Source organism: Micromonospora sp. WMMD723 (assembly GCF_049863385.1).
GTDB classification, from domain to species: Bacteria; Actinomycetota; Actinomycetes; order Mycobacteriales; family Micromonosporaceae; genus Micromonospora; species Micromonospora wenchangensis.
This window is the reverse complement of sequence record NZ_JBMKNR010000001.1, coordinates 5,738,738-5,794,925: the sequence shown is the minus strand read 5'-3', so window position 1 is coordinate 5,794,925 and position 56,188 is coordinate 5,738,738. Positions and strand designations below refer to the sequence as shown.

Annotated in this window: 53 protein-coding genes and 1 riboswitch (2 of these 54 cut by a window edge); of the genes, 27 read left to right on the top strand and 26 right to left on the bottom strand. The window is 73.5% G+C overall.

Translation table 11 applies throughout. The features are described from left to right. On the top strand, positions 1 to 509 hold the 3' portion of the coding sequence (gene def / locus ACN261_RS25125) for a peptide deformylase (protein ID WP_425852471.1). It extends 1 nt beyond the left edge of the window; the window shows 509 of its 510 coding nt (coding positions 2-510); its start codon straddles the left edge of the window (only 2 of its three bases are visible, at positions 1 to 2); its stop codon occupies positions 507 to 509. Here the strand turns inward: def and ACN261_RS25120 are convergent. Then, entirely contained in the window at positions 489 to 1,283 is a 795-nt protein-coding gene (locus ACN261_RS25120) for a GNAT family N-acetyltransferase (protein ID WP_421482123.1), read from the bottom strand. The two genes, def and ACN261_RS25120, sit on opposite strands and share 21 nt — an antisense overlap. 3 nt (positions 1,284 to 1,286) lie before the next feature. Beyond that, the gene (locus ACN261_RS25115; protein ID WP_421482122.1) at positions 1,287 to 1,634 is read right to left on the bottom strand and encodes a winged helix-turn-helix transcriptional regulator; all 348 of its coding nucleotides are present in this window, start codon (positions 1,632 to 1,634) and stop codon (positions 1,287 to 1,289) included. 97 nt (positions 1,635 to 1,731) lie between these two features. On the opposite strand from ACN261_RS25115, the gene ACN261_RS25110 reads away from it, so the two are divergent. Next, the gene (locus ACN261_RS25110; RefSeq protein WP_421482120.1) at positions 1,732 to 2,346 is read left to right on the top strand and encodes a malonic semialdehyde reductase; all 615 of its coding nucleotides are present in this window, start codon (positions 1,732 to 1,734) and stop codon (positions 2,344 to 2,346) included. Between the two features lie 54 nt (positions 2,347 to 2,400). On the opposite strand, the gene ACN261_RS25105 is transcribed toward ACN261_RS25110, so the two are convergent. Next, entirely contained in the window at positions 2,401 to 3,159 is a 759-nt protein-coding gene (locus ACN261_RS25105) for a sulfite exporter TauE/SafE family protein (protein WP_421482119.1), read from the bottom strand. A gap of 190 nt (positions 3,160 to 3,349) precedes the next feature. Between ACN261_RS25105 and ACN261_RS25100 the strand changes: the two genes are divergently transcribed. Then, positions 3,350 to 4,129, top strand: coding sequence for an endonuclease/exonuclease/phosphatase family protein (locus tag ACN261_RS25100; protein ID WP_421482118.1), 780 nt, complete (start codon positions 3,350 to 3,352; stop codon positions 4,127 to 4,129). On the opposite strand, the gene ACN261_RS25095 is transcribed toward ACN261_RS25100, so the two are convergent. Continuing rightward, on the bottom strand, positions 4,052 to 5,041 hold the full coding sequence (locus ACN261_RS25095; protein WP_425852467.1) for a bifunctional 5,10-methylenetetrahydrofolate dehydrogenase/5,10-methenyltetrahydrofolate cyclohydrolase: 990 nt from the start codon (positions 5,039 to 5,041) through the stop codon (positions 4,052 to 4,054). The two genes, ACN261_RS25100 and ACN261_RS25095, sit on opposite strands and share 78 nt — an antisense overlap. Before the next feature lie 13 nt (positions 5,042 to 5,054). Next, a riboswitch (ZMP/ZTP riboswitch) is annotated at positions 5,055 to 5,131 on the bottom strand. A gap of 41 nt (positions 5,132 to 5,172) precedes the next feature. Next, positions 5,173 to 6,177 (bottom strand): tyrosine-type recombinase/integrase, encoded by a 1,005-nt coding sequence (locus tag ACN261_RS25090; RefSeq protein WP_421482116.1) that lies wholly within the window; start codon positions 6,175 to 6,177, stop codon positions 5,173 to 5,175. Between the two features lie 503 nt (positions 6,178 to 6,680). Here ACN261_RS25090 and ACN261_RS25085 point away from each other — a divergent pair. Beyond that, a complete protein-coding gene (locus ACN261_RS25085) occupies positions 6,681 to 8,096 on the top strand; it encodes an OFA family MFS transporter (RefSeq protein WP_425852466.1) in 1,416 nt (471 codons plus the stop codon). Next, positions 8,093 to 8,218, top strand: coding sequence for an MFS transporter small subunit (locus ACN261_RS25080; protein ID WP_421482114.1), 126 nt, complete (start codon positions 8,093 to 8,095; stop codon positions 8,216 to 8,218). Before ACN261_RS25085 ends, ACN261_RS25080 begins: the two co-directional genes overlap by 4 nt. Before the next feature lie 20 nt (positions 8,219 to 8,238). On the opposite strand, the gene ACN261_RS25075 is transcribed toward ACN261_RS25080, so the two are convergent. Beyond that, positions 8,239 to 8,967: an SDR family oxidoreductase gene (locus ACN261_RS25075; RefSeq protein ID WP_421482113.1), complete on the bottom strand. Its 729-nt coding sequence runs from the start codon at positions 8,965 to 8,967 to the stop codon at positions 8,239 to 8,241. A 163-nt stretch (positions 8,968 to 9,130) separates the two neighbouring features. Between ACN261_RS25075 and ACN261_RS25070 the strand changes: the two genes are divergently transcribed. Both ACN261_RS25070 and ACN261_RS25065 read left to right on the top strand, forming a co-directional pair. After that, positions 9,131 to 9,592 (top strand): peroxiredoxin, encoded by a 462-nt coding sequence (locus ACN261_RS25070; RefSeq protein WP_421482111.1) that lies wholly within the window; start codon positions 9,131 to 9,133, stop codon positions 9,590 to 9,592. A gap of 66 nt (positions 9,593 to 9,658) precedes the next feature. Continuing rightward, on the top strand, positions 9,659 to 10,360 hold the full coding sequence (locus tag ACN261_RS25065; RefSeq protein ID WP_421482110.1) for a hypothetical protein: 702 nt from the start codon (positions 9,659 to 9,661) through the stop codon (positions 10,358 to 10,360). 72 nt (positions 10,361 to 10,432) lie between these two features. On the opposite strand, the gene ACN261_RS25060 is transcribed toward ACN261_RS25065, so the two are convergent. From ACN261_RS25060 to ACN261_RS25050, 3 genes are all read right to left on the bottom strand, one after another. Continuing rightward, entirely contained in the window at positions 10,433 to 11,635 is a 1,203-nt protein-coding gene (locus ACN261_RS25060; protein ID WP_425852463.1) for a GNAT family N-acetyltransferase, read from the bottom strand. 115 nt (positions 11,636 to 11,750) lie between these two features. Further along, entirely contained in the window at positions 11,751 to 12,749 is a 999-nt protein-coding gene (cydB, locus tag ACN261_RS25055; protein ID WP_421482108.1) for a cytochrome d ubiquinol oxidase subunit II, read from the bottom strand. Between the two features lie 14 nt (positions 12,750 to 12,763). Next, the gene (locus ACN261_RS25050) at positions 12,764 to 14,170 is read right to left on the bottom strand and encodes a cytochrome ubiquinol oxidase subunit I (protein WP_421482107.1); all 1,407 of its coding nucleotides are present in this window, start codon (positions 14,168 to 14,170) and stop codon (positions 12,764 to 12,766) included. 172 nt (positions 14,171 to 14,342) lie between these two features. Here ACN261_RS25050 and ACN261_RS25045 point away from each other — a divergent pair, with 172 nt between their 5' ends. From ACN261_RS25045 to ACN261_RS25030, 4 genes are read left to right on the top strand one after another with little or no spacing between them, the layout of a single operon-like run. After that, positions 14,343 to 15,119: a lysophospholipid acyltransferase family protein gene (locus tag ACN261_RS25045; RefSeq protein ID WP_425852461.1), complete on the top strand. Its 777-nt coding sequence runs from the start codon at positions 14,343 to 14,345 to the stop codon at positions 15,117 to 15,119. Between the two features lie 53 nt (positions 15,120 to 15,172). Further along, the gene (locus tag ACN261_RS25040; protein ID WP_425852459.1) at positions 15,173 to 15,940 is read left to right on the top strand and encodes a glycerophosphodiester phosphodiesterase; all 768 of its coding nucleotides are present in this window, start codon (positions 15,173 to 15,175) and stop codon (positions 15,938 to 15,940) included. A gap of 15 nt (positions 15,941 to 15,955) precedes the next feature. Beyond that, positions 15,956 to 17,350, top strand: coding sequence for an MFS transporter (locus ACN261_RS25035; RefSeq protein ID WP_425852457.1), 1,395 nt, complete (start codon positions 15,956 to 15,958; stop codon positions 17,348 to 17,350). 45 nt (positions 17,351 to 17,395) lie between these two features. Then, positions 17,396 to 18,112 carry a thymidine kinase gene (locus ACN261_RS25030; protein ID WP_421482102.1) on the top strand — a complete coding sequence of 239 codons (717 nt, stop codon included), beginning with the start codon at positions 17,396 to 17,398 and terminating at the stop codon, positions 18,110 to 18,112. A gap of 31 nt (positions 18,113 to 18,143) precedes the next feature. Here the strand turns inward: ACN261_RS25030 and ACN261_RS25025 are convergent, their stop codons facing one another. Continuing rightward, positions 18,144 to 18,602: a hypothetical protein gene (locus tag ACN261_RS25025; protein WP_421482101.1), complete on the bottom strand. Its 459-nt coding sequence runs from the start codon at positions 18,600 to 18,602 to the stop codon at positions 18,144 to 18,146. 111 nt (positions 18,603 to 18,713) lie between these two features. On the opposite strand from ACN261_RS25025, the gene ACN261_RS25020 reads away from it, so the two are divergent. Next, entirely contained in the window at positions 18,714 to 20,420 is a 1,707-nt protein-coding gene (locus ACN261_RS25020) for an acyl-CoA dehydrogenase family protein (RefSeq protein ID WP_425852455.1), read from the top strand. Here the strand turns inward: ACN261_RS25020 and ACN261_RS25015 are convergent. The 5 genes from ACN261_RS25015 to ACN261_RS24995 all read right to left on the bottom strand — a co-directional run bounded on the left by ACN261_RS25015 (position 20,413) and on the right by ACN261_RS24995 (position 23,958). Then, positions 20,413 to 21,000, bottom strand: a complete 588-nt coding sequence (locus ACN261_RS25015) for a TetR/AcrR family transcriptional regulator (RefSeq protein WP_421482099.1) — start codon at positions 20,998 to 21,000, stop codon at positions 20,413 to 20,415. The two genes, ACN261_RS25020 and ACN261_RS25015, sit on opposite strands and share 8 nt — an antisense overlap. 46 nt (positions 21,001 to 21,046) lie before the next feature. Continuing rightward, a complete protein-coding gene (locus tag ACN261_RS25010; protein WP_421482097.1) occupies positions 21,047 to 22,045 on the bottom strand; it encodes a tyrosine-type recombinase/integrase in 999 nt (332 codons plus the stop codon). Positions 22,046 to 22,172: 127 nt separating this feature from the next. Next, positions 22,173 to 22,595: an Hsp20/alpha crystallin family protein gene (locus tag ACN261_RS25005; RefSeq protein WP_421482096.1), complete on the bottom strand. Its 423-nt coding sequence runs from the start codon at positions 22,593 to 22,595 to the stop codon at positions 22,173 to 22,175. Between the two features lie 117 nt (positions 22,596 to 22,712). Beyond that, complete coding sequence (locus ACN261_RS25000) at positions 22,713 to 22,790, bottom strand: hypothetical protein (RefSeq protein WP_425853649.1); 78 nt, start codon at positions 22,788 to 22,790, stop codon at positions 22,713 to 22,715. 55 nt (positions 22,791 to 22,845) lie between these two features. Beyond that, a complete protein-coding gene (locus tag ACN261_RS24995) occupies positions 22,846 to 23,958 on the bottom strand; it encodes an FAD-dependent oxidoreductase (RefSeq protein ID WP_425852453.1) in 1,113 nt (370 codons plus the stop codon). Between the two features lie 48 nt (positions 23,959 to 24,006). Here ACN261_RS24995 and ACN261_RS24990 point away from each other — a divergent pair, with 48 nt between their 5' ends. The 4 genes from ACN261_RS24990 (at position 24,007) to ACN261_RS24975 (ending at position 29,740) form a co-directional block, all read left to right on the top strand. Beyond that, the gene (locus tag ACN261_RS24990) at positions 24,007 to 24,696 is read left to right on the top strand and encodes a TetR/AcrR family transcriptional regulator (protein WP_421482094.1); all 690 of its coding nucleotides are present in this window, start codon (positions 24,007 to 24,009) and stop codon (positions 24,694 to 24,696) included. Between the two features lie 425 nt (positions 24,697 to 25,121). Then, positions 25,122 to 25,505 (top strand): hypothetical protein, encoded by a 384-nt coding sequence (locus tag ACN261_RS24985; protein ID WP_425852452.1) that lies wholly within the window; start codon positions 25,122 to 25,124, stop codon positions 25,503 to 25,505. Positions 25,506 to 25,597: 92 nt separating this feature from the next. Beyond that, complete coding sequence (locus ACN261_RS24980) at positions 25,598 to 25,975, top strand: hypothetical protein (RefSeq protein WP_421482091.1); 378 nt, start codon at positions 25,598 to 25,600, stop codon at positions 25,973 to 25,975. Between the two features lie 105 nt (positions 25,976 to 26,080). Continuing rightward, entirely contained in the window at positions 26,081 to 29,740 is a 3,660-nt protein-coding gene (locus ACN261_RS24975) for a hypothetical protein (RefSeq protein WP_425852450.1), read from the top strand. Between the two features lie 384 nt (positions 29,741 to 30,124). Here ACN261_RS24975 and ACN261_RS24970 read toward each other — a convergent pair whose 3' ends face one another. Then, a complete protein-coding gene (locus tag ACN261_RS24970; protein ID WP_421482089.1) occupies positions 30,125 to 31,030 on the bottom strand; it encodes an alpha/beta fold hydrolase in 906 nt (301 codons plus the stop codon). 144 nt (positions 31,031 to 31,174) lie between these two features. Here ACN261_RS24970 and ACN261_RS24965 point away from each other — a divergent pair, with 144 nt between their 5' ends. After that, a complete protein-coding gene (locus ACN261_RS24965) occupies positions 31,175 to 31,879 on the top strand; it encodes a hypothetical protein (RefSeq protein ID WP_425852448.1) in 705 nt (234 codons plus the stop codon). Between the two features lie 82 nt (positions 31,880 to 31,961). On the opposite strand, the gene ACN261_RS24960 is transcribed toward ACN261_RS24965, so the two are convergent. Then, a complete protein-coding gene (locus tag ACN261_RS24960) occupies positions 31,962 to 32,690 on the bottom strand; it encodes a TetR/AcrR family transcriptional regulator (RefSeq protein WP_421482087.1) in 729 nt (242 codons plus the stop codon). 87 nt (positions 32,691 to 32,777) lie between these two features. Between ACN261_RS24960 and ACN261_RS24955 the strand changes: the two genes are divergently transcribed. Both ACN261_RS24955 and ACN261_RS24950 read left to right on the top strand, forming a co-directional pair. Then, positions 32,778 to 33,674, top strand: a complete 897-nt coding sequence (locus tag ACN261_RS24955; protein ID WP_425852446.1) for an NAD(P)H-binding protein — start codon at positions 32,778 to 32,780, stop codon at positions 33,672 to 33,674. Positions 33,675 to 33,726: 52 nt separating this feature from the next. Next, positions 33,727 to 34,311: a maleylpyruvate isomerase N-terminal domain-containing protein gene (locus ACN261_RS24950; protein WP_425852444.1), complete on the top strand. Its 585-nt coding sequence runs from the start codon at positions 33,727 to 33,729 to the stop codon at positions 34,309 to 34,311. An 8-nt stretch (positions 34,312 to 34,319) separates the two neighbouring features. Here the strand turns inward: ACN261_RS24950 and ACN261_RS24945 are convergent, their stop codons facing one another. Both ACN261_RS24945 and ACN261_RS24940 read right to left on the bottom strand, forming a co-directional pair. Beyond that, entirely contained in the window at positions 34,320 to 34,796 is a 477-nt protein-coding gene (locus tag ACN261_RS24945) for a DUF1992 domain-containing protein (RefSeq protein ID WP_421482084.1), read from the bottom strand. A gap of 81 nt (positions 34,797 to 34,877) precedes the next feature. Further along, positions 34,878 to 35,426 carry a GNAT family N-acetyltransferase gene (locus ACN261_RS24940; RefSeq protein ID WP_421482083.1) on the bottom strand — a complete coding sequence of 183 codons (549 nt, stop codon included), beginning with the start codon at positions 35,424 to 35,426 and terminating at the stop codon, positions 34,878 to 34,880. A 120-nt stretch (positions 35,427 to 35,546) separates the two neighbouring features. Between ACN261_RS24940 and ACN261_RS24935 the strand changes: the two genes are divergently transcribed. Further along, positions 35,547 to 36,197, top strand: a complete 651-nt coding sequence (locus ACN261_RS24935) for a LysE family translocator (protein ID WP_421482081.1) — start codon at positions 35,547 to 35,549, stop codon at positions 36,195 to 36,197. Positions 36,198 to 36,202: 5 nt separating this feature from the next. On the opposite strand, the gene ACN261_RS24930 is transcribed toward ACN261_RS24935, so the two are convergent. Both ACN261_RS24930 and ACN261_RS24925 read right to left on the bottom strand, forming a co-directional pair. Next, positions 36,203 to 37,489: an O-antigen ligase family protein gene (locus ACN261_RS24930; protein ID WP_421482079.1), complete on the bottom strand. Its 1,287-nt coding sequence runs from the start codon at positions 37,487 to 37,489 to the stop codon at positions 36,203 to 36,205. 10 nt (positions 37,490 to 37,499) lie between these two features. Then, entirely contained in the window at positions 37,500 to 39,593 is a 2,094-nt protein-coding gene (locus ACN261_RS24925; RefSeq protein WP_421482078.1) for a beta-galactosidase, read from the bottom strand. Between the two features lie 155 nt (positions 39,594 to 39,748). On the opposite strand from ACN261_RS24925, the gene ACN261_RS24920 reads away from it, so the two are divergent. From ACN261_RS24920 to ACN261_RS24900, 5 genes are all read left to right on the top strand, one after another. Next, positions 39,749 to 42,085, top strand: coding sequence for a TIM-barrel domain-containing protein (locus tag ACN261_RS24920; protein WP_425852440.1), 2,337 nt, complete (start codon positions 39,749 to 39,751; stop codon positions 42,083 to 42,085). Positions 42,086 to 42,290: 205 nt separating this feature from the next. Then, complete coding sequence (locus ACN261_RS24915; RefSeq protein ID WP_425852438.1) at positions 42,291 to 43,511, top strand: ROK family transcriptional regulator; 1,221 nt, start codon at positions 42,291 to 42,293, stop codon at positions 43,509 to 43,511. A 235-nt stretch (positions 43,512 to 43,746) separates the two neighbouring features. Continuing rightward, positions 43,747 to 46,209 (top strand): glycoside hydrolase family 3 C-terminal domain-containing protein, encoded by a 2,463-nt coding sequence (locus ACN261_RS24910; RefSeq protein WP_425852436.1) that lies wholly within the window; start codon positions 43,747 to 43,749, stop codon positions 46,207 to 46,209. Then, positions 46,206 to 47,264, top strand: coding sequence for a LacI family DNA-binding transcriptional regulator (locus tag ACN261_RS24905; protein ID WP_421482074.1), 1,059 nt, complete (start codon positions 46,206 to 46,208; stop codon positions 47,262 to 47,264). The genes ACN261_RS24910 and ACN261_RS24905 overlap by 4 nt, the downstream gene beginning before the upstream one ends. Next, a complete protein-coding gene (locus ACN261_RS24900; protein ID WP_421482073.1) occupies positions 47,261 to 49,465 on the top strand; it encodes a glycosyl hydrolase family 95 catalytic domain-containing protein in 2,205 nt (734 codons plus the stop codon). Before ACN261_RS24905 ends, ACN261_RS24900 begins: the two co-directional genes overlap by 4 nt. Positions 49,466 to 49,493: 28 nt before the next feature. Here ACN261_RS24900 and ACN261_RS24895 read toward each other — a convergent pair whose 3' ends face one another. After that, positions 49,494 to 50,003, bottom strand: coding sequence for an NUDIX hydrolase (locus tag ACN261_RS24895; RefSeq protein WP_425852432.1), 510 nt, complete (start codon positions 50,001 to 50,003; stop codon positions 49,494 to 49,496). Positions 50,004 to 50,084: 81 nt separating this feature from the next. Here ACN261_RS24895 and ACN261_RS24890 point away from each other — a divergent pair, with 81 nt between their 5' ends. After that, the gene (locus ACN261_RS24890) at positions 50,085 to 51,233 is read left to right on the top strand and encodes a hypothetical protein (RefSeq protein ID WP_425852430.1); all 1,149 of its coding nucleotides are present in this window, start codon (positions 50,085 to 50,087) and stop codon (positions 51,231 to 51,233) included. Here the strand turns inward: ACN261_RS24890 and ACN261_RS24885 are convergent. Further along, on the bottom strand, positions 51,218 to 53,302 hold the full coding sequence (locus tag ACN261_RS24885) for a molybdopterin-containing oxidoreductase family protein (protein WP_425852428.1): 2,085 nt from the start codon (positions 53,300 to 53,302) through the stop codon (positions 51,218 to 51,220). The two genes, ACN261_RS24890 and ACN261_RS24885, sit on opposite strands and share 16 nt — an antisense overlap. 241 nt (positions 53,303 to 53,543) lie before the next feature. Between ACN261_RS24885 and ACN261_RS24880 the strand changes: the two genes are divergently transcribed. Continuing rightward, positions 53,544 to 53,885 carry an RNA polymerase-binding protein RbpA gene (locus tag ACN261_RS24880; RefSeq protein WP_007070998.1) on the top strand — a complete coding sequence of 114 codons (342 nt, stop codon included), beginning with the start codon at positions 53,544 to 53,546 and terminating at the stop codon, positions 53,883 to 53,885. Between the two features lie 55 nt (positions 53,886 to 53,940). On the opposite strand, the gene ACN261_RS24875 is transcribed toward ACN261_RS24880, so the two are convergent. The 3 genes from ACN261_RS24875 to lnt form a co-directional block, all read right to left on the bottom strand. Beyond that, positions 53,941 to 54,471: an FxsA family protein gene (locus ACN261_RS24875; RefSeq protein WP_425852426.1), complete on the bottom strand. Its 531-nt coding sequence runs from the start codon at positions 54,469 to 54,471 to the stop codon at positions 53,941 to 53,943. A gap of 99 nt (positions 54,472 to 54,570) precedes the next feature. Continuing rightward, positions 54,571 to 55,344, bottom strand: a complete 774-nt coding sequence (locus tag ACN261_RS24870) for a polyprenol monophosphomannose synthase (RefSeq protein WP_425852424.1) — start codon at positions 55,342 to 55,344, stop codon at positions 54,571 to 54,573. A 22-nt stretch (positions 55,345 to 55,366) separates the two neighbouring features. Continuing rightward, a protein-coding gene (gene lnt, locus ACN261_RS24865; protein ID WP_425852422.1) for an apolipoprotein N-acyltransferase crosses the window boundary here: on the bottom strand, positions 55,367 to 56,188 show its 3' portion. 774 nt of this gene lie beyond the right edge of the window; only the last 822 of its 1,596 coding nucleotides appear in the window; its start codon lies off the right edge, out of view; its stop codon occupies positions 55,367 to 55,369.

Here is a 56,188-nt window from a genome sequence, read left to right as displayed (position 1 = left end):
TGACCGTACGCCCGATCCGGATCATCGGTGACCCCGTCCTGCGCACCGCCTGCACCCCGGTGACCCGCTTCGACGACGCCCTGCAGCAGCTCGTCGACGACCTGATGGACACCCTCACCGGCGAACCCGGCCGGGCCGGTGTCGCCGCCCCCCAGATCGGCGTCGACGCCCAGGTGTTCGTCTACGACGCCGACGGCCACCGGGGACACCTGATCAACCCCACCATCGAACTGTCCGACGACATCCAGGACGACGACGAGGGCTGCCTGTCCATCCCCGGCCTGTACTTCCCGACCCGCCGCGCCCTGCACGCCACCGTGCACGGCGTCGACCGGCACGGTGACCCGCTGACCATCTCCGGCAGCGGCTTCCTCGCCCGTGCCCTGCAACACGAGACCGATCACCTCGCCGGCCGGCTCTACGTCGACACCCTGCGCGGCGACGTCCGCCGCAAGGCCCTGCGGGAGATCCGCGCCGGCCGGTTCGACTCACCCCGCCGACGCGGCTGACCCCGCCCCGACGGTCAACGTGTACTCGCCGAACCCGGCGACGCGGGTGAACCCCAACCGTTCGTAGAGGCGCACGGCCACCGCGTTGTCGGCCCGCACGTTCAACGTCACATGGTCGACGCTCGCCGCCAACCGGGCACACAACGCGGCCACCACCGCAGCGCCCAGGCCCCGCCCCCGCACCTGCGGGCGGGTGGTCACGTTCCCCACCGCGGCCACCCGGTACGTCGGCGACCACACGTGCACCCCGGCCACCGCCAGCAGCGCGTCGCCCTCGCGTATCCCCACGTAGTGGCCGGTGTCGAGCATCCGCGCGTCGAACCAGTTCCCCGGGTACGCCACCGCGTACAGGTCCCGCAACGCCGGCAGGTCCGCCGCGTCGAGCACCTCACCGGTGGCGGCGGTGCCGGCGAGCCGCCCCGGGTCGGTCAACGCCATCCGCAGGTGCGCCCCGGCCGGGGTGAGGACGTACCGGCCCGCGAGGACCCGCTCCAGGCCGGGGGACAGGTGCGCGTACAGGCGGGCCGGCAGCACCGGGGCCACCTCGTCGAGCAGCGCCGCCATGGCCGCGCTGTCGCGCTGCGCGGCGAACGCCAGCAGCACCGGCTCGACCGCCCCGTGGTAGAGCAGCACCACCTGGTCACCGCGCCGGAACCACGACGTGTACGGCCAGAAGAACTCGTCCAGGTCACCCAGCTGGTAGGCGTGCAGCACCGGATCACGGCGTAGCAGCGCGGCCAGCACGGCACGGTCGTGTTCGGCGCGGACCGGCACCGGTCAGCAACGACCCGTGGGAAGGTTCTCGTCGGCCCACCGGGCCAGCTCGTCCAGCGCCGGCAGCAGGGCCGCGCCCCGCCCGGTCAACTGGTAGCTGACGCCCAGCGGGGGACCCTCGCGCACCGTGCGGCTGACCAGGTCCACCCGGGCCAGCTCACCGAGTCGGTCCGACAGCACCGACTCGCTGATGCCGGGCAGCGCCCGCGCCAGCTCGGCGAAGCCGGCCGGCCCCTGGGCGAGGGTGCCGAGGATCATGCCGTTCCACCGCTTGCCGAGGAACGCGAACGCCCGGGACAGCCCCCCGGGGCAGGCGCGGGGCCCGCCGTCGGTCGGGGAGCACGTCGTCATCGTCCCAGCATACGTGGTCCGCAACTCACCCTAGTAGCTTCGAAAAAACTAGCTGCTACTCTGGTCGCAGTAATCGTCGTTCCGACCGGAGGACACCATGACCGACGTACTGCCCGGCCACCTGATCACCCTCGACCCGCAGGCCCAGGCCCAACTGTTCACCGAAGCCCGCACGGCCAACACCTTCACCGACACCCCCGTCAGCGACGAACAACTCCGCGCCATCTTCGACCTCGCCAAGTACCCACCCACCGCCATGAACGTCCAACCCCTGCGCGTCCTGTTCGTCCGCCCCGGCGACGGCCGCGACCGCCTCCTCACCCACGTCGCCGAGGGCAACCGCGCCAAGACCGCCACCGCACCCGTCGTCGCCGTCCTCGCCGCCGACACCGACTTCCACGAACACCTCGACACCGTCTTCCCCATCCGCCCCGGCATGCGCGAACACTTCGCCGCCGACCCCGCCACCCGCGACGGCATGGCCCGCTTCAACGCCGGCCTCCAGGTCGGCTACTTCCTCCTCGCCGTCCGCGCCGCCGGCCTCGCCGCCGGACCCATGGGCGGATTCGACGCCACCGGCGTCGACAACGAATTCTTCACCGGCACCGGCTGGAAGTCCCTGCTCCTGGTCAACATCGGCCACCCCGGCCCCGACGCCTGGCACCCCCGGCTGCCCCGCCTCGACTACGACACCGTCGTCCGGCACGCCTGACCCACCGACACACCCCGCACCAACCCCGGCTGGCCGGCCGAGCGCCACCCACGCTCAGCCGGCCAGCCACTGGTCGTACCCCAACTTCGCCACCAACGCCAACACCACCACCAGCAACACCACCCGCACGAACCCCGCACCCCGACGCAACGCCATCCGCGCCCCCACCGCCGCCCCCGCCACGTTGCACACCGCCATCACCGCACCCAACGCCCACCACACATGCCCAGTCAACCCGAACACCACAAGCGCACCCAGATTCGTGCCAGCATTCACGACCTTCGCCATCGCCGAGGCGTGCACGAAATCCGAACCCAGAATCGCCGTGAACGCCAACACCAGGAACGTGCCCGTACCCGGCCCGATCAACCCGTCGTACAGGGCGATACCCAGACCCGCCACCCCCACCGCCACCACCACCCGCACCGGCGTCCGCCGCTGCGGCCACGCCACCACACCCAGCGACGGCCGCGCGAGCACGAACACCGCCACCGCCACCAGCACCACGAGCACCACCGGCCGGTACGCGCTACCCGGAACCGCACCCGCCAACGCCGCACCCAACCCCGCCGTCAGCACCGCCAACCCCGCCGCCGGACCCGCCACCGCCCAGTCCAGCTCCGTCCGCCGCGCATACGTCACCGCCGCCGTCGACGTGCCGAAGATCGCCGCCAACTTGTTCGTCCCCAACGCCGTCGCCACCGGCACCCCCGGCGCCGCCACCAACAACGCCGGCAACAACAACAACCCACCCCCACCCACCACCGCATCCACCCACCCGGCCAGGGCAGCCGCAGTCAGCAGAGTCGTCAACGACACAGCATCCACGGCCCGCCATTCTCCCCACCCCACCCGGCCACCCACCCACCCGAGTGGCCCACCTCACCGCCCCCGCCGCCTGCGCAACCACATCCCCACCACACCCACCGCCACGAACACCAGCACCGAACAACACAACAACCTGATCATCCAGCAACTGTCCCACGCCACGTAGGGTGCACACGTGCGCCTGGCCACCTTCAACCTGCTCCACGGCCGCTCCCTGACCGACGGACTCGTCGACCCCGACCGGCTCACCGCCGCCGTCCACGCCCTCGACGCCGACATCCTCGCCCTCCAGGAAGTCGACCGCGACCAGTCCCGCAGCGGCCACCACGACCTCACCACCATCGCCGCCCACGCCCTCGACGCCCCCGAACACCGCTTCGCCGCCGCCGTCGTCGGCACCCCCGGCGAACACTTCCGCCCCCTACGCCACGACGACGACGGCCACGGCGAACCCTGCTACGGCATCGGCCTGATCAGCCGCCACCGGGTCCGCAGCTGGCACGTCACCCGCCTCAAACCCGCCCCCATCCGCTCACCCCTCTACGCCCCCGGCCCCGGCGGCGGCCTCATCCTCCTGCGCGACGAACCCCGCGTCGTCCTCGCCGCCGTCCTCGACACCCCCCACGGCCCCCTCACCGCCGCCGCCACCCACCTGTCCTTCGTCCCCGGCTGGAACGCCTACCAACTCCGCCGCGTCGTACGCGCCCTACGCGCCCTACCCGCCCCCCGCATCCTCCTCGGCGACCTCAACCTCCCCGCCGGCCCCGCCCGCCTCCTCACCGGCTGGCAACCCCTCGCCCGCCACCCCACCTACCCCGCCACCGCACCCCGCGTGCAACTCGACCACATCCTCGCCGACCCCCACGACCGGCACCGGCTACCCCCGGTCACCGCCACCGCCACCCCCCGCTCCACCATCTCCGACCACCGCCCCCTCGTCGTCGACCTCGGCTGAACCGCCCCACCCGGGCACCCCCGCCCCGCACGCCCGCCGCGCCGCCCGCAACGCGTTACGGAACAACATCGCCACCGTCGTCGGACCCACCCCACCCACCCGCGGCGTGATCGCCCCCGCCACCCGCGCACACGACTCGTCCACATCCGGCAACAACCGACGACCCTCGTACCGCACCCCACCACCCACCACCACCGCACCCGGACGCACATGCTCCGGACGCACGATCCCCGGCACCCCCGCCGCCGCCACCAGGATCTCCGCCCGCCGCGTGTACCGCGGCCAGTCCGCCACCCCCGTGTGCACCACCGTCACCGCCGCGTTCGCCGTCGGCCGCTTCTGCGCCAACAACATCGCCAACGGACGCCCCAACGTCGCACCACGACCCAACACCACCACCTCCCGCCCCGCCACCGGCACCCCGTGGAACGCCAACAACGCCTCGATCCCCGCCGGCGTACACGGCAACGGCCCCGGCAACCCCAACGCCAACCGGCCCATGTTCACCGGATGCATCCCGTCCACGTCCGAATCCGGATCCAACACCTCCAACGCCCGGTCATAGTCCAGATGCCCCGGAACCGGATGCTGCACCAACACCGCGTGCACCCCGGCGTCGTCGTTGAAATCCCGCAACACCCGGTGCAGATCCGCCTGCGACGCCGACCCGGGCAACCGCACGTGCGGCGACGCGAACCCCAACTCCGCCGCCTGCCGAGACTTGATCCGGATGTACCCGGCACTGGCGTCGTCGTCACCCACCAGCACCGTCGCCAACGCCGGCACCACCCCGACCGCCCGCAACGCCGCCACCCCCTCGGCGACCTCGGCGAGAATCCGCTCCGCCACCGGCCCACCCGGCAACAACCGCGCCGTACCGGACGTGGGGGACAGAGAAGAGGAAACAGACATGGCTCACCTCGACCACGGAGGCCCAGGCGGTCGACCCCCGCGACGAGCTCCCCGATGGTTGACCCATCCCCGTGCCGCCAGTCGCGTCCACCCACACCATCCCACACCCACCCCCTGACACACCGCCCCGATCACTCACCCGGCCCACCCGACACCAACCCCACCAACACCCGGTTCGTCCGGTTCGACCGCACCGCCGCCCGCTGCTGACCCGCCGTCACCTCGATGTACGTCTGCGACGACGCCAACGACGCATGCCCCAACAACCGCATGATCTCCGCCGCCCCCGCCCCGTCCTCGGCCAACCGGGTCGCGAACGTGTGCCGCAACGCGTGCAACCGCGCACCCGCCGGCACCCGGTCGGTGATCCCCGCCCGCCGATAACAGGAATCCACCAGATACTGCAACCCGCCCCGACGCAACGGCTCACCCCGCCGGTCCACGAACAACACCCCGTCCGGTCGGACGCTGCGCGCCCCGAACCGCCGCCGCCGACTGTCCAGGTAGGCCGACACCACCTCGTCCAACTCCGGCTCGACCGGCACCACCCTCGGCCGACCGCCCTTACCGGCCACCGCCACCCGACGCTCACCGGCCCGCCCCGACACCGACGACACCCGCAACGCCAACAGCTCCGCCAGACGCAGCCCCGCGCACAACGCCAACGCCAACACCGCCACGTCCCGCTCCGGCCACGGGTCACGCTGCCGCGCGTCCTCCCGCGACACCGACTCCAGCAGCAGCTCCGGGGTGTCCTCACCCCGCAACGGCTTGGGCTGGGGGAGCGGCGCCCGGGGACGCCCCACCGCCGGCATCGGATTGCCCGCCACCACCTGCTCGGCCACCAGGAACGAGAAGAACCCGTTCCAGCTCGACCAGGCCCGGTGCACCGACGCCGCCGCCCGGGGCGCGGCGAACCGGGCGAACGCCGCCCGCATCACCCGGGGGGAGAGGGTGGAGATCATCAACTGGTCGGGGGACAGGGGAGGGGTGCACTCCTCACCGGCCAGTGTCGCGACGGCCAGCAGGTCCCGCCGGTACGCCTCCTGGGTGTGTGGGGAGGGCTTGCGGGTGGCCCGCGCGGTCAGGAACTCCTCGATGAGCCGTCCAACCGATTCGTCCTGTTTGTCATGCATAAGGGATATTATGCAGCTTTCTCGGGTTGCCGGCCACCCAGGGGAGGGGAGCGACATCAGGCTGTTCCGCAGTGCATCCGGACCGGGCCGGGTTCCACCTGCCGGCATCCGCTCGGGTCGTTGTCCGCACCGGCAGTCCACGCACACCAACTGACGTCCCACGGGGACACCGGTGGCTCGTCGGCTGCCTGACCCGCACAGGCGTCCCGTCGGATCAGCGCGACAGGGCGCGGCCCGCCGTTGTGCGGCGTCTACCGCGCGGGCGCGGGAAGCGGTTGCGGCCCCGAAGGTGGGCAGTCGCATCCCGGGTGTCCGAAGGCCGGCAGGGGGCTCCTCTCCCGGTTTACTTTACATAATGTGCATTATCGAATCAGCATCGGGGCGGCTGCGGTGACCGTCCGGCTCACCGGGGCGACCGCTGGGCGCGGCACCGGTTTGCCCGCCGTGGGCGGCGGGGGCATGTGAGGGGCACGTCACCGCGATGTCCCGGAGAGGAAGCACCGATGCTGTCCGCACTCGACCGTCGGCACACCGTCGCGCCGCCCGGGTACAGCCGCTGGCTGATCCCCCCGGCGGCGCTGGCGATCCATCTCTGCATCGGCCAGGTCTACGCGACCAGCGTCTACAAGAACTCCCTGATCGCGCACTTCGACGCGAGCCAGACGGCGATCGGGGTGATCTTCAGCATCGCGATCGTGATGCTGGGGTTGTCGGCGGCGGTCGCCGGCACCTGGGTCGAGGCGAACGGGCCGCGCAAGGCGATGTTCGTCTCGGCGTGTTTCTGGGCGGCCGGGTTCGGCGTCGGCGCGCTGGGCATCGCCACCGGGCAGCTGTGGCTGTTGTACGTCGGGTACGGGCTGTTGGGCGGGATCGGGTTGGGTATCGGCTACATCTCCCCCGTGTCCACGTTGATCAAGTGGTTCCCGGACCGGCCGGGGCTGGCCACCGGTCTGGCGATCATGGGTTTCGGTGGTGGGGCGATGGTGGCCTCTCCCCTGTCGCGTCAGCTGCTGTCGTTGTACGACTCCGGGTACGACCCGGCGGACGCCGGGTCGACGGCCTCGGGACCGGCGTTGGTCTGGTTGTTCGTCACGCTGGGTGTCGGCTACTTCGTGATCATGATGTTCGGGGTGGTCAACGTGCGGGTGCCGGCGGCGCACTGGCGGCCGGACGGGTTCGATCCGGCTGCGGTGGCGGCGAAGCCGCTGGTGACCACGGCGAACGTGTCGGCGGCGAACGCGGTGCGGACCCGGGCGTTCTGGCTGCTGTGGGTGGTGTTGTTCTGCAACGTGACCGCCGGCATCGGGATCCTGGAGCAGGCCAGCCCGATGATCCAGGACTTCTTCCGCGACGGGGGCGGCTCGGCGGTGTCGGTGGCCGCGGCGGGCGGATTCGTGGGCCTGTTGTCGTTGTTCAACATGGCCGGTCGGTTCGTCTGGTCGTCGACGTCGGACGTGCTCGGCCGCAGGCCGATCTACCTGGTGTACCTGGGTGTGGGGATGGTGCTGTACGCGGCGCTGGCCCTGGTCGGGCAGACGGCGACGGCGCTGTTCGTGCTGCTGGCCTGCGTCATCCTGTCGTTCTACGGTGGTGGGTTCGCGACCGTTCCGGCGTACCTGCGGGACCTGTTCGGCACGGTCGAGGTGGGGGCGATCCACGGCCGGTTGCTGACCGCGTGGTCGGCGGCGGGGGTGGCCGGGCCGTTGATCGTCAACGCGTTCCTGGACGCGCAGGGTGAGCCGGGGACGTTGACGGCGTCGGCGTACCGGCCGGCGTTGTTCACGATGGTCGGGGTGCTGGCGGTGGGCTTCGTGGCGAACCTGCTGGTGCGTCCGGTGCCGCAGCGGTACCACGAGCGGACCGGTGGGCGGGACGGGGATACGGATGTGGTGACGACGCGGAGGGGTGGCGCGCGATGAACGAGGACGGTCCCCGGGGGCAGCGGGTCCGGTTGTGGGTTTCCTGGTCGCTGGTGTCGGTGCTGCTGGGTTACGGGGTGGTGCAGACGGTGCTGACGGCGGCGAGGCTGTTCACCGGGTGAAAGGGTATGGCGCTGGGCGGTCAGAGGCCGCCGGCGACGCGTAGTACCGCGCCGGTGGTGTAGGTGGCTTCGGGTCCGAGCAGCCAGGCGACGGCGCCGGCGACCTCGTCGGGTTCGCCGGCGCGGCCGAGGGGGATGCGCCCGGCGGCGGTGTCGGCGCGGTCGGGTACGCCGGAGTCGGTGTGGATGTCGGTGCGGATGATGCCGGGGGCGACGGCGTTGACCCGGATGCCGCGGGGGGCGAGTTCCTTGGCCAGGCCGATGGTGAGGGTGTCGGTGGCGGCTTTGACGGCGGCGTAGTGGATGTACTCCCCCGGGCTGCCGAGGGTGGCGGCGGCGGAGGAGATGTTGACGATGGCGCCGCCGTGGGTGAGCCGGTGGGCGGCCTGTTGGGCGCAGAGGACGTACCCGATGAGGTTGACGTCGACGACGCGGCGCAGGTCGTCGGGGCGCAGTGCGGTGAAGGGGCCGATGGGGCTGGTGACGCCGGCGTTGTTGACCAGGGCGGTGAGGGGGCCGAGGTCGGCGGCGGTGGTGAAGAGGCGGTCGATCTGGGTGGGGTCGGTGGTGTCGGCGGGGACGGCGACGGCGCGGCGGCCGAGGCGGTGGATGTCGGCGACGACGGCGGCTGCGGCGGCGTGGTCGTGGCGGTAGCCGATGGCGAGGTGGTGGCCGGCGGCGGCGAGCCGTCGGGCGGTGGCGGCGCCGATGCCTCGGCTGCCGCCGGTGATGACGGTGACCGCGGTCATTGTCCCTGCTCCCCTGCCGGTGCGGTGTGCGGTGGTGTGACGGTACCGTCCGCGCCGGTGGGTGGGCAGGGTGTGGGTGCTCACGTGGCGCGGTGGCGCGGCGGTGGGTGGGGTGATCGCTTACGCTCACCGCGTTTCGGACGGATCGGATCGGTGGAGGTGTGTGGTGGGTGTGAGTGTCGGTGATCGGGTGGAGGATTTCGTGCTGCCGGATCAGACGGGTGCGCCGCGGCGGTTGTCGGAGTTGTTGGCGGCGGGGCCGGTGGTGTTGTTCTTCTATCCGGCGGCGATGACGCGTGGGTGTACGGCGGAGAGTTGTCACTTCCGGGATCTGGCGGCGGAGTTCGCGGCGGTGGGGGCGCAGCGGGTGGGGATCAGTCGGGATCCGGTGGAGAAGCAGGCGGAGTTCTCCCGGATGCACGGGTTCGACTATCCGTTGTTGTCGGATGTCGACGGTGTGGTGGCGCAGGCGTTCGGGGTGCGGCGGCGGTTGCCGTTGGGGCCGTTGAGCACGCGGCGGATGACGTTCGTGATCGGTCAGGACCGGCGGGTGCTGGCGGTGGTGCACAGCGAGTTGGGGATGAACGAGCACGCGGACGAGGCGTTGCGGGTGCTGGGGGGCTGATCGTCGGGTTGTCGTGGTGGGCTGGTATCAAGGCAGGATCAGACACGTGTACGAAAGAGGGTTGTGATGGCGGGCCAGGGTTTGTCCGATGACGAGGTGCGGGGTATCCGGGAGGCGTTGGCGGCGGGGCGGAAGCCGAGGGTGGTGTTCACCGCGTCGGCGGGGCAGATCGCCGGGCAGGTGGGTCAGGTGGTGGAGGTGACTGATCCGGCGGTGTCGGACGAGTTCGTGGTGGTGCGGTTCGGGCGCGACGAGTTGCCCTTCTCCCCCGCCGATCTGGCGGTGGCGCCGCGGGGTGCGGGTCGTCGGGTGGTGGAGGCGAAGTCGGAGCCGGTGGTGGAGCAGGTGGAGCCGGCGGCGAAGGTGGAGCCGGAGTTCGTGTTGGACACGCCCCGGGTGCCGGTGCAGAGGCGGGAGGAGCCGAAGGTGGAGCAGCAGTCGGTGGCGGTGGAGAAGCCGGCGGCGCGTCGGCCGGCGAAGGTGGCGAAGCCGAAGGGGCCGGCGGGTTTGACGGTGACGTTGGCGTATGCCGACGGTGAGTGGACGGTGGCGGCGCAGCAGGGGGCGAAGGCGTTGGCGAAGCCGTACGTGGTGAAGCCGGCGGAGGCGTTGCGGATGGTGGCGTTGGTGGATGTGCCGGGGGTGCAGGAGGCGGTGGAGCAGATCCTGTCGGCGGAGCGGTCGGAGGCGGAGCAGCAGGCGGAGAAGTTGCGGGCGGAGTTGGCGGAGATCGAGGCGCGGTTGGCGGAGTTGCGTGAGGCGCGGTGAGGTGGGGCCGGTGACGGCTGTGGTGGGGGCCGGTGGGGGGCGGTCGCCCCGCAGGCCCCCGGTGGGGGTGGGTCAGAAGTAGTCGCCGAGTTGGGCGGGGCCGCCGGCGGCGAGCAGGTCGAGTGGGGTGGGGTCGGTGCCGGTGGGGTGGTGCAGCAGGCCGGCCTGGGCGACGGTGCGGGCGGTGGCGGCACCGGTGTAGAGCAGGGCGAAGCCGCGGACGGTCAGGTGCAGGTCGGCGGGGGTGGTGGTGCGGCGCAGGTCGGCGTGGCCGTCGGTGATCTCCAGGTGCCAGGTGCCGGTGTTCCAGTCGGCGAGGGGGTCGTCGAGGGTGAAGGTGGCGGTGCCGTGCAGGTGTGGTGGCCAGCCCCGGTCGCGGATGGCGCGGGTGACGTCGACGGGGCGGTGCATCCAGGTGTCCTGTTCGTGTTCGCGGGCTTTTTCCACGGGCAGGTGGGGGGTGAGGGGGTCGCCGGGGAGCAGGGTGAGGCGCAGGGTGGGGGCGACGCTGTGCCAGCTGGCGAGGATGCCGACGAGTTCGCGGGCGGCGTCGGCGGTGGTGGCGGCGAGGTCTTCGACGGTGATGGTGCCGTCGTCGCCGTAGTGGTTGCGGCGGTCCCAGCCGGCGTAGCCGACGAGGTGGCCGTGGTGTTCGACGAGGGTGAGGCCGTCGTAGGGCAGGGTGTCGTCGGTGGTGTGGCGGGTGCGGTGGTGGTCGTGCAGGGGGCCGCTGCGGGCGAGTAGGCCGCGGCGGTGGCGGACGGTGCGGGTGTGTAGTTCGTCGACGGCGGTGAGGTCGGCGGCGGTGCCGGGGCGGACGGTGAGGTGTGGGCTGGGGTGGTGGCGGGTGAGCAGGGCGGTGGGGAGGTTGACGGTGCGTAGGATGCCGGCGGTTTCCCAGCCGCAGGCGCGGTAGGGGGCGGCGACGGTGGGGAACAGCGCGCTGACGGCGGCGCCCCGGTCGTGTGCGCCGCGTAGGAGGGTGGTGAGCAGGGCGCGGGCGATGCCGCGGCCGCGGGCTTCGGGGGTGACGGCGACGCCGGCGATGTCGGCGGCGGCGATGGTGCGGCCGTCCCACCACTGGTGGTGGTGCAGGTCGACGGCTTTGCCGATGAGGCGGCCGGTGTGGTCGAACGCGCCGTAGCGGGTGGTGCCGGGGGTGGTGGTGGGTGGTGGTGCGGGTTGCGGGTCGGAGCCGAAGGCGGTGCGGCCGAGGTGCCAGGCGGCGGCGTGGTCGTCGTCGGTGAGTTCCCGGACGTGGGGGTCGTGCGGCATGCGGCGACGATAGCGGTGGGTGGGCGGGTCGGCGACGGGTTTGTGGTGGACGCGTTGCGGGGCCGGTGCGACCCCCTCGCTCCGGCCCCGCGTCCCCGCGCCCCTCGCGCGTCTTTCAGTGTTGCGGGATGTTCTGTACCCCGATTCGCTTGCGGAACACCCAGTAGGTCCAACTTTGGTAGGCGAGGACGATCGGGGTGAAGACGACGGCGACCCAGGTCATGATTTTCAGCGTGTAGGGGGTGGAGGCGGCGTTGGTGGCGGTGAGGGTGCCGGTGGGGTCGCCGGTGGAGGGCATGACGTTGGGGAACAGGGCGGTGAAGAGGGTGGCGACGGCGAGGGCGATGGCCAGGGCGGTGCCGGTGAAGGCCCAGCCTTCGCGGCGTACGCGGGCGGCGGCGAGTGCGCCGAGCAGGGCGAGTGCGGCGGCGGCGGCGAGGACGATGGCGGCGGGGTTGGAGCGGATGGTGAGGGTCCAGGTGAGGAAGGCGACGGCGACGACGGCGGTGCCGACGCCGAGGGTGACGGCGAGGGTGCCGGCGCGGTGGCGGATGTCGCCGGTGGTCTTGAGGGCGAGGAAGACCGCGCCGTGGGTGAGGAAGAGGCCGAGGGTGGTCAGGCCGCCGAGCAGGGCGTAGGGGTTGAGCAGGTCGAGCAGGCCGCCGACGTATTCGTGGTCGGCGTCCAGGGGTACGCCGCGGAAGATGTTGGCGAAGGCGACGCCCCAGAGCAGGGCGGGGATGGCGGAGCCCCAGAAGATGGCATGGTCCCAGCGGCGTTTCCAGGCGGCTTCGGGGCGCTTGTGGCGGTATTCGAAGGCGACGCCGCGGGCGATGAGGGCGAGCAGGATGAGCAGTAGGGGTAGGTAGAAACCGGAGAAGAGGGTGGCGTACCACTCGGGGAAGGCGGCGAACATGGCGCCGCCGGCGGTGATGAGCCAGACCTCGTTGCCGTCCCAGACGGGGCCGATGGTGTTGATGAGGACGCGGCGTTGCCGGTCGTCGCGGCCGAGGACGGGTAGGAGCATGCCGACGCCGAAGTCGAAGCCTTCGAGGATGAAGTAGCCGGTGAAGAGCACGGCGACGAGGAGAAACCAGATGGTGGTGAGTTCCACGGTGGGGCTCCGGGTCAGTAGGCGAAGGCGAGCGGGCGCTCGGCGTCGTCGGTGTCGTCGGGGGTGGGGGTGACGTCGGGTACGCCGGCGCGGGCGTAGCGCAGGAGGAGTTTGAGTTCGATGACGGCGAGGGTGGCGTAGATGAGGGTGAAGGCGGTGAAGGAGGTGAGGACTTCGGTGAGGGAGACGCTGCGGGAGACGCCGTCGCGGGTGAGCATCTCGCCGAAGACGATCCAGGGTTGGCGGCCCATCTCGGTGAAGATCCAGCCGAAGGAGTTCGCGAGCAGTGGGAGCACGGGCATGATCAGGCCGGCGCGCAGCAGCCATCTGTTGGTGGGGGTGCGGCCCTTGCGTTGGGTCCAGAGGATGAGCAGGGCGATGGCGGCGGCGGCGAGCCCGAAGCCGATCATGAAGCGGAAGCTCCAGTAGGTGACCGGGATGATCGGGGTGTAGCTGCCGGGGCCGTACTGGCTGGCGTACTGGGCCTGGAGGTCGTTGATGCCGTGGACGGTGCCGTTGGGGTCGCCGGTGCCGAGGTAGGACAGCAGGTAGGGGATCTTGAGGGCGAAGACCTCGCGGCTGCCGTCGAGGCTGCCGACGGTGAGTACGGAGAACGAGGCGGGGCTTTCGGTGGTGTAGAGGCCTTCGGCGGCGGCCATTTTCATGGGCTGCACCTGGGTCATGATCTTGCCTTGGATGTCGCCGGTGAGGACGACGAGGGTGGCGGAGATGAGCACGACCCAGGCGCCGAAGCGGGTGGCGTGGCGGTAGGCGTCGGTGTCGGGGGTGTCGCGGCGGCGCATGACGTGCCAGAGGCCGACGGTGGTGACGAGGGCGCCGGCGACGAGGAAGGCGCCGGCGAGGGTGTGCGGGAAGGTGATGAGGGCGACCTTGTTGGTGAGGACGGCGACGAAGTCGGTGAGTTCGGCGCGTCCGGTGTCGGGGTTGAAGCGGTAGCCGACGGGGTTCTGCATGAACGAGTTGGCGGCGAGGATGAAGTAGGCGGACAGGTTGGTGCCGATGGCGGCGGCCCAGATGCTGGCGAGGTGCAGGCGTTTGGGGAGCCGGTCCCAGCCGAAGATCCACAGGCCGATGAAGGTGGATTCGAGGAAGAAGGCGACGAGGGCTTCGATGGCCAGGGGTGCGCCGAAGATGTCGCCGACGAAGCGGGAGTAGTCGGACCAGTTCATGCCGAACTGGAATTCCTGCACGATGCCGGTGACGACGCCCATGGCGAAGTTGATCAGGAAGAGTTTGCCGTAGAACTTGGTGAGTTTGAGGTACTTCTCGTCGCCGGTGCGGTGCCAGCGGGTCTGGAGGATGGCGACCAGGACGGACAGTCCGATGGTCAGTGGTACGAAGAGAAAGTGGTAGACGGTGGTGACACCGAACTGCCAGCGGGCGACGTCCAACGCGTCCACCGGGATCCCCCTGCCATTGATACTACGAGACGTAGTAGATACTACCGCGCGTCGTAGGTTGTCGGGCAGGGTCGGGGGTCCCGACCCGACCCGGGACCAATGACCCTGATCACCACGGGCCGCACGACCCGGCTCCGGTCCTCCCCCACGCCCGTGCGACCATCGGCGACTGATGGACACCCCGCGCCCCGGCTGGCAGCCACCACGGTTCTGGCGTGCCGCCCAACTGCTCGCCCGGCTGGTCGTCGCCCTGTGCGCCCGACTGGAGGTCAGCGGGGACGTCCCCGAGCACCTGCGCCGGGGGCCGCTGATCCTGGCCGCCAACCACATCAGCCCCTTCGACCCCATCGTGCTCGGCGCGGCCTGCCGGGCCCGGGGCGTGTCGCCCCGCTTCATGGCCACCGGTGGGCTGTTCCGCACCCCGGGCCTCGGCGCGCTGATGCGCCACGCCGGGCACCTGCGCGTCGACCGGGGCACCACCGGCGTACGCCGGGCACTCGACGACGCCGCCGCGGCGGTCACCGCCGGGTCGGTGGTGCTGGTCTACCCGGAGGGACGCATCGGCCTGGACCCCGGCATGTGGCCCGAACGCGGCAAGACCGGCACGGCCCGCCTCGCCATGGCCTGCGACGCCCCGGTGGTGCCCGTGGCCCAGTGGGGGTCGCACGAGGTGCTGCCCTACCGGGCACCCCGGGGGATGCTGCGCGCGCTGGGCCGGGCGCTGGTGCGCCGCCCGGTCATCCGGGTCCGCTTCGGCGCGCCCCTGCACCTCGCCGACCTCTCCCCCGACGCGCCCGGCGCGGCCCGCCGGGGCACCGACCGGATCATCGACGCGATCACCGCCACCCTGGTGCCGCTGCGGCCCGACGAACCGGACCGGCCCCGCCACGTCGACCCGGGGCGTCCCGTCGACACCAGCCGGGTCCACCGCCGCCCCACGTCGGCCTGACCCGCCGCCGGTCGGCCGCCCGCCGGCCAGCGGGGGCGGGCATACTGCGCTGCGTGTCGACCCGAGCCGGCTACCTGGACGCCCCCACCCCGCTGGCCTTCGCGCACCGCGGTGGCGCCGCCGACGGCGACGAGAACACCGTCGCCGCGTTCACCCGGGCCGTCGAGCTGGGCTACCGGTACGTGGAGACCGACGTGCACGCCACCGCCGATGGGGTGTGCGTGGTCTTCCACGACGCCACCCTGCGTCGGGTCACCGGGCAGCGGGGCCGCATCGCCGACCTGCGCTGGGCCGACCTGGCGACGGTGCGGGTCGGCGGCGCGGCGGTCGTGCCCCGGCTCGACGAGGTGCTGGCCGCCTGGCCGCAGATCCGGTTCAACATCGACGTGAAGGCCGACACCGGCGTCACCCCGGCGGTCGGAGCGGTCACCCGGGCCGGCGCGGCCGACCGGGTGCTGCTGGCGTCGTTCAGTGACGCCCGGTTGGCGCGGCTGCGCGCGGCCACCGGCGGCCGGGTCGCCACCGGCCTGGGCGCGCGGGGGGTGGCCCGGCTGTGGCTGGCGTCGCGGCACGGCCGGCCGCTGCGGTTGCCGCCGTCGGTGGTGGCCGCGCAGGTGCCGCCCCGCTACGCCGGGGTGCCGGTGGTCGACCGTCGGTTCCTGGCCTACTGCCGCCGGCTGGGGGTGCAGGTGCACGTCTGGACGATCGACGAACCTGCCCGGATGCACGACTTACTGGATCGTGGTGTGGATGGCATCATGACCGATCACGTCGGCGTGCTGCGCGACGTCTACCGCAGCCGCGGCCTCTGGGCCGCCTGAGCCCCGAGGACCGCGATGGCCGACCCGGTCGCCACCACCCCCACCGCCACCGGCACCCCGGCGGGCCTGCGCCGGGAGCGGCGTGGCTGGTACCTGTACGACTGGGCCAACTCGGCCTTCCAGACCACCGTGATCACGGTGTTCCTCGGCCCGTTCCTCACCACCGTCACCGAACTGGCCGCCGGCTGCGAACTCGGCGCGGACACCTGCGACGGGTACGTGCACCCGCTGGGCATCCGGGTCGCCGCCGGCTCCTACTACCCGTACCTGATCTCGCTGTCGGTGCTGTTGACCGTGTTCGTGCTGCCGGTGGTGGGGGCAATCGCCGACCGGACGGTGCACAAGAAGCGGCTGCTGGCGGGGGCGGCGTTCACCGGTGCCGGGGCGACCATCGCGATGGCGCTGGTCACCGGCGAGCGGTACCTGCTCGGTGGGGCGTTGTTCCTGGTCGCCAACATCGCCTTCGGCGCGGCGGTGGTGGTGTACAACTCGTTCCTGCCGCAGTTGGCCGGCCCGGACGAACGCGACGCGGTGTCCAGTCGCGGCTGGGCCATCGGCTACCTCGGTGGTGGTCTGCTGCTGGCGTTGAACCTGGTGGCGGTGACCCTGCTCAGCGAGGACGACAACCCGCAGCGCACCCTGGACCTGGCCCGCTGGTCGATCGTGTCGGCCGGGGTGTGGTGGGCGGCGTTCACCCTGGTGCCGCTGCGGTGGCTGCGGGAGCACCCCACCGCCGAGGCGTTGCGCGGGGCGGGCCGCAACGTGGTCACCGACGGGTTCCGGCAGCTCGGGCGGACCCTGCGGGAGATCAAGGCGTACCCGTTGACGCTGTTCTTCCTGCTGGCGTTCCTGGTCTACAACGACGGCATCCAGACGGTGATCACCCTGGCCAGCCAGTACGGCACCGAGGAGCTGCGGCTGGGGCAGAGCACGCTGATCGTGACGATCCTGCTGGTGCAGTTCCTCGCCTTCGGCGGGGCGTTGGCGTTGGGGGCGCTGGCCCGGCGCATCGGGGCGTGGAAGACGGTGCTGCTGTCGCTGGTGCTGTGGACCGGGGTGATCATCGGGGCGTTCCGGTTGCCCGCCGAGGCCCCGCTGCCGTTCATGATCCTCGGTGGGGCGATCGGTCTGGTCCTCGGCGGCAGCCAGGCGTTGAGCCGGTCGCTGTTCAGCCAGCTCATCCCCGCCGGCAAGGAGGGCGAGTACTACGGGTTCTACGAGATCAGCGACAAGGGCACCAGTTGGCTCGGCCCGCTGGCGTTCGGCCTGGTCTTCCAGCTCACCTCCTCCTACCGGGTGGGTCTGGTCTCCCTGCTGATCTTCTTCGTGGTCGGGTTCGCGCTGCTGGCCGCGGTGCCGATCCGCCGGGCCATCGTCGCCGCCGGCAACACCCCGCCCCGGGTGCTCTGACCATCGGCCCGATCCACCCGCACCGATGGGCTAGGCTGCCCCGACGTGACCGACGACGCCGCTGCCACCCCCACCTGCCTGGCCCGTCCCCTGCCCGGCCCGCACGACGGGGGGACCGGCTGCGCCGCCGCCCGGGGCGTCGACGGCCGCCCGTTGCACGCCGCCGCGTTGAAGTTCTTCTGGGGTCCGATGGACTGCGGCAAGTCGACGATGGCGTTGCAGATGAACTACAACCACGCCCGGCAGGGGCGGCGGGGCCTGGTCACCACCCGCATCGACCGCTCGCTGGGGCCGCGGGTGACCACCCGCATCGGGTTGGCCCACACGGCGGTGGAGGTGACCGACGAGCTGGACCTGCGGGCCCTGGTCCGGGACACCTGGGCCGAGGGGGTCCGCATCGACTACCTGATCTGCGACGAGGCGTCGTTCTACGACGTGGCGCACGTCGAGCAGATGGCCGAACTGGTCGACGGCTACGACGTCGACGTGTACGCCTTCGGTCTCGCCACCGACTTCCGGTCGTGCCTGTTCCCGGCCGCCCGGCGGCTGTTCGAACTGGCCGACGAGGTGGCCCGCATCCAGGTGGAGGTGCTGTGCTGGTGCGGGCGGGAGGGGCTGCTCAACGCCCGCGTCGTCGACGGGCGGGTGGTCCGTGAGGGCGCGCAGGTCGTCATCGGGGACACCGTCGACACCGCCGACGTGCGCTACCAGGTGCTGTGCCGGCGGCACTACCGCTCCGGCGACCTGGGCCCGCGCGCCTGACCCGGCCGGCGGTCAGTACGGGTCGCCGTGGTCAGTACGGGTCGCCGCAGATCCGCCACTTCCCGTCCTCCTTCACCACCGGCAGCCGCCGCTGCTCGTCGGCCCCGCCGTCGCGGGTGACCCGCACCGCCACCTCCCCCGCCGGCCGGCCCCCCCTGGTGCGGACCGACACGTCGAGGATCTCGTAGCCGGTGACCACCGGCGGGGTGCGGACCCAACCGGCGAACCCGACCTCGCTCCACCGGCCGCGCGTCGGCGCGCACAACCGCCGGTACGCCTGCTCCACCTCACCGGCGGACAGTTCCCGCAGGAACCCGTCGGCGGTCTCCCGCACCGGGCCGGTGGCGCCCGCCACCACCTGCACGTTCCACAGCCCCAGCCCGGCCACCCCGACCAGGCACAGGCCGACGGCCAGACCCCCCAGGAACAGGCCGGTGCGCACCGGGCGACGCCGCCGCGCCGGTCGGGTCCACGCCTGCTGCACGCTCATCACCTGCGACGGTAGGCGGGCGGGTCGGGGCGGCGCAGGCGGTTCGCCCCCTGTCGCACCGCCGGGGCGATCGTCTACCGTCGGCGCACACCCCTGGTGAAGGAGCGACGGATGAGCCGCTACGTGCAGCCGGTGCCGGACATCGACGACCCGTACGCCGGTGACCGGCTGCTGCGGTCGTGGCTGACCCGGCAGCTCGGCGCGGACGGGCACACCGCCGCCCAGGACCGGCTGACCGCACTGGCCGCCGACGCCGCCGGGCCGCTGCGCGCCGCGCACGCCGACGCCGAGGCCCACCCGCCGACGCTGGTCCGCTACGACCCGTGGGGCGCCCGCGTCGACCGGATCGACACCAGCGCCGGCTGGCAGGCGCAGCGGGCCGCCGCCGCCCGGCACGCCGTGGTCGCCCTGCCCTACCTGGATTCGGCACGCGGCACGTGGGGGGCCGCCGCCCGCGTCGTCCAGCACGCCCTGCTGCACCTGTACGGGCCGGAGTCGGCGACGTTCTCCTGCCCGGTGGCGATGGCCGACGGTGCCGCCGCGCTGCTGAGCACCCCCGACGTCGACGCACAGGTGCGCGACGCTTGGCTGCCCAGGCTGGTCGCGACCGACCCGGACACGGCGATCGTCAGCGGGCAGTGGATGACCGAGTCGCAGGGCGGCTCCGACCTGTCCGGCACCGGCACCCTCGGCCGGCCCGCCGCCGACGGGTCGTGGCGGTTGAGCGGGGAGAAGTGGTTCTGCTCGGCCGCCGACGCGGCGATGGCGGTGGCGTTGGCCCGGCCGGAGGGCGCCGGGCGGGGCAGCCGGGTCCTCGCCCCGTTCCTGGTGCCCCGCTACGCGGCCGACTCGCCGCTGGCCGGCGCCACCGCCGCCCCGGACGGCCCGGCCCCCGGGGTGGTGGTGCGGCGGCTCAAGGACAAGCTGGGCACCCGGGCGTTGCCGACCGCCGAGATCGGGTTGCGGGACGCGTACGCGCTGCCGTTGGGTGACCCGGCGGTGCCGGGGCTGGTGCGGGCGATGACCCTGGTGGTGGTGACCCGGGTGCACAACGCGTCGGCCGCCGCGTCGGGAATGCGTCGGGGCCTGTCCTATGCGCTGGCGTACGCGCGTGCCCGGCGGGTGGCCGGTGGGCTGCTGGCCGACAATCCGCTGCACCGGGCCACCCTCGGCGCGTTGGCGGTCGACGCGGCGGGCGCGTTCGCGCTGGCCGGGCACGCGTTCGCGTTGCTCGGCCGGGTCGAGGTCGGCGGCGACCCGCAGGCCGCCGCGGAGCTGCGGGTGGTCGCGCCGCTGGCGAAGCTGGCCACCGGACGGCTGGCGGTGTCGTCCGCCGCCGAGTACGTGGAGGCGTTCGGTGGGGCCGGCTACGTCGAGGACACCGGCGTGCCGAGGCTGCTGCGGGACGCGCAGGTCCTGCCGATCTGGGAGGGCACCACCAACGTGCTGGCGGTGGACGTGCTGCGCGCGGTCACCCGGGAGGACGCGGCCGGTCCGCTGCTGGCGCGGCTCACCGCCGCCGCCGACGTGGCCCGTCCGCTGTCCCCGGTCCTGGCCGACACCCTCGCCGCGGTGGCCGCGGAACTGCGGGCCACCCTCGGTGAGGTCACCGCCGACCCGGCGTCGGCGACGGTCCTGGCCGGCGCGCGTGCCCTGGCCCTGCGGATGGCGTACGCGCTGGCGGCGGCGCTGCTGGTGGAGCACGCCGCGTGGGGTGACGGGCAGGCCGAGGTGGCCGCCCGGTTGTGGGCGCGGCGGTGGCTGCGGCACGAGGACATCTGCGCCGACGCCCACCACCACCTCGACCTGCTCACCTGACCCGGGTCAGCGCGCCGTGCAGGAACAGGTCGACCAGGTCGGTGGTGGACGGCGTCGTGGTGGCCAGCGGGCCCGGCGGGGACAACAGACCGAGGAACAGGTCGGCGAGCTGGTCGGGCGGCAGCCGTAGCCGGTCGACGTCGGGGGTGAACAGGGCGGCCACCGCCGAGCGGACCGCCGTCGCCGCCGTGCCGGCCGGTGGCGGGTCGGGGCGGGCCCGACCGGTGGCGTGCAGGGCACCGAGCACCGCGCCCAGCCGGGCCAGGTGGGCGTGGACCGCCCCGGCGGCCTCGGTGAGCCGACCGGCCAGGGGCTGGCGTCGGTCGATGCGGGCCAACCGGTCGAGCAGCGGGTCGGGGCGCAGGGCCTCGGCCACGCAGGCGTCGAGCAGCGCCTGCTTGTCGGCGAAGGCGCGGAACACGGTCGCCTCGCCGATCCCGGCGGCCCGCGCCACCTCGGCCGTGGTCAGGGTGGTGCCCCGGCGGGTCAGCAGGGGCAGCGCGGTCTGCACGATCATGGCGCGGCGGCGGTCGGCGGCCATGGCCGGCGCGCGTCGTCGGCGTCCCCCGGGTGCCGTCATGGCACCACACTCGGGAGTGAGCGCTTACTCCGTCAACCGGTTTTCCTCAGCCGCGCCGCCGGGCCCGCGCTGCCCAGATGACGTACGCCGGGTCCCGGTCGAGGTTGTGCCGGTCCCGGTCGTAGCGGCGGGTGGTCCGCGGGTCGGCGTGCCCCATCGCGTCCTGGACGTCCTCCAACGGCACCCCCTCCTCACGGGCGGTGGTGGCGAAGGCGTGCCGCAGCGAGTGTGGGGACAGCTTCGCCGCCGCGGCGATACCCGCCGTGGCGGCCAGCCGGCGCACCAGCCGGAACACCGAGTGCCGGTCGAGTCGACCGCCGGTGGTGGTGGCCAGCAGCGGGCCGGTCAACGCCTCGACGGCCACCCCGGCCGTCGCCGCCCGCTCGGTCAGATAGGCGTCGAGGGCGTACGCGGTGCCCGGGGTGAGCGCCCGGCGGCGGGACTTGCCGCCCTTGCCGACGAACCGGACGCTGCGGTGCCCCCGTTCGGCGCCGAGGTCGGCCAGGTCGAGGGAGACCAGTTCACCGACCCGCAGGCCGAGGTCGGCCAGCAGGGCGACGGCGGCCCGGTTGCGGGCCGCCGTCGGTCCGGTGTCGGCGTCGGCGGCGGCCAGCAACGCGTCGACCTCCTGCGGGGTGAGGCCGACGGTGGCCGAGTGGTCCCGGTCGATGCGCGGGCGGTCGGCCCCGGAGACCGGGTTGGCGTCCACCGCCCGCAGCTTCACCAGGAACTCGTACCAGCTGGACAGGGCGGACAGTTTCCGGGCGACGGTGGCCGGGGTCAGCGGCCGGCCGCTGCGCGCCGCCGGGGTGGCCTCCAACTGCCGGGCGTAGGCGTTGACGTCGAGGAAGGTGGCCCGCAGCGGGTCCAGGTCACCGCCGGCACACCAGGTGAGCCAGCCGGCGATGTCGCGCCGGTACGCGTCGCGGGTGTGCGCCGACAGTCGACGGTTACGCAGCCACGCCTCGGTGAAGTCGACGGGTGTGCCGGTCAGCGCCGGGCGGGTCGCGGTGCGGGGCAGGACGGGGCCGTCGGGACGCAGCATGCGAGAAAGACTCTCAGCCCCGGTCGGTAATCACGGTGAGGCGCGCCCGAGCGGATTGCCCGACGCCCGGGTGCGACGGCGTCGGGCCCGGTGGGGGCCGGTGCGGCCCCCACCGTGGGCGTGGTGGTCAGGCGGTGATCTGCCGGTGTCCGTTACCGGCAGTGACCGGGACCCGACGCGGCTTGGCCCGCTCGGCGATCGGGATGCGCAGCGTCAGCACCCCGTGCTCGTAGGCGGCCTCCAGCCGGTCGGTGTCGAGGGTGTCGCCGAGGAACAGCTGCCGGGAGAAGGTGCCCATCGGCCGTTCGGCGGCGACCAGTTCGACGCCGTCGGAGGTGGGACGGCGGCGCTGCGCGCGGACGGTCAGCACGTTGCGCTCCACCGTGCAGTCGATGCTGTCGGGGTCCACCCCGGGCAGGTCGAACGCGGCGTGGAAGTGGTCGCCGTCGCGCCAGGCGTCCAGGTGCATCACCGCGGGGCGGCTGGTGGTGCCGAAGAGCTGCTCGGCGAGCCGGTCGATCTCACGGAAGGGGTCGGTACGCATCAGCATGGTCGTGCCTCCTCGGTTTCCTCGGGCCGAAGGTTTCCGGTGAAGTTGAGCCGGGTCGACTCAACTCGTACTTCAGTATTTACCTCGTCCCGGCGCGCCCGTCAACCCCGTCGTCGGTCACGGCCCGGTACGCCGGTAGACCCGCCGGTCACGGCGCAGCAGGGCCCCGTCGACCAGGTGCCGGCGGACCGTCACGTGGTCGGTGCCGCGCCGGCAGACGTTCTCCGACCGGTCCGGGGAGCCGGGGCGGTCAGGAGGGCTGGACCTCGTCGAACAGGGCGAGTGCGGTGGCCGGGTCCGGGCCGACCAGGCGTTCCAGACCGGCCGTGGTGATCGCCGCCCACCTGCCGGCCCGCGCCCACATCCGTTCCTCCCAGGCCCGCACGACCCCGTCCAGATCGTCCGGGTCGGCGGCGACGGACTCCGCGAGCTCGGCGCCGTCGAGCATCGCCAGGTTCGCCCCCGCCCCCAACGGCGGCATCAGGTGCGCGGCGTCACCCAGCAGTGTCACCCCACGCACGTGGGCCCACGTGTGGGACACGGGAAGGACGTGGATCGGACGGTGGACGAACGCGGTGCCCCGCCCGAGCAGGTCACGCACCGGTTGCGCCCACCCGTCGAACAGGGCGAGCAGGGCGGTCCGCGTCGCCTCCACGTCGGTCAGGTCCAGCCCTGTGTGCCAGTCGAGCGGCGCGCGGAGCTGCGCGTACACCGTGACGTGGCCGCCGCTGTTGCGTTGGGCGACGATCGCGCGGTTCACCCCGTACACGGCGAGCGCGCCGTCGCCGATCAGCTCGGCCAGGTCGGGGTGGCGGGTGTCGACGTCGTCGAGGGAGGTCTCGACCGCGGTGACGCCGGTGTAGTACGGGGTCGCCGGCGACACCGCGGGCCGCACCCGCGACCACGCGCCGTCCGCGCCGACCACGAGGTCGAACGTCTCCTGCCGGCCGTCGGCGAGGTGCACGAGCGCGCCGTCGGTGGGCACCACCTGGGTCACCTTCTGGCCCCACCGCACGTCGAGCGAGTCGAGCAGCAGGCCACGCAGTTGCCCACGGTCGATCTCCGGATTGGCCCGCTCGTCCGGTCGGGGTCGCCAGTCCCGCAGCACGGTTCCCGCCGGGTCGAGGATGCGCATGGCCTGCCCCTCGGGACGGGACAGCTCGCGGAACCGTGCCGTCAGCCCCGCCTTGTCCAGCGCCAGTTGGCCGAGCCCCTCGTGCAGGTCGAGGGTGCCTCCGGGGGGACGGGAGTCGGGCCCGTGATCGCGTTCCAGGACGGCGACGGGATGGCCGAGGCGGTGCAGGACCCGGGCGAAGGTGAGGCCACCGGGTCCGGCACCCACCACCGCGATACGCTGTCTCATGGCGATACACTGTATCGGTCGTGAACGTGTCGTCGCCAGCAGCCGGAGGTGACCGTGACCGTGTGGGACCGGCCGGAACCGCCGCCTCCCCCGGTGCCGCTCGACCGGGAGCGGATCGTCGTCGCCGCCGTCGCGCTGGCCGACGAGGGCGGCCTGACGGCGGTGTCGCTGCGCAAGGTCGCCGCTCGCCTGGACGCCGGCCCGATGCGGCTGTACGGCCACCTCGCCACCAAGGACGAGCTGCTCGACCTGATGGTGGACGCCGTCCACGCCGAGATCCTTCCCGACGAACCGACCGCCGACTGGCGGGAGACGCTGCGGGTCGTCGCCCACCGCACCCGGCGTACCGTGCTGCGGCACGAGTGGCTGGCCGACCTGCTCGGCGGCCGCCCCACCCTGGGACCCAACGGCCTCGCCGTGACCGAGACCCAGCTGGCCGCCCTCGACGGGCTCGCCGACACCGACACCGTCCTGCGTGCCGTGGAGACCGTCGGCGCCTACGTCACCGGCGCGCTCCGGCGGGAGGTCGCCAACCTGCGGGCGGAACGCGCCACGGGCCTGTCCAAACGCGACTGGCAGCGCGCCCACGGCCCGCACGTGACGAGGATCCTGGCCACCGGCCGCTACCCGGCACTGGCCCGGGCGGTGCACGACGGCACCGAGGTGGACGCCGAGACGTCCTTCACCGCCGGCCTGGACTGGGTCCTCGACGCCGTGGCCACCCGACTGCCCGGATAACCCGGTTGTCGTCGACGAGGCCGTCGGTGACGGTGTGCCCATGTCCCACGAACTGTTCGCCGTCGTCGCGGCCACCGGCGCCCTCGGCCGCCGCGCCGTCACTCGGCTGCGTGAGCGGGTCGTGGCCGTCGTCCGCGATCCCCGCCGCGCCCGCCCTCTGGCGGTTGCCGTACGCCACGGCGACTACGACATCCCCGACACGCTGGTCGAGGCGTTCGCCGGGGTCACGCGACTGCTGTTCGTCTCGTCCCCCGAACTCGATCCCGCCCGTCGCACCGAACAGCACCGCGCGTCGTGGCGGCGGCAGAGCGGGCCGGGGTCACCGATGTGGTCTACACCAGTTTCCATCCGATCGCCGGCCTCTTCGACGCCCACCGGGCCACCGAGGAGGCGCTCGCCGCAGCGGGCCCGGTCCACACGGTGCTGTGGAACCCGTTCTACACCGCGAGCCGTTCGTCGACGCGGCGCTCCGGGACGCCACATCCGGGGCGGCGTTGGTGCACGCGACCGGGGGCCGGAACCTGACCACCGCCACCCGGGCCGACCTAGCCGATGCCGCAGCGGCCGCCCTGCTGCGCCCCGACACCCGGGGGCGGACCTACACCCTCAACGGCCCGCCGTGGACGTACCAACAGGTGGCCGCCGCGCTCGGCGTCGAGGCCCGAACCGGCGTGGTGACCGGCCCGATGGGCTGGCTGCACGGATTGACCCGTGCCGGCACCCTGGACGTGTCGACCGACCACCTACGTGAACTGCTCGGACGGACGCCGGCCGGCATCCTCGACGACCTCCCTCGGGCCAACTGCTGACCCGGGTTTGTCAACCGCGGGACGGGACTGGTGAACAACTCCAGCCTGCCCTATCTCTGGAGCGCAGGCACCCTTCGATGGAGGAGAACAGGATGCGAACCAGACCCAGTCTCGCGGCGGTCATGACGCTCGCCGTGACGGCCGCAGCGATGACGGTGGCCGATCCAGCACTGGCCCTCAATCAGAAAACCTGCCAGGTGAAATACGACGGCGTCGACCGCGACTGCATCACCCAGACGCTGGATCTCGCCGGATCGAACCTGTTTCACGTCGCCTCGACCGGTGCCCCGGCAGACCAGTCCTGGCTGTTGATCGTCACGGATGTGAACAACGGCAAGGTCGTCGTCAATGATCCCCCAATCTGGGGCAACGCGAACGTCTGGCGGACCAAGGTCTACTCCGACTACACCGCCTACGCGTGGTGTAACCGGCCCTGCCCCGGACTGACGCTGTACTTCGCCAACGGCTGACCTGGATGCCCTGCTGGCGTGAATCCGACTTCACCGACGGCTTCGGCCTCTTCTCACGTGATGCTGATCCCACGTGATTAGTTGAAGTCGGTGGATGTGAGGGCGATGCCGCGTCCGGAACGTTCGATGGATCCTGCTGCCGGTCCGGTGCAGATGCTGGCCACCGAGCTTCGTGACCTGCGTCGACGTGCGGGGAACCCGGGATATCGGGAGCTTGCTTCCGAGGCCGGCTACTCGGTCACCGCCCTGGCCAACGCCGCCGGGGGCCGGCGTCTGCCGAGCTTGCCGGTGACGTTGGCGTTCGTCCGGGCGTGTGGTGGCGACCCGTCCGTCTGGGAGCGGCGGTGGCGGCAGGCGTCGGCCGAGTGGGCGGCGTCGCAGGGCCACGGCGCACGGCGGCAGTCCCCGGCAGCGGACGGGCGGCCGCCCTATCTCGGACTGGTCGGTTACGGCGTGCAGGACGGGGACCGCTTCTTCGGGCGGCGGCGGATCCTGGCGCAGTTGGTGCAGATGCTGGAGGAGCACCGGTTCGTCGCGGTGTTCGGCGCTTCTGGTAGCGGTAAGTCCTCGCTGTTGCGGGCCGGTCTGATCCCCGCCATCCGGTGCGGTGACCCGGCCCGCGGCGGCGGACACGTCGTACTGATCACCCCGGGTGCCGAGCCGACCAAGGCGTTACGCAAGGCGTTGGAGCAGGTGCCGGCCACCACCTCGGTGCTGCTGGTGGTGGATCAGTTCGAAGAGCTGTTCACGCTGTGCCGCGACCCGCTCGAACAAGCCGCCTTCATCACCGTGCTGACGGCCTCGGTCGTCGACGCGGACGCGGCGGAGGACACCGCGCCGCGGATGCGGGTGGTGATCGGGGTCCGCGCCGATTTCTACGCCCGCTGCGCGGAGTCCGCGCCACTGGCCCAGCTGCTCGCCGGGGCCAACGTCCCCGTAGGCCCGCTGGCCCCGGACGAGCTGCGCGAGGTGGTCACCGAGCCGGCCCGGCGCGCCGGTCTGACCGTCGAACGGGCCCTCCTGACCAAGATCGTGGCCGATGCCGAGGCACAACCGGGAGCCTTGCCGCTGGTCTCGCACGCCTTGCTGGAGACCTGGCGGCAACGCCGCGGCGAGGTCCTGACACTGGCCGGGTACGAGGCCGCGGGCGGGATGAGCGGTGCGATCGCCCAGACGGCGGAGTCGGTGTACCAGGGTCTGAACGCGCGCGATCGGGAAACGGCCCAGCACGTGCTGACCCGGTTGGTCGCGCTGGGCGAGGGTGTGCCGGATACCCGGCGCCGGGTACGACGTGACGAGTTGGACCGGCCCGGGGTGGGTGCGGTGCTCACGAAACTGGCCGACGCGCGCCTGCTGGTCCTCGGTGTCGACACCGTCGAGATCGCGCACGAGGCGCTGATCAGGGCCTGGCCCCGGCTGGACGACTGGCTGCACGACAACCGGGACGAGCTTCACCTGCGCCGCCAGCTCACCGAGGCGAGCCAGATCTGGCTGTCCCATGACCGCGACAGCGGCGCGCTCTACCGCGGCGCGCCGCTGGCCGCCTGGGACGGACGCAGCCTTCAGCCTCTCAACGTCCTGGAACGCGCCTTCCTGACGGCCAGCCGCGATCGGCAGGCCCACGAGATGACCACCCGGCGCCGCCGCGTCCGGCTCGCGCTGACCGGTCTGACCGTCGCTGTGGTGGTGATGAGCGTGCTGGCCGCCATCGCCGGGGTCCAGGCGCGTCGGGCGAACGAGCAGCGTGACCTTGCCCGCTCCAGCCAGCTGGTGGCTCAGGCCCGCGCCCAGTTGCAGGTCGATCAGGAGGTCGCACTGTTGCTCGCCGTCGAGGCGTACGACACCGAGCCCACCGGGGAGGCGCAGTCGGTCCTGCGGCAGGCGGTGGCCTATTCGCGGGGGCGGGCCACCGTGGCCGCCGGCCAAGGCCAGGTGCTTGAGGTGGCGTACAGCCCGGACGGCCGCACGGTCGCCAGCGCCGGCGACGACGGCACGGTCCGCCTGTGGCAGCGCGCCGAGCCGGAGGGACTGCAAGCTGCCCCACGAGTCCTGCGGCGTGGCGACGCGGCACTCAACGGTCTCGCCTTCAGCCGGGACGGGCGGTCGCTCGTGGCAGGCGGGGATGACGGCCTCGTCACTGTGTGGAATCTGGCCGGCGGCGCCCCGGTGGTGCTGCGTGGGCACGGTGGCGTCGTGCACGCGGTCGCGTTCAGTCCGGACGGCCGGTGGGTCGCCAGCGGCAGCGACGATCGCACCGTCCGAATCTGGGACTCCGCGGGCCGGCGACATCCGGTGGTGCTGACGGCCGGGAGTCCCGCGCTCGGCGTCGCCTTCAGTCCGGACGGCAAGCAGGTCGCCGCCGGCGGCACCGGGACGATCCACATCTGGGATGCGACCGGCCGGGGCGCGCCGAGGGTGCTCACCGGCCATGAGTGGACGGTCAAGGATGTGGAGTTCAGTCCGGACGGAAGCCGGCTGGCCAGCGCAGGCAGCGACGGCACGGTGCGCATCTGGCCGACCTCGGGCCCGGCGATGCCGGTGGTCCTTCATGGCAACGACTCCTACGTCGAGTCTGTGGCGTTCAGCCCGGACGGCCGCCGGGTGGCCAGCAGCCACAGCGGCAGCAACACCATCCGGGTGTGGAACACGACCGGCGAGCAGGACCCGGTGGTGTTGCGCGGGCATGACGGAGCGGTGTGGAGTGTCGCGTTCAGCCCGGACGGGCGGCGGCTGGCCAGCGCGAGCACCGATGGCACGATCCGGTTCTGGGATCCCGGCGTCGCCGGGAGCCCGCTCGTGCTGCGCGGTCATCACGGGGAGGTGTGGACCGTCGCCGGCAGCGCCGACGGGCGGCTGATGGCCAGCGGCGGGGTGGACGCCACGGTGCGCGTCTGGCGAGACCCGTGGCGCGCCGACCCGTTGGTTCTGCGGGGCAATCAGGACGAGGTCCTGGTGGTGGCGGTCAGCGCGGACGGCCGCTGGGTGGCGAGTGGCGGACTGGATCAGACCGTCCGCGTCTGGAACGCGCAGACCGGCGAGGAGCGGGTGGTGCTGCGCGGCCACACGGGACCCGTGTTCGGCGTCAGCTTCAGCCCCGACGGGCAGCGCCTGGCCAGCGCCGGCAGAGACGGAAGTGTACGCGTCTGGTCGCTGGCCGGCGGCGCACCACTGGTGCTGCGTGGCCACGAGGGCGGCGTCCGTGCGATCGCATTCAGCCCGGATGGACAGCGCGTGGCCAGCGCGAGCACCGACGGCACAGTCCGGATCTGGTCCGCCGACGGTACCGGGACCCCGACGGTGGTGCAGGACCAACCGTCCGGCCGCCCGGTCTGGGCCGTCACGTTCAGCCCGGACGGCAGGCGTCTGGCCGTCAGCGGTCAGGACGGCGCCGTGCGGATCTGGTCCAGCGACGGCCACGGACCACCGGTCTCCCTGCAGGGTCACCGCGATGTCGTCTGGAGCGTCGATTTCAGTCCGGACGGCCGGCTACTCGCCAGCAGCGGCCAGGACAACGACGGCGTACGGGTCTGGCAAACCGCAACCGGCCGGGAGTTGGTCACCATGCGCGGCCACGGTGCCTCGGTCGAACAGGTCAGGTTCCTCCCCGACGGTCGACTCGCCACCGCGCACGGCGACAGCACCGTCCGGATCTGGCGATGCGACGTCTGCGGACCGATCACCGAGGTGCGCGCCAAGGCGGACACCTTGGCCACCCGGACCCTCACCGCCCAGGAACGCGAGACCTTCGTCCTTCCCACCCGGTGACCTGCCGTTGTCACCTCCGGACCGGGCTGCCAGGAGGTGTTGCCGCCGGCTGCGGTAGGTGGGATGCAGCCGAGCAGGGCGGAACCCGTCATCAGGTTCACCGACTTGCCTCCCGGGCCCGCAGGTCATCGGTGCAGACGGCCGACGCGTAGCGATCTCAGGCGGATGGAAGGGTTGCAACAGAACAGACATTATGGTGCTCCACCGTTATGCCCGTTTTGACCGCCCTAATTAACGGTTTGTCATTACCGGTTATTCGTTAATTCGCCAGCACGGGTTGGGGTGACCACCGGGGCGGGCCGTCGCCGCCCCGCCGGACCAACAGCCCGCCGTCACCCCGCACCCGGGCCACGGACCATCCGCCCGGGTGCGGGGTGACGTGGTTCAGGTCGTGTGGCGGATGATCGAGCCGGCGATCCGCTCGGTGAGTCCGGGGGCGAAGAACGGGTGGTGGCCCATCCCGGGCACGATCTCCAGTTGCGCCGTGGGGATCTGCGCCGCGAGTGCCTCGCCGTGGGCCGGCGGGAACAGCGGGTCGTCGCTGCCGTGCAGGACCAACGTCGCGGCCGTGATGCCGGACAGCGACGCCCGCCGGTCGTCGTCCCAACGCCGACCGGCCAGATCGTGGTTCGCCGCGGCGGCGAGGTTGCCGGCCCGGTCGTGACAGTGTTCGACGAACCGCCGCGCGGCCGGCTCGTCGAAGGGCAGCACGTCACCGTTGAGCACCCGCCAGGTCTGCACGTCGGCGTCCACCCGCTGCTGCGCCGTCGCGCGGGGTGCCCTCGCCGCGCCCATCAGGTGGTCGAGGAACCGTGCCGTCGGAGGTGGGAGTTCACCCTCCGCGGCCGGTTGACCCGCCAGCGCCCGCGCCCACGCCGGTCCGGGGTTGTTCCCCATCGGGGAGGAGGCCATGGCCGTCAGCGTGCGGACCCGGGCCGCCCGGTGCACGGCGAGCCACTGCCCGATCGCCGCCCCCAGCGACGTCCCCACGATGTGCGCGGCGGCGACACCGTACGCGTCCAGGACGGTGACCGCGTCCGAGGCCAGGTCGGCGAGCGCGTAGGGGTGCGTCGCGAAATCGACGGAGTCGGACCGGCCGGTGTCACGGTGATCGAAACGGATCACCTGCCGGCCGCTGTCCACCAGGGCTTCGACCAGTTCGTCGGGCCAGCCGACGCCCTGGGTGGACGTGCCCATGACCAACAGGACGGTGGGGTCGTCCGGGTGCCCGAAACGCTCGGTCCACAACCGGACGGCCCCGCGAACGAACTTCTCCTCGCCAGTAAGCATGGCGGCACGGTAGCGGTCACCAGTTCACACGTATGCCACTACCCTTTGTAGTGAAGAAACGCGCCCGTGAGATAATAGAGGGGCAGGACGGCGCCTACGGCGAGCCGGCTGCGGTCGTCGACCCGCCGGCCCGAGAATCGACGGATGGCGACGGCCCTGCGCTACCACGCGGCTCTGCACTACTACGTGGTCCACGACGGTGCCGGCGAGCCGGAGGGGTTGCTGGCCGAGGAGTTCCTCCTCGCGGCGGACCACTCCTGCATCGGGTTGGTGGGTGGCGGCTGGAGCCGCTCGGAGCACCGGTGGCACGACGCGTCGGCCACCAGCCGGCGGCTGCGCGTCGATCCCGCGCTGCGGGCCCGGCTGACGCCCGTCAGCCGGGACGGGGCGGCGACGCTCTACCGGGAGCTCTGCGGTGCCGCCCTGCCGGACGAGGCCGCGCTGCGGACGTGCTTCGGTGCGCCTTCCGCGCCGCCGTCACCGCCCCTGTCGCTGCATCGGCCCGAGGCCACACCGGGGTTCCGCGAGACGCGCACCTACCGGATCCTGTTCGCCGGCGCGCTGGCCCCGGGTGGGCTCACGGCGCTCGGCGGAGCGTGGCAGATGCCGCTCACCGGCGATCTCGCGGATACCGGGGTACGCGTCCTGGGCACGGTGTGCCGTCAGGTCGGCCGGGACGCCTTCCGCTGGGAACTGCGCCGCATCGCCGCGGGCGCCGCGTGGGGACTGGACGTGACGTGTGACCTGACGGGCGACCGTGACGAGGCGGTCGGTGTGCTCCTGCGCGCCCTGACGACGCAGGTGCAACTCCAGGGGCTGGTCCCCGTCACCGTCGACCGGTTCCGCTGAGCGCTGGCTGCGTGAGGCGGTGGGCTGAGGATCGCGTCGTGGCCAGGCGGGGTGGGGGACGGTGACGTCGGGTCCGGGCCGGCTAGGGCTGCGGGTGGCGTAGCCGGGCCAGTGACCGGTTGAGCCACTCGGTCAACAGCGCGCGTTCGGCGTCGGTGAGGCCGGGCAGGTCCGGCGTCAACGCCGCGAGGGTCACCGCGACCGTGCGCAGGGTCGGGTCGGGGGTCACCGGGGCGGCGGTGAGGATGCCGCCGAGGACGGCGTCGAACACGGCGTCGCCCAGTCCGGGGTCGCGTTGCGACGCGGGGGTCCCCAGCAGGGTGAGGATGACGCCGGTGCCGGCGGCGTGGATCATCATGGTGGCCCGCTGCTCGTCGACCCGCAGCCGGCCGGCGGCGGCGAGCCGGCGCACCCGCGAGCGCAGCACCGTCAGGCCCGCCACCGACGCCGGGGACGGGTCGCCGGGCCCGCGCGTGCCGAGCAGCCGGAACAACTCGGGGTTGGCCAGGCCGAACTCCACGTGCGTACGCCACCCGGCACGCAGGTCGGCCACCGGATCCTGCGGCGCGGTGTCCGTGGCCATCGTCTTGGTGGCGACGTAGCTGGCCAGCACGTGTTCGGCGACGGCGTCGACGAGGCCGTTCTTGTCCCCGAACAGCCGGTAGATGGTGGGTGCCTGCACGCCTGCGGCCTGGGCGACGGCGCGGGTGGTCACCGCGTGCGCCCCGTGCTCGCGCAGCAGGCGGGCGGCTGCCGTGACGATGTCGGATCGCACGTCGTCGCGGGGCGGGGTGTCGGGCGTCACGGTCACGAATCAACGATAACAGCACCTTGTTAGCAGCGAAGTATCGATGTTAACGTCTGCGCCGTAACGCTGGTTCGTCGAAGGGGTCCCCTCGTGTACGTCATCACCGGTGCCACCGGGCAGCTCGGCTCCCGGATCGTCGACCAACTGCTGGCCCGGGTGCCCGCCACCGCCGTCGGGGTGAGCGTGCGCGACACCGACAAGGCCATCCACCTGGCCGAACGAGGCGTACGGGTCCGTCGGGGGGACTTCACCGACCCCGCCACGCTGGAGCGCGCCTTCGCCGGGGCCGACCGGGTACTGATCGTGTCCGCCGCCATCCGGGGCGGCGACGCGGTCACCGCGAACCGGGCCGCCGTCGACGCCGCCCGCGCCGCGGGAGCCGCCCGCATCCTGTACACCAGCCACCAGGCCGCCTCCCGCGACTCGCTCTTCCCCGCCCAGGTCACCCACGCCGCCACCGAGGAGCACCTCGCCGCGACCGGGGTGCCGTTCACCGCCCTGCGCAACGGCTTCTACGCCGGCGCCCTCGGGTTCGCCATCGGCGACGCCCTGACCACCGGCCGCCTGGTCGCGCCGGCTGACGGGCCGGTGTCCTGGACCGCGCACGACGACCTGGCGGAGGCCGCCGCCATCGCGCTGACCGGCCACGGCGTGCTCGACGGCGTCACCCCCGCGTTGACCGCCGGGCAGGCCCTCGACCTGGCGGACGTCGCCGGCATCCTCACCGACCTCACCGGGCGCACCGTCACCCGGCTCGTCCTCGACGACGACGAGTGGCGGGCCGCCGCCGTCGCCCGGGGCATGCCCGCAGCCGCCGCCGACTTCACCCTCGGCATGTACCGGGCCGCCCGGCGGGGCGAGTTCGCCGTCACCGACCCGACGCTGGAGGCTCTCCTCGGTCGGCGTCCGACACCCGCCCGGCGGGCGCTGGAAACCCTCGTCGCCGCCGCGTCCCCCACCGGCCCGCAGCCGGTACGTCGGGCCTGAGCCGCGCCACACGGCCCGACGCGCGGGACCCGGCGGTGCGAGGATCGGTCGCATGCCCACCGAGGAACGACTGGCCGGTCGCGGGGTCCGGGACGCCGTCGACGAACTGACCCGTACGCTCGGCCCGCACACCGACCGGGACTGGAGCGCCCCCGCCGGGGACCTGGAATGGTCGTGCTGGACGACCGCCGCGCACGTCGCCCACGACCTGCTCGGCTACGCCACCCAGCTCACCGGCCGGCCCGACACCGGATACCTCCCGCTCGACCTGCGGGTACGCCCCGACGCCACCCCCGCCCAGGTGCTGGTCGTGGTGGCCGCCTGCGCAGGGCTGCTCGCCGCCGCGCTCGACACCGTCCCCGCACACGCCCGCGCCTGGCACTGGGGTCCCTGCGACCCGGCCGGCTTCGCCGCCATGGGCATCGCCGAGACGCTGCTGCACACGTACGACATCACCCGGGGGCTCGGGGTGACGTGGCGGCCGCCGACGGCACCCAGCGCGGCGGTGCTGGGGCGGCTGTTCCCCGACGCGCCCGCCGGTGATCCGGCCGACGTGCTGCTGTGGATGACCGGGCGGGCCACCCTGGGTGAGCGGCCCCGGCGCACCGCGTGGACCTGGCGGGCCGCCGTCGACTGACCCGGCGGCTACGCCGGCGGTCGCCGCCACGGCCAGCGGAACCGGGGGCGTCGGGCGGGGGGCGCGGGCGTCGGAGCGGATGCAGCGGGCACGGCGCGGGTGGCGCGGTGGGCCCGCCACTGGCGCAGCACCGCCTCGGTGTCGACCGGGCGGACCGCCACCCGGGGCCCGGTGGGATACCGCAGCCACGCCACGATCTCCTGGTTGAGCAGCCCGACGAACTCCCGGACCGACTCCTCGGTGGGCAGGTCACGGACCTCGTCGGGCACCTGCTCGACCCGGCGGCGCAACTGCAACGGGGTGGGCAGCAGCAGGTCGGTGGGCAGCGCCTCCCGCTCCAGGAAACTGGTGATCCACCAGGACTCGTCGTAGGGGACGTCGCGGCCGGGGATCGGTTTGCCCATGCCGGGCAGGTTGTCGAACTCGCCCCGTTCCTGGGCGCTGCGGATCTGCGCCTCGACCGAGGCCTCCCACGCGTCCACCATCCTCCGGACACCTCCCCCGCCACCGTATCCGCCCGGCCGTCACCGGTGCAGCGCCCGCGGGGCGGGCGGCATTCCCCGGGTTCAGCGGTGGTGCCGCACGTGGCGGTGCCCGTCGAGGGGGAACGGCGGCCGGGCGGGCAGCACCTCGACGAACGGGAAGCCGCTCTTCTCCGCCACCCGGCAGGACGCCGGGTTGTCCAGTTGGTGCAGCAACTCCAGCCGGGCCAGCCCGGTCGCGGCGAACCGGGTGAACGCCCACCGGCTCACCGCGTCCACCGCCCGGGGCGCCACCTGACGGCCGCGTGCCGGCCCGGCCGTCCAGTAGCCGATCTCCGCGTCGGCGCGGCCCGGCACCACGTCCTTGAGCAGCACGCAGCCGACCACCAGGTCGCCGTCGGGGGTGGGCTCGCAGACGGCGAAGCTGAACCGGCGGCCCGCCGCCCAGCCCTGCCGGTTGCCGTCGACCCAGCGTCTGGCCTGTGCCGGGGTGGTCAGCGGGTTACGGGTCCGGGCCCGCAGCTCCGGATCCCGGTGCGCCTCGACCAACGCGTCGACGTCGTCGTCGCGCCAGCAGCGCAGGAGCAGTCCGGGTGCGGTGACGGTGGGGGCGGCCCGCAGGGTCACAGACATCTGAGCAGTGTGGCCGCTGTCCCGCCCGTCCGGAACCCCCGACAGGGCCGGGCACCACGGGGCGTCGCCCGACGACGGCGCGGCGTAAGGTGCGGGGCAGGACGGCGGACGGGGGCGGCGATGGTCACGGTCGGTGCGGTGGCGGGAATCGCCCTGGTGGCGCTCGGTCTGGTGCTCACCCCGGGGCCGAACATGGTCTACCTGGTGTCCCGGTCGGTCAGCCAGGGCCGCCGGGCCGGGCTGGTGTCCCTGCTCGGGGTGGCCGCCGGGTTCGGCGTCTACCTGGCCGCCGCCGTCGCCGGCATCGCCACGGTCTTCGTGCTGGTACCGCCGCTGTACACGGCGGTGAAGCTGGCCGGTGCGGCGTACCTGCTGTGGTTGGCGTGGCGGACGCTGCGCCCCGGTGGGCGCTCGGCGTTCACGCCGCAGGAGCTGCCGGTGGACCGGCCGCGCCGGCTGTTCGCCATGGGCCTGCTCACCAACCTGCTCAACCCCAAGATCGCCATCCTGTACGTGTCGTTGCTGCCGCAGTTCGTCGACCCCGCCCGGGGTGACGTGGCGGTGCAGAGCCTGCTGCTCGGCGGCACCCAGATCGCCGTCGCGTTGACGGTGAACACGCTGATCGTGCTGACCGCCGGGTCGGTGTCGGCGTTCCTGGTGCGCCGGCCGGGCTGGGCGCGGGTCCAGCGGTGGGTGACCGGCAGCGTGCTCGCCGCGATGGCCGTGCGGATCGCGGCGGACCGGTCCCGGGCCGCGGTGGCGACCGGTTGATCCGCTCAGACCGGTGACGGCCGGGGTGCCGCCGCCGGCAGTTCCCGGTTCACCGGGCCGTCGACCGCGGCCACGGCCAGCCCGATCGCGTAGAACATCACCGACAGGTTCATGTCGGTGAAGCCGTAGAACGGGGCGAGGGCGAGGGCGACCACCGGCACCACGCTCAGCCACCTGCCGGCCGCGGACACCGCGACGGCGGTGCTGCGGACCAGCACCACGAGCAGGGCCAGCAGCGTCAGCAGGGCGGGGATGCCGTAGCTGTACATGGTCAACCAGACCTGGCCCTGGGTGCCGAGGGGTTCCGCGCCGGTGGTCGTGTCGGCGCTGCGTGGGGTGCCGTAGCCGAGCAGCGGCGAGTGCAGGACCGCGTCGAGGGTCTGCCGGTACAGGTCGGCGCGGTCGCGGGTCGAGTCGGTGTTCTCCACCCGGTTCATGATCATGTCGCCGACCGGGACGACCAGGGTGACCACCCAGGCCACGGCCATCCCGGCGGTGATCGTGCCGATCAGCCGGACGTCGCCGCGCACCAGGGCGCGCAGCCCCAGGTAGAGCAGGCCCACCCCGAGGCCGACGAACATGCCCCGGTTGAGGGTGAGGAACGCCGGCACCAGCGCCAGCGGCAGGGACACCAGCAGCACCCGGCGCAGCGGTCCGGTGCGCACCGTCGACAGGTACGCCAGCACGCACGGCACGAGCAGCGCGAACCCCGTACCCCAGTTGTTGGTGTACGGGTACGGGGCGGCCGTGCGGTAGTACGGGTTGCGACCGGTGGGGTTGAACTCGGTGGAGTGCACGTGGGTGACCGCCCGGATCATCCGCTGCCCGGCCAACCCGTCGGGCAGCAGCACCTCCACCGGGGTGGTCAGCGCGAGCCGGGGGGCCAGCACGCCGAGCCAGCCGAGCGCCACCATCCCCAGCCAGAAGAACAGCACCGGTTGGAACAGCCGGTCCCAGCGGGCCCCCTGCCGGGCAGCGGTGTAGACGTACAGGTAGACCACGAGGGCGGTGAGGACGAAGCCCAGCCGTAGGCCGTAGCCGAGCAGGCTGCTGGCCTTCTCCAGCCGGGTGGCGCTGACCACGACGAGGCCGACGAGGACGAACCACAGCGCCGAACCGGGTGGCCAGGACACCCGGCCGTGGGTGAGCAGGACCACCGCCAGCAGCATCCCGAACAGCGCCCAGCCGAGGTAGAGGCCGCCGAGCGCCCACCACAGCGGCATCGCCGCGAACATCAGGTACAGCGGCCAGAGCGGCAGCGTGCGCGGTGCCGTCGTGTTCCTCGTCCCCACCGGGGCAAGGTTAGGCCGGTGGGGTCCGGTCGGTCATCGGCGGAGTGGCTGTGACGGACACCATCGGGGCCGTTTCCTCGCGGATCACCGCGACGCCGCCGGCCGGCAGGACCACCGTGCCGTCGGCGGGGGCGTCGGTGAGCAGGTCGACGCCGGTGGTGGGCACCCGCTGCGGCCGGTCGGTGTGGTTGAGCAGGAACAGCCAGCTCCCCTGCGGGCCGGCGCGGCGGACCGCCTCCACCCCGGGTGGGGCGTCCGGGCAGACCGGGGCGAGGCCGGCGGTCCGGGCCACCTCGGTGAGCAGCCGCCGGTAGGTGCGGTCGTCGGGCCGGGTCGACAGGTACCAGGCGGTGCCGTCGCCGGTGCGGTGCCGGGTCACCGCCGGTCGGCCGTCGAGGACCCCGCCGACGTACGTGCCGACCGGTTCGGCGCCGCACAGGTGCACGGTCTCCGACCAGATCCGGCCGGTCCCGCCGCCGGAGAGCAGCACCTGTTCGTCGGCGGCGAGCGGGTGGAACTCCTCCACCCGCAGGCCGAGCAGGTCCCGGTACGCGCCGGGGTAGCCGCCGAGGTGTACCCGGCCGTGCGGGTCGGCCACCCCGCTGAGGTAGCTGACCAGCAGGTGTCCGCCCGCCTCGACGTGGGCGCGGACCCAGCCGGCGGTGGCGTCGTCGGCCAGGTAGACGGCGGGCAGGACGAGCAGCCGGTACCGGTCGAGCGGGTCGCCGGGGACGACGATGTCGCAGCCGTACCCGGCCCGCCACAGCGCCCGGTGCGCGGCGGCCAGTTCGGCGTGCCCGTCGAGCAGGGTCGAGGGCATGCCGGGGTGGCGCAGCGCCCAGCCGCTGGCCGCGTCGAAGGCCAGTGCGACCGATGCGGTCACCTCGCCGGCGGTGACCTCGGCGAGCCGGTCGAGGTGCTCGCCGAGGCGGACCGTCTCACGGAAGACCCGGGTGTCCGGGCCGGTGTGCGGCACCAGCGCGGAGTGGAAGCGTTCCGCGCCGCCGGCCGGGGCCCGCCACTGGAAGAACATCGCCCCCCGGGAGCCGCGGGCGACGTGGGACAGGCTGTGCCGGGCCATCCGGCCGGGTTCCTTGGTGTGCGAGCGGCCGGTGGTGTGGATCTGGCTGGCGGCGCTCTCCATCAGCAGCCAGGTGGCCGGCCCGTCGGCGGGAGGCGCGCCGCGTCGGGTGGTGGCCCGGCGGCGGCCGTGTCGCGCCCAGCCGCGGGCCAGGTCGGCGGCGAGGGCGGTCTGTTCCTCGGCGCCGCCGTCGACGGCCGACGGGTAGTGGTCGACGGCGACCAGGTCCACCTCGGCCGCCCAGCGGGCGTGGTCGACCGGCACCCAGTCGCCGAGGACGTAGTTGGTGGTGACCGGCAGCGCCGGGTTGGCCGCGGTGAGCAGGTCACGTTGTTCGACGTACGCGGCGAGCAGGGTGTCGGACCAGAACCGCCGGAAGTCCAGCAGCTGGCCGGGGTTGCCGAGGTACTGGGTGGCCCGGGGGGTGCTCACGTACGCCCAGTCGGTGTAGTGCTGGCTCCAGAAGCTGGTGGCCCAGGCGTCGTTGAGGGTGTCGAGGTCGCCGTGGCGTTCGATGAGCCAGCGGCGGAACGCGGCCTCGGCGTGCGGGCAGTGGCAGGTGGTGCCGTACTCGTTGTGCACGTGCCACAGGGCGACGGCCGGGTGGTGGGCGTAGCGGGCGGCGAGGGTGGCGGCGATGCCCCGGGCGGCGGCCCGGTAGGCGGGGGCGGCGGCGCAGTAGGTGTCGCGGCTGCCGTGGTGCAGTCGGACGCCGTCGGCGGTGACCGGCAGCGCGTCGGGGTGCGCCAGGGAGAACCAGGGTGGTGGGGACGCGGTGGGGGTGGCCAGGGCGACCCGGATGCCGCCGTCGTGCAGCAGGTCCAGCACCTCGTCGAGCCAGCCGAGGTCGTAGCGGCCGGGGGCGGGTTCGAGGCGGGACCAGGCGAACACGCCGACGGTGACCAGGTTGATCCGGGCCCGGCGCATCAGGGCGACGTCCTCGCGCCAGGTGGCGGCGGGCCACTGCTCGGGGTTGTAGTCACCGCCGTAACAGAGCCGCCCGTCGTCCCACATACCCACCATCCCGTCGACTTTGTTTGATAGGTGTCCAAACTATGGAGGTGATTTACCCATGTCAATCGGGTTGACCGCTGGTCAATCGAAGTCGCTCGTTGACAGTTCGTTGGGAAGGCAAAGAAACTGTCGGTACCGCCGGAAAACGTGCCGAGGAGACGCCGATGCCGTACCGACCGCCACTGGTCCCGTACGAGACGTTCGTGGCCGACCCGCCCGACCTGCCCGTACGGGAACCGGGCGAGGACGGGGTCGCCACCGTCGGCCGGGCCGAGGTCGTCGCCACCGACGGGCACGGCGTCACCGTCAAGGCCACCCTGTCCGACGGCGGCAGCCTGGTGGTCCGCCTCGACGCCGCCGGCCACGGCGTGATCCGGGTCCGCCTCGCCGAGGACCCCCAGGCCCGCAGCCGCTCGGCCCGCGCGCTGCCCCTGGTCCACCCCCGGGCCCACCCCGCCGCGATCACCGTGGACGACACCCACGTGCTCATCGACGCCGGCGCGGTCGTCGCCGAGATCCGCCTCGACCCCTGGCACCTGCGGTTCCTCACCCCCGACGGACGGGTGCTGCTCGACCAGGACCCCGGCACCCGGGACATCAGCGGCCGCCGCCGCACCCTGCCGTTCGGCCGCAGCAGCGTCGACGGCACGCCCGTCGCCTGGCACGAGAGCTTCGTGGCGTTCGGCGACGAACGGTTCGTCGGCTTCGGGGAGAAGTTCACCCCGCTGGACAAGCGTGGCCAACGGGCCCTGATGTGGAACTACGACGCCTTCGGCGGGGAGTCCGAGCGGTCCCACAAGAACGTGCCGTTCTACCTGTCCGACCGGGGCTACGGGGTTCTCGTCGACAGCGGCATGCCGGTGCAGTTCGACGTGTGCCAGTCCACCCACAGCGCCGTGCAGATCCTCGTCCCCGACGACCTGCTCGACTACTACGTGCTCGCCGGCCCCACCCCCGTGGAGGTGCTGGACCGGTTCGACGAGCTGACCTGCCGGCCGTACCTCCCGCCCAAGTGGGCCTTCGGGGCGTGGATCTCCTCCGGGTTCTACCCCGACAGTCAGCAGCGGGTGCTGGAGCGGGCCCGCCGCATCCGGGACCGCGACATCCCCTGCGACGTGCTGCACCTGGACTGCTACTGGCAGGTCGCCGGCCGCTGGTCGGAGCTGCGCTGGGACGACGAGGCGTTCCCCGACCCGGCCGGGATGCTGACCACCCTCGCCGGGCAGGGCTTCCGGGTGTGCCTGTGGATGAACCCGTACCTGATGACCGACAGCCCGCTCTACGCCGACGCGGCCCGCGCCGGCTACTTCCTGCACCGCGCCGACGGCAGTACCTACGTGGCGGACGTGTGGCACGGCAGCTACCCGGCCAGCGCCATCGTCGACTTCACCAACCCCGACGCCGTCGCCTGGTTCCGGGGACTGCTGCGCCCCCTGCTGGAACAGGGGGTGGCGGTGTTCAAGACCGACTTCGCCGAGGGGGTGCCGGCCGACGCGGTGGCGCACAACGGCATGACCGGCGTCGAACTGCACAACGTCTACACCCTGCTGTTCAACGACATCGTCGCCGACCTCACCGAGGAGGTCGCCGGGCACCGTACGGTGTGGGCCCGCTCGTCGTACCTGGGCGGGCAGCGGCACAGCGCGCAGTGGAGCGGCGACGTCAACGCCACCTGGCCCGGACTGGCCAGCACCCTGCGCGGCGGCCTGTCGCACGGGCTGTCCGGGGTGCCGTTCTGGAGCCACGACACCGGCGGTTTCCACGGCACCCCCGAGGCGGACCTGTACGTGCGGTGGACCCAGTTCGGGGCGCTGTCACCGCTGGTCCGGCTGCACGGCACCACGAGCCGGCTGCCGTGGGACTTCCCCGCCGACACCGAACGCGACGCGGTCGCCGCGCTGCGGCTGCGCTACCGGCTGATGCCGTACCTGTGGTCGGCGGCGGTGGAGTCGGCGCGTACCGGAGCGCCGATGATGCGGGCGCTGCTCGTCGACACCCCCGAGGACCCGACCGCGTGGACCACCGACCTGCAGTACCGGCTCGGCACCGACCTGCTCGTCGCCCCGGTCACCGACCCGTCCGGACGGCGGGCCGTCTACCTGCCCACCGGCGACGACTGGATCGACACCGGCACCGGCGAACGGCACGGCGGCGGCCGGCACCTGCGGGTGGCCGTGCCGTTGCACCGGTTGCCGCTGTTCGTCAGGTACGGCGCGCTGGTGCCGCTCGTCGCGGCCTCAGGCACCGTCGGCGACGGCCCGTTCGACGACGTCACCCTGGTCAGCTGGGGTGGTGTGGACGCCCGTACGGTGCTGCACGACGTCGACGGCGACACCGTGGTGCAGGCGCTGCGTGACGGCGACACCCTGCGGGTCCGCACCGACGGGCCGCTGCGGGTCCGCCGGCTGAGCGTGGTCGGCGACGACGCCCCCCGCCGGCTGCTGCTCAACGGCGAACCGGTCACCCCGACGCCGTTCACGCCGTGGTTCCCGCCGGACTGACCCCACCGGGCCGGGTGGCTGTCCGGGCTCCGGACGTGCCGCTAGAGTTAGTTGAGTTTCCAGCCGAACAGACGCACCGACGGCGCACCGGCCCGCCGACGGCGTCGCCCACCGGCCGACCCGGCGTGCCCGTGCGGGGTCGATGGTGGGCGATGACGCACCGGCACGGCACCACCCACCGTCGGGCGCAGGGAGCGGACAGACCGTGATCAGCATCCACAACGAACCGCAGCCGACCGACCTGGGCGACGTCCGGGTGGCCAACCGGGCCGTGGTCCTGCGGCACGTCCGCCTGCACGCCCCCTGCTCCCGGGCCGACATCGCCGCCACCACCGGGCTCAACAAGGCCACCGTGTCCAGCCTGGTCACCGAACTGCTCGACAGGCGGCTGGTCCGCGAGACCGGGCTGACCGGCAACCGGGTCGGCCGGCCGGCCACCATGCTCGTCCTCGACGGCTCCCCGTACGCGGCACTGGGCCTGCAGATCGGCGCGGACGACCTGGTGGTGGTCGCCGTGGACCCGGGCGGCAACCGGCTGCTCACCTGGCGACGGGCGTTCCCCGCCCCCACCGCCTCCCCCGCCGACACCGTCCGGGCGCTGGTCACCCTGGCCCGCCGCGCGATCGGCCGGGTCACCGGGCAGGGCCGCACCGTGCTCGGCCTGACCGTCGGGGTGCCCGGCCTGGTCGACACCGCCGGCGGGGTGCCCCTGGCCAGCGGCCTCGGCTGGCGGGACGTCCCGCTCGCCGCCGACCTGCGGGCCGCGCTGCGGGAGACCGGGTTCACCGTCACGGTGGACACCGACGCCAACCTCGCGGTGCTGGCCGAACAGCGCCACGGCGCGTACGCCGGCGCCACCGACCTGGTCCACGTCACCGGCGGGGTCTCCGTCGGCGCGGGGGTGCTCGCGGGTGGCCGGCTGCTGCGGGGCGGCCGGGGCCACGCCGGTGAACTCGGCCACCTCTGCCTCGACCCGGCCGGGCCACCGTGCCCGTGCGGCCGACGTGGCTGCCTGGCCGCGTCGACCGCGCTGCCGGCCGTGGTGGCCCGCCTGCTGCCCGACGCCACCCAGGACGGCCCGGTCACCGACTACCTGCCGGAACTCGACCGGATCGTGGCGTCGGCCCGGCAGGAGGACCCGGCCGTGCTGGCCGGGCTCGCCGAGATCGGCCGGCACCTCGGGCACGGGGCGTCGGTCCTGGCGAACCTGCTCAACCCGGAGGCGATCGTGGTCGGCGGGCACTTCGCCACCCTCGCGCCCTGGCTGCTGCCGTCGGCCCGCGCGGAACTGGTCGCCCGGACCCTCGCCCCGCAGGCCGGGGGCTGCCGCCTCGACGCCTCCACGCTGGACTCCGCCGCCCCCGCGCTGGGCGGTGCCACCGCCGCGTTGGCCACCATCGAGGCCGGTCGACTCCCCGCCGGCTGATCCGGGGGCCGGTCACCTCTTGACCGGCCGACGCGCAGGTGCCAACCTCGAACCGCCGCCCCGTCGTTCGGGCACCCGGGGCGGCACGTTTTCCGCAGTCGTCGAAGCGCTTCGCCGCTCCGGGCCGACGACCGCCACCACCCTCACTCCGCGATGCCGCACGTCACCACGACCGTCGAAACGCTTCGACGGTCGGCCGGACGCCTCACCGCGAGCCACCGGAAGGTAACCGCAGATGAACGACCCCACCGGACCGTCCCCCGAAACGCACGCCGACGAGCTGCTGGCCCAGCTCACCCTGCCGGAGAAGATCGGCCTGCTGCACCAGTGGCAGGCCCCCGTGCCCCGGCTGGGCCTGCCCGGCTTCCGCACCGGCACCGAGGCGTTGCACGGGGTCGCCTGGCTCGGCCCGGCCACCGTCTTCCCGCAGGTCGTCGGCCTGGCCAGCAGCTGGAACCCCGACCTGATCCGGGCCGTCGGCGACGCCGTCGGCACCGAGGTGCGGGTCAAACACCAGGCCGACCCCGCCGGCGTCGGACTCAACGTGTGGGCGCCGGTGGTCAACCCGCTGCGCGACCCCCGCTGGGGCCGCAACGAGGAAGGCTGGTCGGAGGACCCGTGGCTGACCGGCCGGCTCGCCACCGCCTACGCGTCCGGGCTGCGCGGCGACCACCCCCACCGGCTGCGCACCGCCCCGACGGTGAAGCACTTCCTCGGCTACAACAACGAGACCGACCGGGCCACCACCTCCAGCGACCTGCCACCCCGGGTCCTGCACGAATACGAACTGCCGGCGTTCCGCGCGCCCCTCGCCGCCGGGGCGGCGGTCGCCGTGATGGCCTCCTACAACCTGGTCGACGGGCTGCCCGCGCACCTGAGCCCGCTGCTCAACGACGAACTGCGCCGGTGGACCAGCGACGAGGTGATGGTCGTCGGCGACGCCGGGGCGGTCACCAACATCGCCGGCGTGCAGCGCCACCTGCCCGACCACGTCACCGGATTCGCCGCCGCCCTGCGCGCCGGCATCGACAACTTCACCGAGGACGACACCGACAGCGCACCGACCGTCCAACGCCTCACCGAAGCCCTACGCCGGGGACTCGTCGACGAATCCGACGTGGACCGGGCGGTCCGCCGCATCCTCAGCGTCCGCATCCGCCTCGGCGACCTGGACCCACCCGGACAGGACCCGTTCGCCGGGGTCTCCCCCGACGTGCTCGACAGCCCCGCCCACCGGGACCTGGCCCGCGAGGCCGCCCGCCAGTCGATCGTGCTGCTCGACAACGACGGGCTGCTGCCACTGCCCATCCGCACCCCACCCCGGGTCGCGGTCCTCGGGCCGCTCGCCGACACCGTGTACGAGGACTGGTACAGCGGCACCCTGCCGTACGCGGTCACCGTCCGGGAGGGCCTCGCCCGGGAACTGCCCACCGTCACCCACCACTGCGGGGCCGACCGGATCGCGTTGCGCGTCGGCGACCGGTACGTCCGCTGCCCCCGCTCCTCCGAGGGTGGGCCGCTGACCGCCGACGACGGCCGCGACGGCACCTGGTTCGACGTGTTCGACTGGGGACAGGACGTGGTGGCGCTGCGCGCCGTCGCCAACGGCCGGCACGTCGGCGCCGACGACGACGGGGCCCTGGCCAACGACCGCCCCGGACCGGGCGGCTGGATCGTGCGGGAGACCTTCCACTTCCGGCACCGCCCCGACGGCACCACCCTGCTGCACCACCTCGCCACCGGCGCGTACGTGCGGGTCGACGAGGACGGGCGGCTGCGCGCCGACGCCACCGACCCGGACACCGCCACCACGTTCACCGTCGAACCCGTCGCCGACGGCGTGGCCGAGGCCGCCGCGCTGGCCGACGCCGCCGACGTGGCCGTCGTCGTCCTCGGCAACCACCCGATGGTCAACGGCCGGGAGACCGAGGACCGCGTCGACCTGGCCCTGCCCGCCGGGCAGGAACGGCTGCTGCGCGCCGTGCACGCCGCGAACCCGCAGACGGTGCTGGTGCTCACCAGCAGCTACCCGTACGCGGTGGGCTGGGCGCACGAGAACCTGCCGGCGGTGCTGTGGTCGGCGCACGGCGGGCAGGAACACGGCACCGCCCTGGCGCAGGTGCTGCTCGGCGCAGCCGACCCCGGTGGCCGACTCACCCAGACCTGGTACCCCGACGCCGCCGACCTGCCCGACCTGCTCGACTACGACGTGATCGGCGCCGACAGCACCTACCTCTACTACCGGGGTGAGCCGCTGTACCCGTTCGGCCACGGCCTGAGCTACGCCCGGTTCCACTACGCTGACCTGCGGGTGGACCAGCCGACGGTGACCGCCGGCGGCGAGGTCGAGGTGAGCGTCGAGGTCACCAACACCGGCGACCGGGAGGGTGAGGAGACCGTGCAGCTCTACACCCGGCAGCGACGGTCCCGGGTCAAGCAGCCGCTGCGGCAGCTCCGCGACTTCACCCGGGTCACCCTCGCCCCCGGCCAGCGGCGCACCGTCACCCTGCGGCTGCGCGCCGACGACCTGACCTGGTGGGACGAGCAGCGCGGCGGCCCGGTGCTGGAGGACGCCACCCACACCCTGCTGGTCGGCCGCTCCGCCCGCGACATCCGCGCCGTCGGCGCGGTGACCGTGCACACCCGCGCCGCCGCGCCCCGGCCCCGCCCCACGGTGACCGCCGGCGGTGCCCGGTGACCGGCGCGTCCGGGCGCAGCCGCAAATCGCCCGACCAGGTCACCATCGTCGACGTCGCCCGGCACGCCGGAGTGGCGGTCAGCACCGTGTCGTACGTGCTCAGCGGCAAACGGGCCATCTCCGAGGTGACCCGCACCCGGGTCCTGGCGAGCATCCGGGAACTCGGCTACCACCCCAACGCCGGGGCACGGGCGCTGGCCAGCCGACGCGCCAACACCATCGCCCTGGTGCTGCCGTTACGCGCCGGCATGCAGGTGCCGGTGGTGATGCAGTTCGCGATCGCGGTGGTCACCACGGCCCGCCGCTTCGACCACGACGTCCTGCTCGTCACCTCCGACGAGGGGCCGTCGGGGCTGCGCCGCATCGCCGGCAGCGCCATGGTCGACGGGATGCTGGTGATGGACGTCGAGCTGGACGACTCGCGGGTGCCGCTGCTGCGGGACCTGACCCGACCCAGCGTCCTGATCGGCGTCCCCGCCGACCCGACCGGCCTGACCTGCGTGGACCTGGACTTCCACCGCGCCGGTCAGGTGTGCGTGGAACACCTGGCCCGGCTCGGGCACCACCGGGTGGCGCTGCTCGGCGCTCCCGCCGCCGTCTACGACCGGGGCACCGGCTTCGCCCACCGCACCCGCGCCGGGGTGGCCGCCGCCGCCGACCGGCACGGCGTCACCGTCGTCACCCAACCCTTCGAGGAGGGGCCCGCGGCGATCCGTCAGGAACTCGCCGACCTGCTCGACCGGCACCCCGACCTGTCGGCGCTGGTGGTGCAGAACGAGGCGGCCGTCGGGCCGGTGCTGGCCTGCCTGCCTGCCCTTGGCCGGCGGGTGCCGCAGGACATGTCGGTGGTGGCGATCTGCCCCGACCAGTTCGCCGAACAGGCCGCGCCCCGGATCACCTCGGTGCCGGTGCCCGCCGAGGAGATCGGCCGGCAGGCGGTCGCGTTGCTGATGCGCAAACTGCACGACGAGCCGGTGCCGGAGGTGACGCTGCTGCCACCCCGGTTGACCATCCGGGACAGCACCGCCGCGCCGACGGCCCGGACCCCCCGGTGACCGGCGGGCCACCCCCGTCGGCACACCGCATCTGGGACGACGCACCGGCCGCCGACTGGACCGACGCCTTCCTCACCGGCAACGGCGAGTACGGACTGATGGTCCCCGGTGACCCGCACGCCGAACGGCTGGTGGTCAACCACCACCGGTTCGTGCTGCCCAACGGCACCCACGACGCGCGGGCCCCGCACCTGGCCGCGTTGCTGCCCCGGATCCGGGAACTGGTCCTCACCGGCCGCCGCGCCGAGGCCGGTGAACTGCTCACCGGCGGTCGGGACCTGGCGTGGACCCAGTCGTACCATCCCGGGTTCGCGCTGACCGTCGACGCCCCCGCGACGACGGTGCGGGACTACCGGCGGCACACCGACTTCACCACCGGCGAGGTGGTGGTGCGGTGGTCCGGGCGGCGACGACGCAGCTTCGTCTCCCGCGCCGACCGGCTGGTCGTCACCCACCTGGACCAGGGCGACTGTGTCGTCGGGGCGACAGGTGACCTGCCCGGCCGCCCCGACACGGTGCACTACGACACCACCGCCCACCGCCACGACGGGCTGGTGTTCCTGCGGGTCCGGGGCCGCTACCCCGACGTCGGCGGCGCGTACGGCTTCGAGGCGGTGACCCTGGTCCGGGGCGACGCCGAACCCGCCGGTGACCGGGTGCTGGTACGCGGACCGGCGCTGCTGACCACCGCCCTGGAACGCACCGCCACCGCGGCCTGGCCCACCGCCGCGCAGCAGCGGCGACTCGCCGACGGCCCGACCGACTACCCGACGCTGCTGGCCCGGCACGTCACCCGGCACACCGGCCCCTACCGGCGGGTCGACCTGGACCTGGCGGTGCCGGCGGCGGACCGGGACCTGCCCGTGGGTGCGTTGCTCGCCCGGCAGGTCACCGCCGGTGACCGGTTGGACCCGGCGCTGCTGGAACGGCTCTTCCACGCCGGCCGGTACCTGCTGTTCAGCGCCAGCGGGGTGCTGCCACCCCGGCTGACCGGCATCTGGACGGGTTCCTGGGACGCGGCCTGGGCGGGGGACTTCACCACCGACGCGAACCTCAACCTGCAACTGGCCGGCGCGAACGTCGGCGCGTTGCCGGAGGTGACCGCCGCGCACGCCCGGCTGGTCCGCGCCCAGGTCGGACACTGGCGGGCCAACGCCCAGGCCGTCTACGGGGCACGGGGTCTGCTGGCGCCCAGCCGCACCGACGGTGAACACGGGCACCTGTTCCACGTCCACCCGCACTGGCCGTTCACCGCGTGGCTGGCCGGCGCGCACTGGCTGCTGCACCCGCTGTACGAACACCACCAGGTGACCGGGGAACCGTTGGGGGAGGTGGCGGGGTGGCTGGCCGAGGTGGCCGACTTCTTCACCGACGTGCTCACCGACGTCGACGGGCAGCCGGCGCTGGTGCCGTCGTACTCGCCGGAGACCGGCCCCCTCGACGACACCGACCGGCCGGTGCCCGTCGCCGTGAACGCCACCATGGACGTCGCCGCCGCCCGGCACGCCATGACCGTCGCCGCCGAGGTGACCGGGTCGCAGCGGTGGGCGGCGGCCCGGGACCGGCTGCCCGGCTACCGGGTCGACGCGCGGGGCGCGTTGGCCGAGTGGGCGTGGCCCGGCTACCGCCCCGACGACGACCACCGGCACGTCAGCCACCTCTACCCGGTGTGGCCGACCGGGGAGATCGACCCCGACGACACCCCGGAACTGGCGGCGGCGGCGCACCGGGCGTTGACGCTCCGCGGCGACGAGGACGGCTCCGCCCACGGCACCCTGCACCGGGCCCTGGTGGCCGCCCGGCTCGGCGACGGGCCGCTGGTCGGGGCGTACCTGCGGCGGATCGTCGCGGCGGACATGTTCTTCCGGTCGTTGATGAGCGCCCACAACCCCGGCCGGGTGACCTACAACGCCGACGCCGCGCACACCCTGCCGGCGGTGCTGATCGAGGCGCTGGTGCAGTCCCGGCCGGGACTGCTGCGGCTGCTGCCGGCACTGCCGCCGGGCCTGCACCGGGGGACGCTACGCGGGGTGACCTGCCGGGGCCGGATCACCGTCGAGGAACTGACCTGGGACGACGGTCGGGTCACCGCCCGGCTGGTCGCCGCGAGCAGCCGCCGGATCCGGGTCCGCAGCCCCTACGGCGACACCGGCTGCGACCTGCCGGCGGGCACGGCGGTGCGGGTGACCCACCGCCGGTGACCCGCCCAGGGTCCGGCAGGCACGCGGGTCACAGCGCGTCGGGTCGGCACAGGGCGGGATGCCGCTGCCCGGGGCGCGCATACCAGGGGGCGGCGTCGGCAGCGGCGGCGGTGTCCAACCGCAGCCGCGCCCACTCGTCCAGCTGCGGCAGCGCGTCGGGGGCGAACCAGCCCACCTCGGTGGACTCGTCGCCGTCGGCGCGGGGCCGCCCACCGACCGGCCGGCACCGGAACCACACGTTGAGGTATTCGCAGGCGTCGCCGTTGGGGTAGACCACCGGGTGGGTGGCGACCCCGGCGAGCCGGTCGACGACGACCCGCACCCCGGTCTCCTCCCACACCTCCCGCACGACCGCGTCGGCCGGCTGCTCACCCGGGTCGACGACGCCGGCCGGCAGCGACCAGCGGCCGTTGTCGCTACGGCGGGCCAGCAGCACCCGACCGGCGTCGTCGTGGACCACCCCGGTCACCCCGGGCAGCAGCAGCAGGTCGTGTCCGACGTGGGCGCGCAACTTCACGATGTACGGGGAGACGGCCACCGGCCCACCGTAACGGTCCCGGCGGCGCGGGTCGTACCGGTTGCGGTGGCGTGCCCGGGCAGCCTCTAGACTTCCCCGTCGATGGACCCGCAGCCCACCACCCCCGCCGACCTGCGTCCCTGCGCGCACTGTGGACGTGACGTCCCGCAACGTGCCGGTGCGGGACGCCCGTTCCGGTACTGCCGGGACAACGACGGCGCCTGCCAGCGGGCGTCGCGTAACTCGCGGATGCGCCACCGCAACGCCCCCGGACTACCCGGCCAGGTGGCCCGCACCTGGGAGGTCGTCGACCGGCTCGACCAGGTGGTGGAAACCCTCACCGAGGCGTTGCACGCCGAGTTGTCCCCGGCGGGGGTGCAGCGGCAGCTCGCCCAGGCCCGCGCCGACGCCGCCACCGAGATCGCCGCCGCGCACACCGCCCGCGACGAGGCCCGCGAGGCCGCCGAGACGGCCGCCGCCGACACCGCCCGCGCCCGGCAGGAGACCCGGGCCGCGCTCGCCTCGGCCGACGCGGCGCAGCAGCGCGCCGAGCAGGCCGACACCCGCGCCGCCGCCGCCCGGGAACAGGCCGACCAGGCGCTCACCGCCGCCGACACGGCCCGCCGCGACGCCGCCGCCGCCCAGGCGCTGCGGGTGCAGGCCGAACGGGACCGCGACGCCGCCCGCCACGAGCTGCGGACCCTGCGCGCCGAACGGGACACCGCCCGGCAGCTCGCCGCCGACCTGACCGTCGACCGGGACGCCGCCCGCGCCGACGCCGCCCGGCACGCCGCCGACGCGCAGCGGGCCGTCGCCGACGCCACCGCCGCCCGCCAGGAGACCCGGCAGGCGCAGGCCGCCGCCACGGCGGCCCGCGCCGACGCCACCGCCGCCGCCGACCAGGCCCGGCAGGCGCAGGCCGCGATGCAGGAGGCCCGCCGTGACGCCGACGCCGCGCGCGCCGACGCCGACGCCGCCCGCGAGGAGGCCGCCGCGCGGACCGCCCGCGCCGGGGAGGAACTGGCCGCCGCGCTGGCCCGGGTGGACGCCCTGACCACCGAGCTTGCGCAGGCCCGCGCCGAGGTGGCGCGGGCGCACCAGGCGTCGGCCGCCGACCGGGCCCGACTGGCCGAGCTGGACCGGGCGCTGGCTGACCGGGACGCCGCCCAACGCCGTGCCGCTCAACTCGCCGACCAGGTCAGCGACCTGGCCACCGCGTTGGCGCGGATCAGCGCTCAGTCGCCGGGCTGATCGGGCTGAATCGTGCCGGTCGGGGCGGCCTGCACCTCGACCCGGGTGTCGTGGAACGTCGGCCCACCACCGAGGTCGGTGTCACGGACCCCGGTGACCGCGTTGACGGTGCTGCCGCCGGGACTCAACCGCGCCCAGTACGCCTTGTAGGTGAACGCCAGCCCCGGGCGGGTGGCGTCGTCCACGGCGACGGTGGCCAGGAACTCCCCCCGGTCGTTGTGCACCCGCGCCGGGTCGCCGTCGGTCAGGCCCCGGGCGGCGGCGTCGACGGGATGCAGGTGGATGCGGGGCGGACCGGTGCGGCTGCGGTGCCACGGCAGCGACGCGAACGTCGAGTTGAGGAAGAACCGGCCGGCCGGGGAGATCAACGCCAGCGGGAACCGGCGGGCCAGCGCGGCGTCGGCCACCTCCACCGGCGGCGTGTACCCGACGAGCGGGTCGACGCCCTGCCCGGTCAACCGCGGATCGTGGAACCGGGCCCGCCCGTCGTGGCTGGGAAACCCACCCTCGGCGTACGGGGCGGAACCGACGGGCACACCGGTGGCCCGCACGTACGTCCGGCGGGTCAACTCGTCGTAGTCGACGCCGGTGCCGTCGAGCAGCTGCCGTGCCAGGTCCTCGTCGCTGTCGCGCAGCCGGGGATGGTCCAACCCGAGCGCGGCGGCGATCCGCCGGAAGATCTCCGTGTTGGGCAGCGCCTGCCCCGGCGGGTCGAGCACTGGCCGGTTCAGGGTGGCGTAGTGGTGGCCGTAGGAGGTGTGCAGGTCGAGGTGTTCCGGCTGCATGGTGGCTGGCAGCACCACGTCGGCGAAGTCGCAGGTGTCGGTCCAGCGCTGCTCCAGCACCACCGTGAACAGGTCGGCGCGGGTCAGGCCGCGACGCAGCCGGTTCTGGTCGGGGACGGTCGCGACCGGGTTGGTGTCGAAGACCACCAGCGCGGTGACCGGCGGGTCGGCCTCGTCGGTGAGCGCGGCGGCGAGCCGACTCATGTTGATCGACCGGGCCGGCGGGGCGGGCATCCCGGCGGGCCGGGCGACCCGGTCGGCGTCGATGCGGTGGTGCCCGCTGGTGGTGGCCAACGCCCCACCGCCGGGATACCGGAAGTCCCCGGTGAGCAGGGGGATCGCCGCGATCGCCCGGACCGCCTGCCCGGCCCCGGCGTGCCGCTGCAGACCCAACCCGATGCGGATGGCGGTGGGCCGGGTGGTGGCGATCCGCTCACCGAGGTCCCGCACCACGTCGACGTCGAGACCGCACTCGGCGGCGGCGCGGGTCACCGGCCACTCGTCGAGGCGGGCCTGCAACCGGTCCCAGCCGACGGTGTGCGCGGCCACCCACGGCAGGTCGACCGCGCCGAGATCCCGGATGTGCCGCATCAACCCCAGGGCGAGCGCGGCGTCGGTACCGGGCAGCGGCGCGACGTGCGTGTCGCTGCGGGCGGCGGTGTCGGTGCGCAGCGGGTCGATGGTGACGACGTGGGCGCCGCGCTGCTGGGCCTGCCGCACGAACGGCCAGTGGTGCAGGTTGGTGGAGAGCAGGTTCGCCCCCCACAGGACGACCAGTTTCGCCTCGACCACCGACTCCGGTTCGAAACCGACGGACCCGCCGTAGACCGACGACAGGGCGGCCCGGGACGCGGCCGTGCAGATGGTGGTCCGCAGCCGCGACGCCCCCAGGTGCGCGAACAGCCGCGGCCCCATCGACCAGCCCTGCACCAACCCCATCGTGCCGGCGAAGTAGTAGGGCAGGACCGACTCCGGGCCGTGCACGTCGATGCTGGCGCGCAGCCCGTCGGCGACCCGACGGACCGCCTCGTCCCAGCCGGCCGGCCGGTACGACACCGGCCCGACACCCTTCGGGCCGACCCGCACCAGCGGGGTGGTCAGCCGGTCCGGCCCGGTGACCGCGTCGAGGTACCGGTTCACCTTGCCGCACAACGCGCCCCGGGTGAACGGATGCTCCTGGTCGCCGCGCAGCGCCACCGGTCGACCGTCGGTGACGGTGAGCTGCCACACGCAGGTGTCGGGGCAGTCCAGGGGGCACGCGCCGGGATGCACGGTGGTGGCCATGCCGCGGATGCTATCGTCACCGGCCGCCCCGCAACGGCCCGTCACCGCTGCCACCGCATCCGGCGGCGGCTACCATCGCGGTGCACACACCGATGTCGACCCGGCCGGGACGAACCCGCCGGGTCGGTGTGGTGGCCGGCTACCCTTGCGGGGGTCGTCCCACCCGTCGGGGCGGGAATGCCCCGGCGGTGACCGGCCGTTACACCGGAAGACCAGCACCACGAGCGAGGGGAAGTCGAACATGGGCGAGCGCATGCTGCGCGGTAGCCGGCTGGGCGCGGTCAGCTACGAATCCGACCGCAACACCGAGCTCGCGCCGCGCCAGACCCGCGAGTACCTCTGCGCCAAGGGCCACCAGTTCGAGGTGCCGTTCGCCGTCGACGCCGAGGTCCCCACCACCTGGGAATGCAAGTTCGACGGCAGCGTCGCCCGGCTCGTCGACGGCACCGAACCGGAACAGAAGAAGGCCAAGCCGCCGCGCACCCACTGGGACATGCTCCTGGAGCGGCGGTCCATCGCCGAGCTGGAGGACATCCTCGCCGAACGGCTCCAGGAGGTCCGCACCCGCCGCGGCCGCGCCTGACCCCACCGCGACGACGACGCCCCCGGGACCTCCCGGGGGCGTCGTCGTGTCCGGTTCAGGGCCGGCGGGGCTCCACGATCTCCCCCTCGATGGCCCGACCCTCGTCGACCACCTGCGCGGCCACCACGTCCTGCTCGGCCGGCGGCGCGCCGGCCGGTTCCCCCCGCCGCACCCGCACCGTCCGCGGACCGAACAGGTCACCGGCGACCATCGACGACACCCGACGCTCGGTGGCCCGCTGCACCCCGGCACGCGCCAACCGGCGCACCGGCGGCACCAGCAGCAACACCCCCACCAGCCCACTGAGCAGGCCGGGAATCGCCAGCAGCAACGCACCGGCCAACCCGACCAGCCCGTCGGTCACCTGCCGGCCCGGCGGCTGCCGGGACTCCACCGACGTGCGGAACCCCCGCCAGGCGCGCATCCCCTCCCGGCGCAGCAACACCAGCCCCAGCAGGGACGCGGCGAACACCAGCAGCACCGCCGCACCGAACCCGACGGCCCGGCCCGCCCCGATGAACACGGCCAACTCCGCCACCACCGCCAGCAGCAGGGCCGGTGGCACGAACCTCAGGTATCGGCGCATCTCACCTCATCCGCGTCGCGCGGCAACCCGCTCACCGCCACCGGCCGGACAATGCCCGCGGGGCGACAGGCCCGCTCCTCCAGCATGCCACGCCCCCACTCACGGCCACCGGTCGTGACCGCGACGCCACCGCACCGGCCGCCGGTCCCGCAACCCCCAGGTGGTGATCCGCCACAACGCCTCGGCCACGATCAGCGGACTCATCTTGCTGGCCCCCCGCTCCCGCTCCACGAACGTGATCGGCACCTCCACGATCCGCACCCCCGCCCGGTGCGCCAACCGCGACAACTCCACCTGGAACGAGTACCCCTGCGAACACACCGACTCCAGCCGCATCGCCCGCAACGCCGACAACCGGTACACCCGGAACCCGCCTGTCGCATCCGACACCGGCATCCCCAACGCCATCCGCGCGTACAGGTTCCCGCACCGCGACAGCAGCAGCCGCCGCCACGGCCAGTTCACCACCCGCGCCCCACCCACCCACCGCGACCCGATCACCACGTCGGCGTCCCGGGCCGCCGCCAACAACGCCGGCAGGTCCTCCGGGGCGTGCGAGCCGTCGGCGTCCATCTCCACCACCGCGTCGTAGCCATGCTGCCGCGCCCACCCGAACCCGGCCAGGTACGCCGCCCCCAACCCCTGCTTGCCGGGCCGGTGCAGCACGTGCACCTGAGCGTCGGTGCCGGCCATCGCCTCCGCCAACGTCCCCGTACCGTCGGGGCTGTTGTCGTCGGCGACCAGCACCTCCACCGCCGGCGCGGCCCGGCGCACCCGGGCCACCACGTCGGCGACGTTGTCGGCCTCGTTGTAGGTGGGGATGACCACCAGCACCCGGCCCACCCCCGGCTGTCCCCCGGCTGCCTCGCCCACCGTCTCCCCCGTTCCTGCCGGCTCACCCGGCGGCGGTGACCTCCCGGCGACGCCGCAACGCCCCCGCGACGACCAGCGCCACGACCGCCAGCCCGGCCAACGCCACCTCCGGCCACCATCCGGCCCGGGTGGCCGGGGTACGCCCCTCGGCGAGCGTCACGTCCCGCACCACCACCGCCCGGGTGTTGAACCCGGTGGCGTCGCTTACCCGCCCGTCCGGGGCGACGAACCCGGACACCCCCACCGTCGAGGCCATCAACGCCGCACGACCGTGCTCCACCGCCCGCAACCGCACCATCGCCAACTGCTGCCGGGCCTCCGCCACATCGAACGTGGCGTTGTTCGTCTGCACCACCAGCAGCTGCGCCCCACCGTCGACGGTGTCGCGCACCAGCCCGTCGTAGGCCACCTCGAAACAGATCACGTCCCCGAGCACCACCGCACCCGCATCGACCACCCCCGGCGACGCCCCCGGCACGAAATCGGCCCGCACCCGGTCCACCTGCTTGGACACCGCACGCGCCAACGACCGCATCGGCACGTACTCGGCGAACGGCACCGGATGCCGCTTCGTGTACACCTGACCCAGATCCGGCCCACCACCCGGCCGCCACAGGATGCCCGCGTTACGGACCTCACCCTCACCCGGGCCGGCGAGCACCGCACCGACCAGGATCGGCGCGCCGATCGCGTCGGCGGCCTGCGAGATCCGCGCCCCGGCCGCGGCGTTACGCAACGGGTCGATGTCCGAGGAGTTCTCCGGCCACACCACCAGGTCGGGACGCCGCTCGACACCCGCACCGACGCGCTCCGCCAACTTCAACGTCGCGTCGACGTGGTTGTT

What these genes read in the sequence shown, in the direction of transcription:
- ACN261_RS25115 (WP_421482122.1), bottom strand. Translation starts at nt 1,634, where the DNA reads ATGACGACGTGCTCCCCGACCGACGGCGGGCCCCGCGCCTGCCCCGGG.
- ACN261_RS25110 (WP_421482120.1), top strand. Translation starts at nt 1,732, where the DNA reads ATGACCGACGTACTGCCCGGCCACCTGATCACCCTCGACCCGCAGGCC.
- ACN261_RS25095 (WP_425852467.1), bottom strand. Translation starts at nt 5,041, where the DNA reads ATGTCTGTTTCCTCTTCTCTGTCCCCCACGTCCGGTACGGCGCGGTTG.
- ACN261_RS25090 (WP_421482116.1), bottom strand. Translation starts at nt 6,177, where the DNA reads ATGCATGACAAACAGGACGAATCGGTTGGACGGCTCATCGAGGAGTTC.
- ACN261_RS25085 (WP_425852466.1), top strand. Translation starts at nt 6,681, where the DNA reads ATGCTGTCCGCACTCGACCGTCGGCACACCGTCGCGCCGCCCGGGTAC.
- ACN261_RS25080 (WP_421482114.1), top strand. Translation starts at nt 8,093, where the DNA reads ATGAACGAGGACGGTCCCCGGGGGCAGCGGGTCCGGTTGTGGGTTTCC.
- ACN261_RS25075 (WP_421482113.1), bottom strand. Translation starts at nt 8,967, where the DNA reads ATGACCGCGGTCACCGTCATCACCGGCGGCAGCCGAGGCATCGGCGCC.
- ACN261_RS25065 (WP_421482110.1), top strand. Translation starts at nt 9,659, where the DNA reads ATGGCGGGCCAGGGTTTGTCCGATGACGAGGTGCGGGGTATCCGGGAG.
- ACN261_RS25060 (WP_425852463.1), bottom strand. Translation starts at nt 11,635, where the DNA reads ATGCCGCACGACCCCCACGTCCGGGAACTCACCGACGACGACCACGCC.
- ACN261_RS25045 (WP_425852461.1), top strand. Translation starts at nt 14,343, where the DNA reads ATGGACACCCCGCGCCCCGGCTGGCAGCCACCACGGTTCTGGCGTGCC.
- ACN261_RS25035 (WP_425852457.1), top strand. Translation starts at nt 15,956, where the DNA reads ATGGCCGACCCGGTCGCCACCACCCCCACCGCCACCGGCACCCCGGCG.
- ACN261_RS25025 (WP_421482101.1), bottom strand. Translation starts at nt 18,602, where the DNA reads ATGAGCGTGCAGCAGGCGTGGACCCGACCGGCGCGGCGGCGTCGCCCG.
- ACN261_RS25020 (WP_425852455.1), top strand. Translation starts at nt 18,714, where the DNA reads ATGAGCCGCTACGTGCAGCCGGTGCCGGACATCGACGACCCGTACGCC.
- ACN261_RS25015 (WP_421482099.1), bottom strand. Translation starts at nt 21,000, where the DNA reads ATGACGGCACCCGGGGGACGCCGACGACGCGCGCCGGCCATGGCCGCC.
- ACN261_RS25010 (WP_421482097.1), bottom strand. Translation starts at nt 22,045, where the DNA reads ATGCTGCGTCCCGACGGCCCCGTCCTGCCCCGCACCGCGACCCGCCCG.
- ACN261_RS25005 (WP_421482096.1), bottom strand. Translation starts at nt 22,595, where the DNA reads ATGCTGATGCGTACCGACCCCTTCCGTGAGATCGACCGGCTCGCCGAG.
- ACN261_RS24995 (WP_425852453.1), bottom strand. Translation starts at nt 23,958, where the DNA reads ATGAGACAGCGTATCGCGGTGGTGGGTGCCGGACCCGGTGGCCTCACC.
- ACN261_RS24980 (WP_421482091.1), top strand. Translation starts at nt 25,598, where the DNA reads ATGCGAACCAGACCCAGTCTCGCGGCGGTCATGACGCTCGCCGTGACG.
- ACN261_RS24975 (WP_425852450.1), top strand. Translation starts at nt 26,081, where the DNA reads ATGCCGCGTCCGGAACGTTCGATGGATCCTGCTGCCGGTCCGGTGCAG.
- ACN261_RS24970 (WP_421482089.1), bottom strand. Translation starts at nt 31,030, where the DNA reads ATGCTTACTGGCGAGGAGAAGTTCGTTCGCGGGGCCGTCCGGTTGTGG.
- ACN261_RS24965 (WP_425852448.1), top strand. Translation starts at nt 31,175, where the DNA reads ATGGCGACGGCCCTGCGCTACCACGCGGCTCTGCACTACTACGTGGTC.
- ACN261_RS24950 (WP_425852444.1), top strand. Translation starts at nt 33,727, where the DNA reads ATGCCCACCGAGGAACGACTGGCCGGTCGCGGGGTCCGGGACGCCGTC.
- ACN261_RS24945 (WP_421482084.1), bottom strand. Translation starts at nt 34,796, where the DNA reads ATGGTGGACGCGTGGGAGGCCTCGGTCGAGGCGCAGATCCGCAGCGCC.
- ACN261_RS24940 (WP_421482083.1), bottom strand. Translation starts at nt 35,426, where the DNA reads ATGTCTGTGACCCTGCGGGCCGCCCCCACCGTCACCGCACCCGGACTG.
- ACN261_RS24935 (WP_421482081.1), top strand. Translation starts at nt 35,547, where the DNA reads ATGGTCACGGTCGGTGCGGTGGCGGGAATCGCCCTGGTGGCGCTCGGT.
- ACN261_RS24925 (WP_421482078.1), bottom strand. Translation starts at nt 39,593, where the DNA reads ATGGTGGGTATGTGGGACGACGGGCGGCTCTGTTACGGCGGTGACTAC.
- ACN261_RS24920 (WP_425852440.1), top strand. Translation starts at nt 39,749, where the DNA reads ATGCCGTACCGACCGCCACTGGTCCCGTACGAGACGTTCGTGGCCGAC.
- ACN261_RS24910 (WP_425852436.1), top strand. Translation starts at nt 43,747, where the DNA reads ATGAACGACCCCACCGGACCGTCCCCCGAAACGCACGCCGACGAGCTG.
- ACN261_RS24890 (WP_425852430.1), top strand. Translation starts at nt 50,085, where the DNA reads ATGGACCCGCAGCCCACCACCCCCGCCGACCTGCGTCCCTGCGCGCAC.
- ACN261_RS24885 (WP_425852428.1), bottom strand. Translation starts at nt 53,302, where the DNA reads ATGGCCACCACCGTGCATCCCGGCGCGTGCCCCCTGGACTGCCCCGAC.
- ACN261_RS24880 (WP_007070998.1), top strand. Translation starts at nt 53,544, where the DNA reads ATGGGCGAGCGCATGCTGCGCGGTAGCCGGCTGGGCGCGGTCAGCTAC.
- ACN261_RS24875 (WP_425852426.1), bottom strand. Translation starts at nt 54,471, where the DNA reads ATGCGCCGATACCTGAGGTTCGTGCCACCGGCCCTGCTGCTGGCGGTG.